Here is a 57,671-nt window from a genome sequence, read left to right as displayed (position 1 = left end):
CCTCCTGCTCTCGCAGGGACGCGACAGGCCGCCGCGGCCGGTCGCACAGGTGCGGCACGCGCTCCCCGCACCCGACCTTCCCAGGAGCCCTCATGACCTCGCCCAGCTGGTCCTTCGAGACCCGTCAGATCCACGCCGGCCAGACCCCCGACCCGACGACCGGGGCGCGCGCGCTGCCGATCTTCCAGACCACATCCTTCGTGTTCCCCGATGCTGGCGTCGCCGCTGACCGCTTCGCCCTCAAGGACCTCGGCCCGATCTACACGCGCATCGGCAACCCCACGCAGGAGGCCGTCGAGAACCGCATCGCCGACCTCGAGGGCGGTGTCGGTGCGCTGCTGCTCTCCTCCGGGCAGGCTGCGACCACCTTCGCGATCCTCAACGTCGCCGAGGCCGGTGACCACGTGGTCGCCAGCCCGTCGCTGTACGGCGGCACGTACAACCTGCTCCAGAACACGCTGTCGAAGCTCGGCATCACCACGACCTTCGTCACCGACCCGCACGACCCGCAGGCCTGGCGCGACGCCGTCCGCCCGACCACCAAGGCGTTCTTCGGCGAGACCATCCCGAACCCGCAGGCCGACATCCTCGACATCGAGGCCGTCGCCGCCGTCGCGCACGAGGTCGGCGTCCCGCTCATCGTCGACAACACCGTGGCGACCCCCTACCTGCTGCGCCCGATCGAGTTCGGCGCGGACATCGTCGTGCACTCGGCCACCAAGTACCTCGGCGGGCACGGCTCGGCCATCGGCGGCGTGATCGTCGACTCCGGCAACTTCGACTTCTCGAAGGACCCCGAGCGCTTCCCCGGCTTCAACACCCCGGACCCCAGCTACGACGGGCTGGTCTACGCCCGCGACCTCGGCGTCGACGGGATCCTCGGCGCGAACCTCGCCTACGTCCTCAAGGCGCGCGTGCAGCTGCTCCGCGACCTCGGCTCGGCCATCTCGCCCTTCAACGCCTTCCTCATCGCGCAGGGCATCGAGACGCTGTCGCTGCGGGTCGAGCGGCACGTCTCGAACGCGGCGACGGTCGCGGCCTGGCTCGAGGCCCGCGACGACGTGGCCCGCGTCCACTACGCCGGCCTCGAGTCGAGCCCGTGGCACGCCAACGCCCTCAAGTACACGCCGCGCGGTGCTGGCGCGATCGTCGCCTTCGAGATCGAAGGTGGCTCCCCCGCCGGGCAGGCCTTCGTGTCGGCGCTCGAGCTGCACTCGAACGTCGCGAACATCGGCGACGTCCGTTCCCTCGTCATCCACCCGGCGTCCACGACCCACAGCCAGCTGTCGCCCGAGGAGCAGGCGGCCTCCGGCGTCACGCCGGGTCTCGTCAGGCTGAGCGTGGGCATCGAGCACGTCGACGACATCCTCGCCGACCTCGAGGGTGGCTTCATCGCCGCCAAGGGTGCCGTCGAGGGTGCCGCCGGAGCGCCCGCCGCGCAGGACGCGTGAGCCGACCGTGAGCGAGGTCCCGGCGTCCCGCCCAGGCTGCGACGACCCGTCACGGGCCGCCGTGGACACCCGGGTGCCGGGCGCCGGGACCTCCGTACAGTGGACGACGATGACCGACGAGCAGCAGCGTCCGGGCGACCGGACCGACGACGTCGACCGGGGCGCTCCCCAGCCGCAGGGCTGGAGCCGCTCCGGGGGTCCCTCGCGCGCGCAGTCGCGACGCCTCGACCCGACCACCTTCCCGGCGAGCGGAGCCTGGCGACCCGGCGACCCCGTCGGCGACAGGCAGCACGTCAAGATCGGGACCCTCGAGCTCGAGGGTGGCGGGCAGCTCCCCGGCGTCCAGGTCGCCTACGAGTCGTGGGGCACGCTCAACGACCGCCGGGACAACGCCGTGCTCGTGCTGCACGCCCTCACCGGCGACAGCCACGTCACCGGCGAGGCGGGCCCGGGCCACCCGACCGCCGGCTGGTGGTCCGAGATGGTGGGGCCGGGCGCACCCATCGACACCGACAGGTACTACGTGGTGGCCCCGAACGTGGTCGGCGGCTGCCAGGGGTCGACGGGGCCGTCGAGCCTCGCGCCCGACGGCGCGCCGTGGGGCTCAGCCTTCCCGATCATCACCGTGCGCGACCAGGTCGCCGCCGAGATCGAGCTCTCCAGGTCGCTGGGCATCACCTCGTGGGCCCTCGTGGTCGGCGCCTCGATGGGCGGGCTGCGGGCTCTCGAGTGGACGCTGCTCGGCCCCGAGGCCGGCATCGAGGTCGAGTCCGCCGCGATCATCGCCTCGGCTGCGCAGACCCCCGGGGACCAGATCGCCTGGGCGCACCCGCAGCTCACAGCCATCCACGCCGACCCGAGGTTCCGCGGCGGCGACTACTACGACGCGGCCGACGGCGACGGTCCGCACGTCGGCCTCGGCATCGCCCGGTCGATCGCCCACACCACCTACCGCAGCGCCATCGAGTTCGACGAGCGCTTCGGGCGGATCCCGCAGGGCGGCGACGACCCCATGCACGGCGGCAGGTTCGCCGTGCAGTCCTACCTGGACCACCACGCGTCCAAGCTCGCCCGCCGCTTCGACGCCAACAGCTACGTGGTGCTCACCGAGTCGATGCTGACCCACGACCTCGGTCGGGACCGTGGCGGCGTGACGACGGCGCTCCAGTCCATCCGCTCACGGGTGCTCGTGGTGGGCGTGGACACCGACAGGCTGTTCCTCCCGGCCGAGTCGGAGCGGATCGCGCGGGAGGTCCCGCGCGCCGAGCCCGTGCGGCTGCTGCGCTCGGCCTACGGGCACGACGGGTTCCTCATCGAGTTCGACCAGCTCGGGCCGATCGTCGGCGAGTTCCTCGCCGGGGTGCACAAGCGCCGCTGACCGTCGCGGCACGGACGGTCCTGCCCGAGCAGGGCTAGACCCGGTGCGACCGGACGGTCTTCTCGACGAGGAGCACCACGATCCCCACGATCACGAGCGCCCCGGAGACGACGAGCCCCGTCCGCAGGGCGTGCTGCGCGGACTCGGTGAACACGTCGGTGATCGACCCCACGAGAGCCGGCGAGACAGACGGGCTGGTGACCGCGAGGGTCGCCCGCTCGGAGAGCAGCCCGAGTACTGCCATGAGCAGTCCTGTCCCCACGGCAGACAGGACGCCGACCCAGATGAGCACGAGTCCGCGCGAGTACGCGAGGGCGAGAGCCAGCACGAGGACCGCGAGCGCGACCCACGGCGCCCAGGTCGCGACGAGCGTGAGGGCCTCGTAACCGGTCCGGGCGTCGTCGAGGGCGCTGCTCTGGAACAACGGGACGCTCGTGTCGAAGGTCGGGATCGCGTCGGCGCTGACGAGCCCGGACTCGACGATCCGTGCGGTGACGGCGTCGGCCACGGCTCCGAGCTCGAGGACCACCTGACCAGAGTCGTCGAGGGTGACGCGGGAGGTCTCACCCTGAAGCAGGGCGAGGACCGTGCTGTGAGCCGTGCGGTTCGCCTGCGACCAGACCGAGGCGAAGGTGTCGCTGGCCACGGCCTGCTGCACGGCTCCCTCGACGATGCCGCGCACCCCGGTGTCGACTGTCCCGACCCCTGTCGCGGGCACCTGCCCGACCACCTGGGTGGTCAGCTGGTCGGCGAGGGCTGCCTGGACCGCAGGGTCGGCGACGACCTCGTCGGCGACGGCGACGTACCCGTCGGTGTCCGCCACAGTGTCGTCCGCCCACCGCGCTGCGAGCGTGAGCGGCAGGAGGACGGCGACGACGAGGACGAGCACCCCTGCGGCGCCAGAACGGGCGGGGTTGCGTCTGCTGCGGGTCATGAGGCACAGCGTACGGGGAACCTGCTTGCAACCGGGGCGGGGGGCTGCGGGGCGCTCACTCTCCGCCCCGGAGCGTCACACGTCCTCCCCGCGTCGCCGGCGCGAGGCTCCGAGCAGCAGCAGGCCGAGGAGCACCGCAGCCGCCGCCACGAGCGCACCTGCGGGGTCGGCGCCTGTCCTGGACAGCAGCCCGTGCTGGGGGGTGGAAGGCGTCGGTGCCGCTGGCGCTGAGGGACCAGAGCTCCCCGGTGCCACGCTCGGGGCGGTCGGCAAGATCGGGGTAGTCGGGGTGGTCGGGGTGGTCGGCGGCGTCGGGTCGACGGGTGCCGCGACCACCTCGAAGTCGGCTGCCACGCTGCCGCTGCGCTCCCCCGTGAGGGTCACGGTGTGCGCACCGAGCTCGACGTCGGCCGGGAGCACGAAGGAGAAGGTCACCGTGCCGTCAGCGTCGGCGACCTGGGTCCCGAGGTCGACGGGCGTCGACTCGAGGAGACCGGCCACGGTCTCTCCGGGCAGGAACCCGCGACCGTACGCGACCTGCTCAGCACCGCTGAGGAGGCTCTCGGCCTCGAGGGTGAGGGACGCGCCGCCGACCCTGACGAAGGAGGCCTCGGAGGTGTTTCCCGCCTCGTCGGTCGCTGTCGCCGAGAGGAGCGTCCCTGCGGGGACCTGCTCCTCGGGGTCGCAGACGAAGCGACCGTCGGGTCCGGCTGTCGCGGTGCAGAGCACTGTGCCACCGGAGTCGCTGACGGTCACCGTGGTCCCGGGCTCGGAGAGCCCGGTGACGAGGTCGCCCGTGGTGGGATCGAGATCCGGGGCGGGCGGCGCGGTCCCGTCCACGACGACGCTCACGGGTGTGGAGCCGACGCTCGTGCTCCCGGACCCGTCCACCTGGGTGGCGACGAAGGTCGTCGTGCCCTCGGGCAGCGGCTGGGCTGGGCTGCAGGCCCACGTCCCCGAGGTCGTCACGACGACTGTGCAGATCTCGCCCCCGCCGACGACAGAGACCGTGAGCGTCGCCCCGGACGCCCCAGACCCTGAGATCTGGACCGTCGGGCTGACCCGGCTGCCGTCGGTCGGCGCGAGGATCGCCGGCGCCTCGGCGGCTGTCGTGTCGACGACCTGGACGGTGCTCGTCGCGTCCGCGGTGGTCCCGCCGACCGTGAAGGTGACGGTCGCCGTCCCCGGCAGGAGCGAGGTGAGGGTCGCCGTGTACGTGCCGTCCCCGTGGTCGACTGTCGGCGAGACCTCGCCCAGGTCGGAGGAGAGGACCACAGCGGCTCCGCCCTGGGTGAGCGGGTTCCCTACGGAGTCCAGCAGCCGGACCGTGAGCGTCGACGCGTCGACGCCTCCGGACTCGATGGTCGTGGGTGCGACGGTGAGGGTCGACGTCGTCGGTGAGGGCGGTCCGGCGACCAGCTCGACCGTCGCCGTCCCGGTCCCCCGGACGCCGTCGACGGCGAAGGAGACCGTCGCCGTGCCCGCCGTCGTGGCCGAGGTGAGCGTCGCGGTCGACGAGCCGTCGCCGTTGTCGGTGACGTCCGAGAGCGTGCCGAGGTCGGTCGAGAGGGTCACGGATCCGCCCTCGGAAGTCAGCGGGTTGCCCTGTGCGTCGCGCAGCCGGACCGTCACGGCCGAGGTGCTCGTCCCGTCGGCCACGAGGACCGTCGGGGAGGCCGAGACCGTCGACGTCGCGGGGTCGGCTCCCCCGGCGACGAGGGACACGTCTGTCGTCGCCGAGGCCTGTACCCCGTCGATCGAGAAGCCGAGCGTCGCATCCCCCGTGCTGGTGCCGCTGAGGCGCGCCGTGTACGTGCCGTCGCCGAGGTCGGTCGTGGCCGTCACGTCACCCAGCGAGGTGGTGACGACCACCGTGCCGCCCGACGAGACGAGGGGGTTGCCGAAGCCGTCGAAGAGGCGGACGGTGACGGTCGCCCCGTCGACACCGTCGGCGACGATCGAGCTCGGGGCGGCCAAGATCTGAGAGGTCGACGGCGAGGCCTCTCCCTCCAAGAAGCTCACCACGAGGGTGCGCGTGCCCGGTATGCCGTCGAGCGTGTAGGACACCGTCGCCTGACCAGCGACGAGCGGCGCCGTGAGCACAGCCGAGTAGCTGCCGTCACCGTTGTCTGACGTCGCCGAGAGGGTCCCGGCGTCTGTCGCGATCACCACGGCGCCTCCTGGGGTGGTCAGGGTGTTCCCTGCGAGGTCGCGCAGCTGCACGGTGATGACAGACTCGACGTCGTCTCCCACGACGAGGGTGGACTCGGAGGCCGAGATCGTCGAGGTGGTCGGGTCCCCGGCACCGACGACGAGGTCGACAGTCGCCGTCTCGTCGGCGGCGACGCCGCCGACCGTGAAGCTCAGGACGGCCGTGCCGGGTGTGGTGGCCGCTGTGTAGGTCGCCGAGTAGGTGCCGTCTCCGTCGTCTGTGGCAGCAGTCACCGAGCCAGCGGTCGTGGAGACCACGACGGTCCCGCCGGAGGACGTCAGCGGGTTGCCGTTGACGTCGATGAGCCGGACCGTGACGTCCGAGGTCGACGCGCCGTCGGCGAGCAGCACGTCCGGAGACGCCTCGATCGTCGAGGTCGTGGGGCTGGCGGTCCCGGCGACGAAGGTCACGGTCGCCGTGTCGAGACCAGGGGTCTCGTCGAGGGTGAAGGTGAGGGTCGCGACCCCGGCGGTCGCGGCTGAGGTGAGCGTCGCCGTGTAGGTGCCGTCACCGACGTCGGTGGTCCCCGAGACCGTGCCCGCGTCTGTCGCGACGACGACGGTGCCGCGGGACGAGGCGATGGGGTTGCCGAGGGCGTCCCGGAGCCTCACCGTCACTGTGGAGGTCGAGACCCCGTCGGCGACGATCTGCCCCGGAGACGCTTCGATGGTCGTGAGGGTCGGGTCGGCAGCACCTGCGACGAGGGCGACGGCGGCTGTCGCCTCGGCGAGCACACCGTCGACCGTGAAGCTGACCGTCGCGGTCCCTGTCGTGGTGGGTGACAGGAGAGTCGCTGTGTAGGTGCCGTCACCCTGGTCTGTCGTCGCGCTGACCGAGCCGGCGTCGGTGATCAGCACGACGGTGCCACCCGAGGAGGTGAGCGGGTTGCCGTTCGCGTCGATCAGACGGACGGTGAGCGTCGAGGTGGAGACCCCGTCGGCGGTGATGGTCGTCGGGTCGGCTGCCACGACCGAGCGTGCCGGGTCTGCCGAGCCGGCGACGAACAGTGCCTCGGCGCTCTGGGATCCTGCCGCACCGTCGAGGGTGAAGCTGATCGTCGCCGTGCCCACGGTGGTCGCCGAGGTGAGTGTCGCCGTGTAGGTGCCGTCTCCAAGATCGGTGACGGGTCCGACAGCGCCGAGGTCCGTGCTGACGGCGACGGGCGCGCCGCCTGTCGTCACGGGGTTGCCCTGGGCGTCGACAGTCCGGACCGTGACCGTCGCCGTGGTCGTGCCGTCGGCGACGAGGGTCGTCGGGAACACCTCGACGGTGGTCCGCGTCGGGTCGGCGGGTCCGGCGAGGAGGTCGACGGTGGCTGTCGCCTCGGCGGCCGTGCCGTCGAGCGTGAAGCCGAGCGTCGCGGTCCCGACTGTCGTCGCGGCCGTGAAGACCGCTGTGTAGCTGCCGTCCCCGAGGTCGGTGACCGCGCCCACGGTGCCGAGGTCTGAGGTGACCACGACGGTTCCGCCGCTCGAGGTGAGCGGGTTGCCGTTGCCGTCGACCAGGCGGACGGTGACCGTCGAGGTCGACGAACCGTCGGCCGTGAGCGTTGTCGGGTCTGCCTCGATGGTCGAGGCGGTCAGGTCCGCCGTGCCCGACGTGAAGTCGACCGTGGCGGTGGCCTCGGCGGGGACGTCGTCGAGGGTGAAGGACAGCGTCGCCGTGCCGGTGGTCGTCGAGGACGTCAGGACGGCTGTGTACGTGCCGTCGCCGTTGTCGGTCGTCGTGCCGAGCGTCCCCGCGTCGGTCGCGATGACGACGGCACCGCCGGAGGTCGTCAGCGGGTTGCCGTTGCCGTCGACCAGGCGGACGGTGACCGTCGAGGTCGAGGCGCCGTCAGCGGTGATCGACGTCGGGCTCGCCTCGACGGTCGAGGTCTCGGTGTCAGCGGGCCCCGCCACGAAGCCGACGGCTGCCGTGGCCTCAGCAGCCGCGTCGTCGAGCGTGAAGGACAGCGTCGCCGTGCCGGCCGTCGTCGAGGACGTCAGCTCAGCCGTGTACGTGCCGTCACCGACGTCCGTCGTCGCACCGACGGTCCCGGCGTCTGTCGCGACGACGACAGTCCCGCCGGAGGTCGTCAGGGCGTTGCCGTTGGCGTCGAGCAGCCGGACCGTCACCGTCGAGGTGGACGTCCCGTCAGCGGTGATCGACGTCGGGGACGCCTCGACGGTCGAGGTCGTCAGGTCGGCTGCGGCAGGCAGGAGGTCGACCGTCGCGGAGGACTCTGCGGGCTGGTCGTCGACTGCGAAAGTCACGGTCGCCTGGCCCGCGAAGGTCCCCGAGGTGAGCGTCGCCGTGTAGGTGCCGTCGCCGACGTCGGTGGTCGAGGAGACCGAGCCGAGGTCCGTCGAGACGAGGACGGTCCCGCCCGAGCTCGTCAGGGGGTTGCCGTTCGCGTCGACCAGACGGACCGTCACCGTCGAGGTGGACGTCCCGTCAGCGGTGATCGACGTCGGGGACGCCTCGACGGTCGAGGTCGTCAGGTCGACGGCGCCAGCCGTGAGGTCGACCGTGGCGGTCGCCTCCGCCCGTGCGTCGTCGAGCGTGAACGACAGCGTCGCTGTCCCGGCCGTCGTCGAGGACGTCAGCTCAGCCGTGTAGGTGCCGTCACCCACGTCGGTCGTGGCACCCAGGGTGCCCGCGTCCGTCGCGATCGCGACAGTCCCAGCCGACGTCGTCAACGGGTTGCCGTTCGCGTCGACCAACCGGACCGTGATCGTCGAGGTCGACGCACCGTCAGCCGTGATCGACGCAGGGCTCGCAGAGATCTCCGACAGGCCAGCCGAAGCCTCACCCGCCACGAAGGTCACGGGAACAGTCGGCCCAGCCACCTCACCACCCAGGGTGAACCCCACCGCTGCGACACCCGCAGCCGTCGACGACCTCAGCACGGCCGTGTACGACCCATCCCCCTCGTCGACAGTGCCCAGCACCTCACCACGCGAGGAGAACACCACCACCTCGCCACCCGAGGACACCAGCGCGTTCCCGTTCGCGTCGACCAACCGCACGGTGACCGTCGAGGTCGAGACACCGTCGGCGGTGATCGACATCGGGTCTGCCTCGATCGTCGAGGACCCCAGATCGACCGCGCCCGCGGTGAGCGCGACGGGCGCCGTCGCCGGGGCCCCGGCACCGTCGAGGGTGAAAGAGACCGTCGCCGTCCCTGCGGTCCGAGCCGAGGTGAGCACTGCCGAGTACGTGCCGTCGCCGGCATCCGTCGTCGCGCCCACGGTGCCCAGGTCTGTCGCGACGACCACGAGGCCGCCCGAGGTACCCGTCGGGTTCCCGTTGGCGTCGAGGAGCGTCACCGTCACCGTGGAGGTCGACGTCCCGTCGGCCAGGATCGTCGTCGGCGAGGCCGAGATGGTCGACGCCGAGAGGTCGACGTCGCCAGGCGTGAACGCGACGCTCGCGGTCTGCGTCCCGGGCGCATCGTCCAGGCTGAAGGAGACCGTCGCCGTACCAGCCGTCGTCGCGGAGGTCAGCTCGGCTGTGTACGTGCCGTCGCCGACGTCGGTCGTCGGACCGACAGTGCCACCCTCTGTCGCGATGACTACCGTCCCGCCCGACGTGGTCAGGGCGTTGCCGTTGGTATCGAGCAGCTGGACCGTGATCGTCGAGGTCGAGATGCCGTCGGCCGTGATGGACGTCGGGGCGGCCTCGATGGTCGAGGTCGCAGCGTCAGCCGCGCCCGCCAGGAGCTCGACGGCTGTGGTCGCCTCGGCGGGGACGTCGTCCAGGGTGAAGGACAGCGTCGCCGTCCCGGCCGTCGTCGAGGACGTCAGCTCGGCCGTATAGGTCCCGTCACCGACGTCCGTCGTGGTACCCACGGTGCCCGCGTCTGTCGTGACAACCACCGTCCCACCCGATGAGGTCAGGGGGTTGCCGTTCGCATCGAGCAGCCGGACGGTGACGGTCGAGGTGGACGTGCCGTCAGCGGTGATCGACGTCGGGGACGCCTCGATCGTCGACGCCGTCAGGTCGGCCGCGCCGGCCGTGAAGTCGACCGTCGCGGTCGCCTCCGCCGACACGTCGTCCAGGGTGAAGGAGAGTGTCGCCGTGCCGGCCGTCGTCCCAGACGTCAGGACAGCCGTGTACGTACCGTCGCCGACGTCCGTCGTCGCACCGACGGTCCCTGCGTCCGTCGCGATCACGACGGTCCCGCCCGAGGTCGTCAGCGGGTTGCCGTTGCCGTCGAGCAGCCGGACGGTGACCGTCGAGCTCGACGCACCGTCAGCCGTGATCGACGTCGAGGACGCCTCGATCGTCGAGGTCGTCAGGGCTGCTGGACCGGCCGTGAAGTCGACCGTGGCGGTCGCCTCGCCGGGGACGTCGTCGAGGCTGAAGGACAGCGTCGCCGCCCCGACCGTCGTCGCAGACGTCAGCTCAGCCGTGTACGTGCCGTCACCGACGTCCGTGGTGGCTCCGACGGTGCCTGCGTCTGTCGAGATCACGATGGTCCCACCGGAGGTCTTCAGCGGGTTCCCGTTCGTGTCACGAAGCTGGACCACGAGCTGGGAGGTGCTCGTCCCGTCGGCGACGATGCTGTCCGGGGTCGCGACGATCGTCGACGCCGCGAGGTCGACAGCCCCGACCAGCAGCTCGACCTGCGCGGTGCCCGGTGCGTCGATGCCGCCGACTGCGTACCCGAGGGTGGCTGTGCCTGCCGTGGTGCTGGAGGTGAGGGTCGCCGTGTGCAGGCCGTCTCCCACGGCCGTCGTCGCGGTGACGGTCCCGAGGTCTGTCGTGATGGAGACGACGTCGGTCGACCCGACGATGGTGTTGCCCTGAGCGTCCTTGAGCTGCACCGAGACGAGGGATGTGGACGAGCCGTCGGCGAGGATCTCGGTCGGGTTCGCCGAGATCTCCGACAGCCCGAGGTCGACGGGCCCGGGGACGAAGGCGACGCTCGCCGTGCTGGTCGCCTCGTCGTCGCCGATCGCGAAGCCGAGGGTGGCCGCGCCTGTCGTGGACGACGAGGTCAGGACTGCCGAGTACGTGCCGTCGCCGTTGTCTGTGGTCGCCGAGACAGAGCCGAGGTCTGTCGAGACGACCACGACACCGCCCGAGGTCTCGAGCGCCGTCCCCTGAGAGTCCCGGAGCCGCACGGTGATGGCAGACGTCGACGTGCCGTCTGCCACGATCGAGGTCGGGGAGGCGTCGATGGTCGAGGTCGTCGGGTCGGCGGAACCGACCACGAGGTCGACCGTCGCCCGGGCAGAGCCCTCGACACCGTCGACGGTGAACGTCAAGGTCGCGGTCCCCGGGGTCGTGGTCGACGTGAGCGTGGACGTGTACGTGCCGTTGCCCTGGTCGACGGTCCCGGTGAGCGTCCCGAGGTCGCTCGAGACGACGACGTCACCTCCACCTGTCGTGACCGCGTTGCCCGCTGCGTCGCGGAGCTGGACCGTCGCGACGGCCGTCGACGTCCCGTCGGCCGTGATCGCGACAGGGTCTGCGGTGATCGTCGAGAGCGTGAGGTCGACAGGTCCGGCGACGAGCCCGACCTCTGTCGTCGCCGTCGCCTGGGTGCCGTCGACCGTGAAGGACAGCACGGCCGTCCCCGTCGTCGTGGGGGCTGTCAGCGTGGAGATGTACGTCCCGTCCCCGTTGTCGGTCGTGCCGGAGACCGTCCCGGCCGACGTCGCGACGACCACGTCTCCGCCGGAGGCCGTGAGCGGGTTGTCGAAGCCGTCGAGGAGCGTCACCGTCACCTCGGTCGTCGCGGCGCCGTCGGCGACGAGGGTCGGGTCGGCAGCGACGATCGTCGAGCGTGCTGGGGAGGCGTCTCCCGGCACGAAGGTCACCGTCGTCGTCCGTGCCCCGACCACGGCGTCGAGCGTGAAGCTCACCGTCGCGACCGAGACCTCCGAGGGTGCTGTGAGGATCGCGCTGTACGTCCCGTCGCCGTTGTCTGTCGTCGGACCGACGGTGCCCTCGCTCGTGGCGATGGCCACGGTGCCCCCCGATGTGGTGAGCGGGTGCCCGAGCGAGTCGCGGAGCTGGACGGTGATCTCGCTCTGCGACGCGTTGTCAGCCACGAGCTCGGCGACCGAGGCGGAGATCGTCGAGGTCGTCGCGTCGGCGGGGCCGGCGACGAAGGTCACCGACGCCGGGCTCCCCTGGACCGCGGCGCCGCCGAGGGTCGCGGACACCTGGTAGGTGCCCGGCGTCGTCGACGTGACCGGGACCGAGCAGGTCCCTGCGGCCGAGGTCGTGCAGGTGGTCGACGCCGGCGACGCCCCCGGTGCCACCGAGACGACGAGCGCCACGCCTGCGACGAGACCGCCCGCAGCGTTGCGCGCCGTGACCGTCGCCGAGAGCGAGTCGACGCCGTCGGCGACAGCCGTGCCCGGCTCCACGGTGAGCGTCGACAGTGCCGCGTCGACGACGTCGTCGTCGAGCACGGTGAGGTCGACCGGTGCCAGGACGAGCCCGTCGAAGTTCTGGTCGGTCGACGTCACCGTGTGCGTGATGGTCGTCTGCCGCGTGCCGTCGGTCTCGGCGTCGTCCACTGCGGTGACGACCAGCGAGACCGAGCCGCCCGTGGTCGGCAGGCTCGCCGTCGAAGGGTCCACCGTCGCCCAGGCGGGGGTGCCGACTGTCGCCGCGACGAGGATCGGCGCTGTCGCCGCGAGCGTGCTGGACACCGTGTAAGAGGAGCCGAGGTCGCCCTCCGTCACGGTGACCGACGTCGGTGCGATCGTGAGCGGAGAGACGTAGGTGACCGACCCGTCGGTCGAGGTCGACTCGGCGGAGAGGTTGCCCGACGCGTCGGACACGGCCCCGGCGGGCAGCGAGAGTGTCACGGTGCCCGAGGCGTCCGCGCGGGCCGTGACCGTGTAGAGGGTGTCGTTCACCTTCGCCACCGCCGTGACACGGGTCCCCGGGGCTGTCGAGCCTGCCGTGGAGAAGTCCGAGGCTGTGAGGGCACCCGCACCCGAGGTCGCGAGGGGCTCCGAGACGGCGACGGTGAACCTGAGGTCGCGCATAGAGGTCGGGTCGGCCTGGCTCGCTGCCTGGTCGACCGTGACGCGGGGCCCGCAGAGGTCGGCCTGGGTCTGCTGGACCGTCCTGGAGTACTGCGAGGCCCTGCCCGTCGCGTCGATCGTCTGCACCCTGATCTGGCCAGGGCCGAGCGTGTAGGGAACAGTCATCTGGCCGGCTGCGCTGAGCGTCTGGCGGCCCAGGTGAACGGTGGCACCGCTCGTCGCGCCTGTCGGGAGGTAGTACGCGTCGATGCTGACGGGGACGGTCGGGACGGTTCCGGAGGAGGGCGGTGTGACGGAGATCGACAGGGTGCACTGCGCAGAGTCATAGCTCGTCGCCGTGGGGTACCAGGTCGAGACCTGGGAGTTGGAGGCTGCGGTCGCGTTGGTCAGCATCGAGACGGCGCTCGTCTCGTTGCCCGCACCGAGGCCTCCGTAGGACGCCGTGCCGAAGGTGTTGCGCTGGGCTGTGAGGATCCCGGTCCCGGCGAGGTAGACCGAGCTGCTCGTGAAGCCGTCGAAGTAGTTGTCCTCGATGCGCCAGCCGCTCTGCTGGGCCGCGGTCCGGCTCAGGAGGGCGTAGACGGCGTAGGACGTGGTGCCGGCATTCGCCCCGGCATTGTCGAAGGTGTTGCCCGAGATGACGTTCGGGGCCCCGAGCCCCGGGGTGTTGATGAAGACCAGGGTGTACCCGGCGGTCAGGCTGTTGCGGGTGAAGGTGTTCCCGACGATCTGCGCGTTGGTGAGCGTGAAGCCGCGCAGGTCGAGGGCGTGGTTCGCCCCGCCGAAGCCCTCGAACCTCGACCCGATGACCGTGAGGTTGCTCAGTGTCGCTGCCCCCTGACCCTGGAGTCCTGTGTAGCGCTCGGTGTCAGGGTCGTACATGTGGATGCGGTCGAGGGTCAGACCGTCGACTGTCGCCCCTGCGGCGATCCTGATCGCGGACCCGCCTGCGGCGTAGGTCGAGCCGATCTCGACGGCTCGGACCGTCACCCGGTCCGCACCGTCGGCGAGCCACAAGAAACGCTCGAGGTCGATGCTGCCCGGGTCGAGAGAGGAGCCGTTCTCGATGACGGCGCCGTCGCCCGCCGGGCCGACCACGACGGCAGTCTCGTTGGACCTCACGGTGGTGAAGTTCCGGAGCGTGACGCCGGGGCCGTTGAGGTAGATCGCGGTCGAGCCGTAGACGTCGTTGAGCGATCTGATGCCGAGGCGGCCCTGGAAGTCGAGGGTCACCGGAGCCGTCGCCACGAAGTACGCGCCCAGGTCGCCGAGCGGCGTGAGCGCACCCGAGTACATCCAGCCCGCGGACGTCGTCGCGTGCCCGACGATCGTCCCCGAGGTCTGCACCCCGGGGGTGCTCGCGTCGACGTCCTCGGCGGGAGCGATGGTCACGGTGTCTGTCGTGCCGATCGCGTTGGACTCCTGGAGCGCCGCGCGGAGGGTGCACGCCCCTGCGGCCGTGGCGCAGACCCCGTCACCGACGGTCGCGTCGTCGCCGACCGCGCTCAGGCTGTCGACGAGGAAGGTGCGGTCCGCAGCCGAGGCCGTGGTCGCGGGAAGGACGGCGAGGAGCGACGCCAGCATCGCCGTGACCGCGACGGCGCCGGCAGACCGGACCCAGGCCCGACGGGTGCGGGCAGGTCTGGGACCAAGGTCCGAGTCGCGCGTGTTCATGTGTCCCCTCCGGACGAGGTCTGCTGACCTCTTGGCGACCGCCCCCGTTGGTAAGGCGAGTCTCGTCTTGGGGGGGAAGCGGCAGCAATGCTAGGGTCAGATTTCACCCGCTCGACGTTCTCAAGCCCCGCGGGCCTTGAAATCTGCCCATTCTGAGTGCCATATGAGGGCTCGAGGCCGGCGTTTGGGTGGAGCTCGAAGTGGACGGAACGAAACGTCTAGGTGTATGTGCGCACCTCCAGGCTCGGGCACTGCTGCGCGAGCGCACCTCGAGACGGCACCATCAGGCCCCGCGTCTGCGGTCTGAGACACGCCGACGACAGGTCGGGGTCCGGTGCGGCACCATGTCCTCATGACAGCCGACCTCGCGCAGATCTCCGCAGCCCTGACGAACCAGTGGTCCCTCCTGCGTGCGTGGGTCGCACCTCTCGGTGACGACCTCTTGGGCACACGGGACCGACCGTCGAGCCTAGACGGCTGGACGAACGGTGAGCTCGTGGCACACCTCGGCCGGGCGATGGAGGCCTTGGCTGTGTGCACGCCGGCCCCCGCGGGCACGGTGCCTCTGACCCTCGCCGAGTACCTCGGGACCTACCCCGAGCGGGCCGCAGACATCGACCAGGTCACCCGTGCGCTCGCCGCGGAGATCGCGCACGCACCGCTCGTCGAGGTCGAGGCGCGAGCCCAGAAGGCCTTCGCCGCCCTGGACGCTCTCGGCCCCGACGGGCACAGGGTCGTCCAGGCCCGCCGCGGCCCCATCCGGCTGCGAGACATGGCGATGTCGCGCCTCGTCGAGCTCGTGGTCCACGCCGAAGACCTCGTCGCGTCGCTCGCGGGGGTCGTCGGCTCGGCGGGCTCGGCGAACCCGATCGACCGGACGGCACAGCGGATCGTCGCCGAAGAGCTGCTCGACATCGTCGTACGGCGCGGGGCCGGTTCGCTGGAGGTGACCGACGCGGGCCTGTGGATCAGGCTGGCCACAGGCCGGACCCCCTACGACGTCGACGACCTCGCCCGCGCGCTCGCCTCGCAGGACACCGCCGGCGGCGTGCCCGACCTCGGACGGATGCTGCCGATCCTCTGACCAGGGCGTCGACCTTGGTCCCCGTCGCGCCGAGCCCGTGCGCTGTACGTTGGGTCCATGCTTGCCGCATCCGTGACGCGCTTCTCGCCCGACTCGCCCGCAGACGGCCTCGAGGTCGGTGACAGGCCTGAGCCGGCGAGCCGCGACGCGTGGACGACCGTCGACGTGAGGGCCGCGAGCCTCAACCACCACGACCTCTGGTCGCTGCGCGGCGTCGGTCTGCGGGCCGAGCAGCTCCCGATGATCCTCGGCACCGACGCCGCGGGCTACGCACCCGACGGGTCCGCTGTCGTCGTGCACGCGGTGATCGGCGCGGACGGCCACGGCGTCGGTCCGGACGAGCCGCGCACCCTCCTCTCGGAGAGGTACGACGGCACCCTGGCCGAGCAGGTGAGCGTGCCGACCCACAACCTGGTGCCCATGCCCTCGGACCTCTCCTTCGAGGAGGCCGCATGCATCCCGACGGCGTGGCTCACCGCGTACAGGATGCTGTTCAGGTCGGCCCGGCTCACCCCGGGTCAGAGCGTCCTGGTGCAGGGGGCCGGCGGTGGTCTCGCGACGGCGGCGGTCGCGCTCGGTGCTGCGGCCGGTCTCGAGGTGATCGTCACCAGCCGGTCCGGCACGAAGCGTGCAGCTGCCGCAGCCCTCGGAGCCGCGCACGTGCTCGAGAGCGGTGCTCGGCTCCCGCACCGGGTCGACGCGGTGATCGAGTCGGTCGGCGCAGCGACCTGGTCGCACTCGGTCCGCTCCGTCCGGCCCGGCGGGACCATCGTGGTCGCCGGGGCCACCTCCGGGGACCCCACAGCCGCTGAGCTCACGCGGATCTTCTTCAACGAGATCTCGGTGCTCGGCGCCACCATGGGCACCCGCGACGAGCTGTCTGACCTGCTGGCCTTCATGGTGCGCACCGACCTGCGCCCCCGCATCGACCGGACCTACCCGCTCAGCGGGGCGCGCGACGCCGTGACCCGGCTCGCCGGCGGGGAGCACGTCGGCAAGATCGTCCTGACGCCATGACGGACCGGGTCCCGCTGCCGAGGTTCTTGTCGCGTGCCGAGACCCCCGAGGGTGTCGTGCCGGCCCTCGACGCGCACATCTCCGACGTGGTCGCGCACGAGCTCGCCCGCCGGACGCGGGCCGCGTCGCCGCGCACGCGCGGCGCGGGCTGGGAGCAGGACGTCCTCGGCGAGCCCTACGAGGTGCGGACCCTCGAGCTCACCCCTGACGACGAGGGGCCTGTCGTCGCCTCCCTGGTGCGGTACCGTCCGCCGGACGCCGTGCGCTCGGCCCGCGCCGTCCTCTACGTGCACGGGTGGTCCGACTACTTCTTCCAGACCGAGACCGCAGAGTTCTGGCACCGGCAAGGTGTCGCCTTCTACGCGCTCGACCTGCGCAAGTACGGCCGGAGCCTGCGCCCCGGCCAGACTCCCGGCTACGTGACGACGCTGCGCACCTACGACGAAGACCTCGCCGCAGCCCTGGCCGAGATCCGGGTCGACCTCGGCCCGCACACGGCCGTCATGCTGCACGGCCACTCGACAGGTGGGCTCACGGCCGTGCTGTGGGCAGACCGGCACCCCGGCCAGACCTCGGGCCTGGTCCTCAACAGCCCGTGGCTCGAGCTGCAGGGCTCGTCCGTGGTCCGCACGGTCTCGACGCCCGCGATCACGCAGCTCGCCAGGTTCCAGGCGAAGGCCCCGCTGCCCAACATCGACACCGGGAACTACGCACGCACCATCCGCAGGTCCGACGGTGGAGAGTGGGAGTTCGACGAGCGCTGGCGGCCCACCCCGACCTTCCCCGTCCGGGCCGGGTGGCTGCGGGCGATCATCGCCGGCCACGCCGAGGTGGCCCGTGGGCTGCGCATCACGCAGCCTGTCCTGATGATGGCCTCGTCGAAGACCGTGATCTCGCCGCGGTGGTCGGAGGACATGCGCTCGGCCGACTCAGTGCTCGACGTGGAGGCCATCGTCCGGCGGGCCGTCCAGCTCGGGCCGACAGTCACGGTGGCCCGGATCGCCGGGGCGGTCCACGACCTCGCCCTGTCGGCCCTGCCTGTGCGCAGCGTGTACTACGCGCAGATACAGCGGTGGGCGAGCGCCTACGGCTGGTCGGACTCCTGAGCCTCTGAGACGAGCTCGTCGAGGCTCGGTCCTGCCTCGCCCGCGCGCCAGACCCGCCAGCCGTTCGAGGACGACGAGCCGGACAGCGCCTGCACGGCTGCGTCGGGGTCGCCGAAGCTCGCGCCGTCCGGGGCGTGCAGCAGACCGTCGAGGCCCAGGACCACCTCGAGACGCTCGCCGCGGCGGTGCCGGACCCACACGAGGTCGAGCGGTTCCTGGAGGGTGCGCGCGACGAGGGCGAGCCGGGCGTCGACGGGGGGCGCGGCGCTCGTCTCGACGGGCTCACCGTCCTGCGGGGGCGAGTCGTAGACCGGGTAGGAACGTTCACGCCGGGGCGCTGGACCCGGCCCTGCTGGCTGCGGGCCGCTGCGTCCGAAGGCATGGAGAGGCTGCGCCTCGGCGGGGCTCTGGCCAGGCGCGGACGTCGTCTCGGCTGGCGCCTGCGGGCGGACGTCAAGGTCGGCGCCGGGAGTGCTCAGGTCGAGCGAGACCGTCTGACGGGCCCCGAGCTCTCCGGGCCGCAAGGACGACACGTCGAGCAGACGTCGACCGTTCGCCCCCTCGACGACCCCGACCGTGAGGACCTGTACCCGCGCGGCGTCGACCGAGAGGAACGAGACCGCCTCGACAGCGTCGTCGTCGATCTCCGAGCAGACCAGGACCAGGCGGGCCGTGCGGCCTGATCCCGTCGCGCGCGGTGCGCCGTCCCGGTCGAAGAACGCGGCGAGGTCACGGTGGAACCTGTCGGGCCCCTGGGCATAGGACGCGGCGAAGGCTCGCCGGGTGATCCCCGAGGCCCGTCCGGCACCTCGGAGCGCGACGACGAGATGCTGGGCGGCGAGCAGCGGCACGGCCTGGACGACCACCGGGTCGCCTGCGGCGTCGATCGCGAGCACCGTCGCGGCACCATCACCGAGGGCGGCCGGAGCCGCCTCACGCTCGAGGGTCATGAAGAGCCGCTCGCCGAGCAGCGTCGGGAGGTGCTCGAGGACGACCGAGAGGACCTGCCCGAACGAGGCGTCGTCAGGGCGCATCGTCGTCACGGGCTCGGCGCGCGCGCCACCCTCGAGGTCGAACAGGGGCATCCCCACAGGGTAGCGATCCCGACCTCACGGCGACAGGGTCGTGGGACCCTCGTGGGTGGAGCAAGACCAGACCTGCACGGCGGAGGTCCATGTCACACGCGGTCGGACCGCGTCCCGCTGTCTGTGCTGCCTGTCGCGCTGCCCGTCGAGGCCGCGAGCCGTGCCTCGACACGCTCGACCTTGCCGTCGAGCTCGCCGGTGTGCCCGGGGCGGATGTCAACCTTCACCACGAGCGAGACCCTGTGCCCGCCGGCGCCGACCGCTTCGGTCGCGCGCTTGATGACGTCCATGCACTCGTCCCACTCCCCCTCGATGGTCGTGAACATCGAGTCGGTGCGGTTGGGCAGACCGGACTCACGGACGATGCGGACGGCCTCGGCGACGGAGTCCGTGACGGACTCCCCAGCACCGAGCGGGGCGACAGAGAAGGCGAAGAGCATCCGCCCATCGTGCCACCGCCCGGCGTGGGGCGACAGTGGGAGAGGGCGGTCGACAGCGGAAGCCGCGTTGCAGCCGGCGGCGTACATCTCCACCCTTAGATGCCGCTGACATATCTAGATCGCGCTCTGGCCGTGATCGATCAGTTAAGACAAGGGCAGCCCGCCCACCTCCATCTCGCGTCGTATCGCATCCGCGAGAGCAGACTCCTGACCTATCGCGTGCAAAGCAGCATTTTCGTATAGGGAATACTTTTGAAATCCGAGCGCCTTCGCTATGGCGGACCTAAAACCTGAATCTCGAAATGAGACCTCGCGAACGATGGCTGCGAAATCGTCGCTTGCAAGCTGTTCGCGGAGCCTTGTAAGAATACCGTCGTACGGCGAGGAGAATTTGACCTCTATCGAGGCCTCCCGAAGATCAGGCATTATAAAGTCTCGAATCTTTCGGAAAGCTACTTTCTTCGCCAGATCTAAGGCGAGCCGCTCAACGACGCCTGCAGAACGAAGGGCTCGCAAACCTTCAGATATTGCCTTTTCGTAGAGATCCGACCAAACGGTTCCGTCTGCGGCAGCGCGACGCCGAGCCACCACGCGTATAACTTCCGGAAGATAATAGAGACTCTCCACCTCGGAGCACGGGAGCACCCAAACGTTTTTCGAAGCAAGCGCCAATCGCTCCGTTTCCTCTCGCCCGTCTCCATCAATCACCCCTGCGGCATGCACCCAATGGTGAGCAGCCGCAGAGCGCAAGCCCTCTACGCTTCGAATCACCCATTCACACCCTCCGGCTGCGGCGATTGTCCACCCTGGGAAGAGGTGACGATACAAGGAATAGTCGAGACTCCCGTCAGCCCCCTCAACGAATAGTATCCTCTGCCGACCCCCGAGAATCGCCCTGCGTGCCGACTCCGTGAGTGATTCGTCTTCGCGTACTCGCTGGATATCCCAATAAGCAACTTCCTCTCCGACCCATTCGAGTCCGAGGACCGCAAAGGTCTCCCCGGAACGGGCATTCAGGCTCGAAGCTAAGTCAAGGTCGTGGGTCATCACAACGAAGCAGCAATCCGCTCTTGCGTCCAAAAGTGCTTCAATTAGTCCCGCCGAGACGGAACGATGCAAATGCCTTTCTGGCTCATCCAAAATTATTACGCACGAGTCAGGCGCAGAAAGCACCTCGGCTGATAGCAGAAGAGCCGCCCTCTCACCATCCGACATCCTGGATATCGAGTATTCACCGCCGTTCCCACGGTGGACCGCGCTAAATGACTGTCCGCCCCGGATTTCAATCCGAACATTTAGCCCCGCTGCTGACAGGACAGCCTCAAGTTTGTCGAAGACTCGAGCCCCCATCACTGAATCAATCTCGTCAGGTGACATCCGATCCTGCTGCGATAGTCGTGCGATTCGATGATCTTCGGAAGCGACCTTTCCAAGAAAGTCAAAAAGAGCCACATCCGTTCTCTGGTTGGCAGAACGATCGATATACCGCGACTCGGGCGCCTGATTAAAATACACCAATTGCTGCTCAAACTGCTCTCGACCCGAGGCGCTTATGTCCGGTCCGGAATTTTGAAACCACAGTTTTCGATGCGCGAGGACCCTCTGTAATTTTCCTGCAGGGGTCACTGAAGAGAAACTGGCGGCCAGTGCCGATTTTCCTGAACCATTCGCACCAACGAAAACCATCACCTCGCCAGCTTTGGCCTCCAAATTCAGGGATCCTGCTCTAGAAGGAATCTCCCACTGCGCTATCGGCTCCGCGCGCGCGCCCTCATCATCCATGGTGCCTATCCTATCTGAGGCCTCCAGCCGAGCAGGAAAGAAAGCTACGTAGGCCCAGACGCACGGTGGAAACGCTTCAAAGGGTCAGTCGAAGAGGTCGCTGATCGGGGTCGGACCGGAGTTGAACTGGATCGTGCGGCCGACCGAGGCCGGAGCCTCGATGACGGCTGCGGCGACAGCAGCGACGTCGTCACGCGGGACAGAGCCCGACTCCAGGTCGTCGCCGACCTCGATCGCGCCCGTCCCCGGGTCGTCGGTGAGGCTGCTCGGGCCGAGGATCGTCCAGCCGAGGGAGGACTGGCGCAGGTGCTCGTCTGCCGCCGCCTTGGACTCGGCGTAGGCGAAGAAGGAGTTGTCCTCGGGCACCCCGTGGTCGGTCTTCGCACCCATGTACGAGACCATCACGTAACGCGGGACGCCTGCAGCGACAGCGGCGTCGATCGACCGGATCGCCGCGTCGCGGTCGACGGCGTAGGTGCGCTCGGGCGAGCCCCCGCCGGCCCCCGCGGACCAGACGACCACGTCGTGCCCGGCGATCACGTCGCCGATCGACGAGGTGCTGAGCTTCTCGACGTCGGCGACGACGGGCGCAGCGCCCGTGGCGGCGACGTCGTCGCGGTGGTCCGGGTTGCGCACGAGCGACGTGACCTCGTGGCCTGCGGTGGTGAGCAGCGCGGCCAGCTTGAGCGCGATCTTGCCGTGGCCTCCGACGATGACGATGCGGGTCATGGTGCTCCAATCAACGATGTCGTGACGGTCGTGGTGACGACCTGCGACGCCTGTCGCGCGACGGCTCAGAGCCTGTCGGCGAGGAGCTCGGCGAGCGCCTTGCCCTGCACCCCGGCGAGGTCGTCGGCCTGGGTGCGGCAGGAGAATCCGTCGGCGAGGAAGACGTCGCCCTCCTCAGCCTCTCGCAGAGCGGGCAGGAGCGCATTCTCAGCCACGGCGACCGAGACGTCGTAGTGGCCCTTCTCCATGCCGAAGTTCCCGGCGAGGCCGCAGCAGCCAGCGAGGGTACGGATCTTCGCGCCGGCCCCGACGAGCAGGGCCTCGTCGGTCTTGTAGCCCATGACCGAGTACTGGTGGCAGTGCGGCTGCACGACGGCCGTGACGTCGGAGAGGTCGGGCACGGCCCAGCCGGAGTCCTCGGCCGGGCGCGTCTGCGGGTCGGTGAGCAGCTCGGCGAGGGTGTGCGTGGCTGTCGAGACGGCGTGGGCGCGCGGGTCGTCGGGGAAGAGGTCGAGCAGGTCCGAGCGCAGCACGGCTGTGCACGACGGCTCGAGGCCGACGATGGGCACGCCGTTGACGGCGAAGGGACCGAGGGTGTCGAGGAGCGTCGACAGCTTCTTCTTGGCGCCGTCGAGCTGTCCCGTGCTGATCCAGGTGAGACCGCAGCAGGCCTCGCCCTCGGGGACGACGACGTCGTAGCCAGCAGCGAGCAGCACCTTGACGGCGGCCTCGGGGACCGACGGGGCGAGGGAGTCGCTGAAGGAGTCGGTCCACAGGACGACCTTGGGCTTGCGGCGTTCGCTCGTGGTGCCCGCGGCACGCGAGCCGGCGGCTGCTGCCGCGCCCTGGCGCTTCCACCAGGTGCGGAAGGGCACGTCGGCGAAGGACGGGATCGAGCGTCGGGTGTCCATGCCGCCGATGGTGAGCGACAGCTTCGCGAGCGGCTTGACGCTCAGCGCAAGGTTGACCAGCCGCGGCATGCGGCTCGCGAGGTGCGCCCAGCGGGGCAGCCAGCCGAGCACGTAGTGGTTCATCGGACGCAGCCGGCCCTTGTAGGACTCGTGCAGCACCTGGGACTTGTACTGGGCCATGTCGACCCCGGCCGGGCAGTCGCTCGAGCAAGCCTTGCAGGACAGGCAGAGGTCGAGGGCCTCGTGCACCTCGGGCGAGCGCCAGCCACCGGTGACCAGGGTGCCGTTGGCCATCTCCTGGAGCACGCGGGCGCGGCCACGGGTCGAGTCCTTCTCGTCCTTGGTCGCGAGGTACGAGGGGCACATGAAGCCGCCCGCGGCTGTCGAGTCCGCGCGGCACTTGCCGACGCCGACGCAGCGGTGGACCGAGGTGGTGAAGTCGCCGCCGTCGTGCCCGAAACCGAAGCCGCCCGAGAGCGCGACGGGCTTGGCGGCCGGGCGGCGCAGGTGCGCGTCGACGGCGTCGGGACGCACGAGGACGCCCGGGTTGAGCAGGTCGTGGGGGTCGAAGAGCGCCTTGAACTGCTCGAAGACGCTGATGGCCTCGGCCGAGTACATCGAGGGCAGCAGCTCCGAGCGGGCGCGGCCGTCGCCGTGCTCGCCCGAGAGCGACCCCCCGTAGGTGCCGACGAGCGCAGCAGCCTCGGTCATGAAGGACCTCAGGACGTCGCCCGAGGCCTCGAGCGGGATGTCGATGCGCAGGTGCACGCAGCCGTCGCCGAAGTGGCCGTAGGGCAGACCGTCGACGCCGTACCGCGCCATGAGCGCGTCGAGGTCGCGCAGGTACGCGCCGAGGTGGACGGGCGGGACCGCCGAGTCTTCCCAGCCGGGCCAGGCCTGCGCGCCAGACGGCGTGCGGCCGGCGAGCCCGGCGCCGTCGGCGCGGATCTGCCACATGGCCGTCGCCTCGGGACCTGCGGGGAGGATGCGGGTCGCGGTCGTGCCGGAGTCACGGACGATCGCCTCGGCGTTGGCGAGAGCCTCCTGGGCTGTCGTGCCGCCGACCTCGACCATGAGCCAGCCGCCGCCCGGCGGCAGCTCGGGGACCGAGCCTGCGCCCTTGGCGCGACGGACGACGTCGACGAGGCGGGCGTCGAGGCCCTCGACGGCGAGCGGCGAGTGCGTGAGCAGCGCAGGGACGGCGTCGGCCGCGCTCGGCATGTCCGGGTAGCCGAGGACCACGAGGGTCGGGGCGCCGGCGATCGGCACGAGGTTCACCGTCGCCCCGAGGATCGACATGACGGTGCCCTCGGTCCCGACGAGGGCCTTGGCGAGGTTCGTGCCGTTCTCCGGCAGGAGGTGCTCGAGGGAGTAGCCGGACACCTGGCGGCCGAAGCGGCCGAGCTCGGTCCGCAGCAGGGCCATGTTGGTGGTGACGAGCTCGCCGAGCCCGGGCACCCTGTCGACGCCCCGACCGTCGGCCCCCGCTGTGAAGCGGCGGCCCAGGCCGTCGACGACGTCGAGCTCGACGACGTTGTCGGCCGTGCGCCCGTAGGCGACGGCGTGCGGACCGCAGGCGTTGTTGCCGATCATGCCGCCGAGGGTCGCGCGGTTCTGGGTCGACGGGTCGGGGCCGAAGCGCAGGCCGTGCGGCGCGGCGACCTTCTGCAAGGACGACATGACCACGCCGGGGTCGATGCGCGCGGTGCGGTTCTCGACGTCGAGGTGGTGGATCGTGTTGACGTGGCGGGAGAAGTCGATCACCACGCCCGGGCCCACAGAGTTGCCGGCGCACGAGGTGCCTGCCCCGCGGGTGGTCAGCGGGACACCGGCCTCACGGGTGACGGTGATGGCCGCGAGCGCGTCGTCGACGTCCTTGGGCACCACGACGACCTGCGGCACGACGCGGTAGTTGGAGGCGTCCGAGGAGTACTCGGCACGGCGGAGCGTCGAGTCGGAGACCTCGCCGTCGACGGCTCTGCGGAGCGACGCGACGAGGTCTGCGTGCGCGTCTGCAGACCGGACGGTGCGCGGGGTGCCGTCGGGACCGTTGATCTCAACCTCTACCGGGGTAGCCACACGCGCATTCTTCCACCGCCCGCACAGGACCTCGCGCGCCAACCACTCTCCGGACGCCTGCGCGGGCCGGGGTCGCGTCCTGGCGCGCGAGCATCTGAGTGGCGCGGAGGTGTCGGGCCCGCGTGTGGGAATCTTGTCCGCATGTCTGCCGAAGAGATCATCGGGTTCGTCACCGGTGCCGTGTGCGTGTACCTGGCCGTACGACAGAACGTCTGGACCTTCCCCGTCGGCATCGTCAACAACGGTGTCTACATCATCTTGTTCGCCTCGACGGGGCTCTACGCCGGGGCGGGGCTCCAGGTCGTGTACCTCGTGCTGGCCAGCCTCGGCTGGTACTGGTGGCTCCGCGGAGGGACCGGTGGCGGCACGCTCGCCGTGCGCCGGACCCCGCGATGGGTGTGGCCTGCAGCCGCGGTGACCGTGGTCGTCCTCGTCGGGCTGCTCGCCTGGGTGCTGAGCACCTGGACCGACGCGTCGAGCCCGTGGCTCGACTCGGTGACCACCTCGTTGAGCCTCGTCGCGCAGCTCATGCTCGGTCGTAAGTGGATCGGCAACTGGGTGGTGTGGATCGTCGCGGACGTGATCTTCGTCTGGCTCTACCTGTCGTCGGGTCTGTACCTGACCGCCGTGCTCTACGCAGGATTCATCGGGCTCTGCCTGCTGGGGCTGCGGGACTGGAAGGTCGCGCTGCTCAGGTCGGAGGCTGCGGACGACGCGCTCCTCGCCGAGCCTCGGCCCGGTGCTCCGGCTCCGGGGTCGTCACGGTGACCGGCGGGCGGAGCACGAGCAGCGTGGGAGGGACGCGCGGTGCTGACTGTGCTGACAGGGCTGACGGGGCGTCCGTCGAGGAGCAGGGGCTGCGGCAGCGGTTCCGGCACGGCCTGGTCATCGGCAAGTTCTACCCCGTCCACGCCGGGCACCTGAACCTCGTGCGCACGGCGCTGGCGCAGTGCGAGCACGTCACCGTGCAGGTGCTGTGGTCGTCGCAGGAGTCGATCCCGGCAGACCTGCGAGCACAGTGGTTGCGCGACGAGCTGCCAGGCGCGCACGTCGTCACCGGGCTCGACGACGCACCCGTCGACTACGAGTCCCACGACGCGTGGCAGGCGCACGTCCAGGTGATGAAGGACCTGCTCGACGCCGGCTGCGTGCCCGGGTGCTCGGTCAGCGCCCCCGTCGACGCCGTCTTCACCTCGGACGTCTACGGAGCCGAGATGGCACGCCGCTTCGACGCGGAGTGGGTCCAGGTAGACCCGGGCCGTGCCGCGGTGACCGTGAGCGGCTCGGCGGTCCGGGCCGACCCCGGGGCGCACTGGTGGGCGCTGCCGCCAGCCGTGCGGGCCTGGTTCGCGCGGCGGGTGGTGGTGGTCGGGGCGGAGTCGACGGGCACGACGACCCTCGCCGAGGCCCTGCAGGCGCACTACGGGCTGCCCGCGGTCCCGGAGTTCGGGCGGGAGTGGTCCGAGGTCCGTCCGGGCGGGCTCGAGACCCCGTGGCACACGGCCGAGTTCGACCTGATCGCCCGGGAGCAGAGCCGGATGGAGGACCATGCCGCGGCGACCACCCCGCTCCCCCTCGTGGTCTGCGACACCGACGCCTTCGCGACGACCCTGTGGCACGAGCGGTACATGGGGACGCCCTCTCCGTCCGTGCAGGAGCTCGCGGCCTCACGCGTGCCCGACCTCTACCTGCTGACCGGCGACGAGATCCCCTTCGTGCAGGACGGTCTGCGCGACGGCGAGCACATCCGGCACGGCATGCAGCAGCGCTTCCGTGAGGAGCTCGCCGCGCAGGAGGACGGCGGCGCCCCGTGGGTCGAGCTCCGCGGGACCCGGGCGGAGCGGCTCGCCGAGGCGGTCCGCCTGGTCGACGCCCTCGTCGCGGTGCCGCGGTGGGTGGCCCCGCCGATGGACCAGCAGGGCCAAGAGGTCGGCGCCCCGCTGCCCGACCCGACAGCCCCGGCGCCGGCTGGCTCGGACCGCGGGGTCTGAGCCAGCAAGACAGCCGCGCCGCGGAGCCTGCATCTGGGCTCGGGCTCGGGCTCGGGCTCGGGCTCGGGCTCGGGCTCGGGCTCGGGCTCGGGCTCGGGCTCGGGCTGAGGTTCTCGGCCCTGGCGCTCGTCCACAGGGAGCGTCGATGGGGCCTTCTCCCCAGCAGCCCTGCGACGGCCTGACGGGCCGGTGCCCCCGTGGCAGACTCGCCCGTGTGACAGAGCACACCAGCAGCCCCGCGTCAGCGACCTCGTCCGGATCGTCTCCAGCATCGCCCCTCGGGCACGTCTCGGACGCGCCGACCCGGCCGGCTCCCAGCGGGACGTCCAGCACGCAGGGCGACTACGACCTCGACGTCGCGGACCTCTTCGGCACGGCGACCCCCACAGAGGGCTCGCAGGACGCAGACCTCGCGGAGAAGCTGCGGCAGGCGTACTTCTGGGTGGTCAACCACGCGATCATCTCCCCGCACTACGACGTCGAGTTCTCCGCGGGGCCGGGGACCCCGGAGACGAGCTTCAGGCTCGGCGACTCGAAGGCGCTGCTCACGCTGCCCTCCGACCAGTCCTACTCGAGCTTCGTGCTGCTGCCGCTGCTCACCTTCGCCGTGCGAGGACGCTGCCTGCTCATCGGCGGACCGGGTCGCGGGAAGACCGCGAGCGCCGTGCTCATGGGCGTGCTCGCCGGGTACCCGATCCAGGACGTGCGCCGCGCGATGCAGCACGGTCACCCACAGCTCACGGTCTCCGACATGTTCGGCACACCGTTGCCCAAGGACCTCGTGCAGGCAGACTCGCTCGCCGACGTCGACGTCGCCTGGCGATCGTGGCTGGGCATGCGCGTGAAGATCGTCGACGAGTACAACCGCATCCCGACGCGCACGCAGTCGGCGCTGCTGACGGTCCTCGCGGACGGGTACGTCGAGGTCTTCGACCAGTTCTACGAGACGGGCGAGTCCGCCTGGTACCTCACCGCCAACGACGACGCCGGCGGCGGCACGTACCAGGTGGTCGAGGCGCTGCGGGACCGCATCGACGTGGTGGTGCACGCGCTGCCCTTCAACAACAGGTTCCTCGGCGACCTCGTGGCGCGGGCCGAGCAGGGTATCCACCCCGAGCGGGCCGTGCCCGAGTCGATCGTCTTCGACGACGCGCAGCACGAGCGCCTGCACCGCGAGGTCACGGCCGTGCAGATCGAGCGGCCCGTCCGGCGACGGCTCGAGTTCTTCGCGAGCCAGCTCGAGCTGCTCGAGGGGTCGGCGTGGCAGTTCGAGTACCGCACGAAGGACACCGCGCGCCTCGCCGGGATCGACCCGCACCTCGTGGCGAGCTCGGACACCGGGCGCGACAAGCTCTCGGACATCGGCGCCCAGACCCTCAACGGGCTCTCCGTCCGGGCGCTGCAGTCCCTCGTGGCGTACGCGAAGGCGATGGCCTACTTCCGTGGTCGCTCGAGCGTCGGCCTCGACGACCTGCGCGCCGTCCTGCCCTTCGTGCTGCACGACAAGCTCGTGCCGGACCAGCAGTCGACGGTCTTCGACGACGCCGACCGCGAGCCGCTGCGCTCGGACCGCGTGTCGTGGATCCGGACGATGTTCGACGACGCGTGCGCCCAGTACGACGCGTACGGGCTGGACCAGGACGACCCCGTCGGCGAGGTCCTCGAGCAGGTACAGGCGGGGCTCGACTCCCTGGGTGAAGACGTCGTGCTCGACAGGATGCGCCGGATCGAGCAGATCCTCGCCGGGTGGGAGGGCGCCGGCAAGCTGCACGGCCACGTCTACGAGGACGCCCTCGTGCTCAAGTACGCGCACCAGCGGTACACCAACTACCTCACGTGGCTGCGCTGGTACCGGTGATGGACCAGTCCACGGCTGCCGCTCCCACGTGGCAGGGCGAGCTGGTCGCGCAGCGCGACGTCCTCAACTCCCGCGTCGCCGCCGCTCGGTCCGCCGGCGCGTCGGCCGACGCGCTGCGCACCGCCCTGCTCGAGATGGGTCCGGGGGCCGACCACCTCGCGCGGACCATGGGCGACCCGTCAGCCTTCGCAGCGGTCGTGCCCGTCCTCGTCGACGCTGCGAGCGCCCTCGTCGTGCGTCGCGCGTGGCACGAGTCCTCGGCCGACCGCTGGGCGCTCCTGGGGGTCGTCCCCTTCCTGCCCCGTGCCATGGGCCGCTCACCGAAGGTGACCGTCGACGTCGTCGTCCAGGGAGCCGGACGCATCGCCCGAGGGGCCGACCTCGGTGAGTGGGGCCGTCGGTTCTGCGCGGCCGACGCGCACCTCGACGACGACGACGCCCAGCGTGCGGCGGCTGCGGTCGCCGCCTGGAGGTCAGGGTTCGTGAGGCTACGCGGTGCGGCGCTCGCTGCTGCAGGATCGCTCCCCGATGCTGCTCTCGTCCAGCTCCTCGACCTGGCCGGTGCCGTCGACGAGAGCTCCTCTGCAGACGGTGCTGGAGATGGAGTCGGTGAGAGCTTGGGCGCGGGCGGCGCAGGCAGTGCAGGCGGTGCTAGCGGCGCCGACGGCGAGACCTCCGGCGCAGCCGGGACCCGTGGTGCAGGTGCCGCGGTGCCCGGCTCACGGGGCTCGGGACGCGGCACGGGCAGTCCGGGGGACGTCCTGGCGCGCAGCGCTGCAGACCCCTTCTGGTGGCCCGGTGCCCCGGCGGCTGGTCGGACCGGACAGGTCGGCGGCTTCCGTGGGAGCGGCGGGCCGTGGGTCGGTGTCCCGGTCGTCCTGGGGACCGTCGAGGCAGCCACACCGACATGGCGGGTCGCGGCTGACGACCAGGTCTGGGTGGTCGTCGCCGACGTCCACGGGACCGCTGTCCTGCGCGAGAGCGCGGGACGCTCGACCTCGGCTGCCGAGCTCGACAGCCTGCTGGCGGCCGTGCAGCCAGACCCCGCGCTCGTCGACGCCGTCGCACCCCACCTAGGTGCTCAGGACACCGTCACCGGGGCGGGCGCCACCACTGCAGGGATGGTCCTGGTGAGCCGCGCGACGTCGTACAGGCTCGACCTCGTGCGGACCGGCGCAGGCGAGGACCGTGCTCGCGCCGCCTCTCACGACGTCCCCCAGGACCAGCCGTGAGGGGCGGTCGTCGTCGCGGGACCGGGACCTCTGCCGACCAGGCTCCTGCGGTCCCGGCGGCACTCCCGCTCCCCGTCACCCGCGCGCCCCGCCCAGACGATGCACGGTATGCAGCGCTCAGGGCCGCCTGGACGGCCGCCTGGCCCGAGGCGCTCGGCGCGTGGGGCCGCTTCACCCGCCTGCGGCCACCGCGGCTCCACGGCGCTGGCGAGGTGAGCGGGGCGACGAGCTTCGCGTGGTTCAGCCTCGGAGACGTCGAGGTGTCGATCGATCTCGAGCAGGTGCTCGCAGAGGGGATCGAAGACCACGCCGTGGCTGTCCTCGCGCACGAGATCGGCCACCACGTCTACTCCCCGGCCGACATGCTCACGGCTGGCCGGATGACGGCGCAGGTCCGCCTGGGGCTGGTCGACCTGGACCACCGGGCCGGCCTGGTGACCAACCTGTGGTCGGACATGCTCATCAACGACAGGCTGCAGACCCGCGCCGGGATCGACATGGTCGGGCTGTGGCGCAGGCTCGGTCCGCCGCAGGGAGAGGTCATGACTCTCCTGCTGCGCACGGACGAGATCTTGTGGTCGCTCCCCGCGGCAACGCTCAGCGGACCCGGGCCGCACGCTGACGCCGAGGCACAGGTGCTCGCCAGGCTCGTCCGGACCTACGCCGACGACCCCGCAGCCGGCGCCGGCGGCTTCGCCATGGTCCTGCGTCCGTTCCTGGCACGGGACACCGGGAGCGGCGGCGGGCAGACCGTCGTCGACCTGCCCTGCGCCCAGCACGAGCACCCGGGGACGCCAGTCCCCGGGCTGGCGACAGCCTCGGACGCCCTCCGCCCACCCGTCCACCCAGCACTCGACCCACGCGTCGTCGGCACCCTCGCAGCACGCGAGGACTCGACCTCGCCGACCCCTGGACCGCAGACTGGGCTGCAGCGCGACCCCGTCGCGTCCCAGAGCGCCGGGAACACGCTCACCCCGGCCGACTACGCGGCCGTGCTGCAGTCGCTCGGGGTCGCGACCTCGCCCGAGTCCGCGGCGATCGCCTGGTACCGGGAGCACGCAGCCCGCCACCTCGTCCCCTTCCCGACGACAGCCACACCCGCGGCTCCCGAGACGCTGCTCGGCGGCCTCGACCCGTGGGAGACGGGCGACGACCTCGCCGACGTCGACTGGACCGCGACGATGCTCGCCTCACCCGTCGTCGTGCCCGGGATGACGACGGTCCAGCGCCACCTCGACTCGACCACCTCGACCGAGACCGACGACCAGCCCGTCGACCTCGACCTGTACCTGGACTCCTCAGGCTCGATGCCCGACCCCCGCCACCAGCCTGCCCCGATCGCGCTGGCCGGCGCGGTCCTCGCTCTCTCTGCCCTGCGCAGCGGCGCGCGCGTGCAGGCGACCACCTGGAGCGGTCCCGGGCAGATCGCCGGGACCGACGGCTTCACCCGGGACGCGACAGCCGTGATGTCAGCCGTCGTCGCGTACTTCGGCGGGAGCACGTCCTTCCCCATCCAGCTGCTCGAGCAGACGCACCTCGACGAGGCCGACCGCACCCCGAGCACCGGGAGCACCGCGAGCGCAGGGAACACCGCGAGCGCGGGCAGCCCTGCCCGGAGCCGGCGTCGGCGTCGGCACATCGCGGTGATCTCGGACAGCGGGGTCGTGAGCATGTTCGCCGACGGGGCCTGGAGCCTCCCCGAGGACTTCGAGCCGCTCACCACGAGCGCGGCCCGAGCGGTCCGGGCCGCCGGCGGCGGAGGATCGCTCGTGCTCAACGTCGCAGGACCACCCGACCGCTACGTCGACATGGCTCCCGGCTACGCCGTCTACACGGTGTCGGCCTGGGAGGATGTCGTCCCCTTCGCGAGAGACCTCGCCCGGACCCTCTGGGGGCAGAACGCATGACCGTACGAGACGGGCTCGTCGACCCCGCGCAGCCGCTGCGCCCCGGCCCGACGCTCGCGACCGTGATGCAGCGGATCGCCCAGAGCCCCGCCGACAGGCTGCCAGCCGTCGGTGCCCTCGGCGACGGCAGCCCACGACCCGGCCGCGCGCACGTCGACGCCGCCGCGGTCGTCTCCGACACCCTCGCCGACCTCGCCCCGGGGGGTGTGCGGACCCAGCAGCAGATCGCCTGGTTGCGGACCTTCTTCTCGGCCCCGGGCGGCTTCGGCGACCAGCGCGCACGCGCCGCGCTGATCACCTCCTGGGTGCTGGCCGACCCCGCTCTGCGGCGCACCCCGGTCCTCGCAGACGTGCTCACGGGACCAGAGGCCACGACCGACTGGGCCCTCACGGCGATCTCGCGCCTGTCGACGGTCCTCGCCCCGGTCCTCGAGCCCTCCACGTGGCCGAGCACGACGGCCACCCGCGAAGAGGCCGCGCGCGCCGTGCTGCGTGCCTGCGGCCTGCACCCCGGCGACGAGACCGCCGTCGACGCCGAGGCCCGGTGGCAGACCGTCAGCACAGCGATCCAGAGCCTCGTCCTCGCCCAGCTCGCCGAAGAGGCCCGCCGCACCGAAGAGCTCAACAGGGCGCTCGCCGAGAAGCGCGCCCGCGAGGCCGCGGCGCAGGTGAGCCATGTCTGAGGACCAGGACATCACCGGCGCGCACGCCAACGGACCGTCAGCGGCCCCTCCCCAGCGCACCTCCCCAGCCGGGCCCGACCTGAAGGCCCTCCCCCGCGGTGTCCCCGACCCCGCGCTCGCCGAGTACGAGGCCTTCTCGGCCGTCGCGCTCACCGACACGGAACGGTGGCCGTCGCTCTCGGCCGAGGGCTTCGCGGGGATGCAGGCCCTGCGGGACCACCCGCACGCCCCCGCGTGGGTGCACGTCTGCGGCGACAGGGTGATGCCCGACGACCTCCCGGTGCTGCGAGAGCGCGCCGCCGACGCAGCACAGAGGTCCTGGGAGCCCAGGGGTGAGGTGTGGGCGCGCCCCGGGTGGGTCGACGAGCTGGTGCAGCGGGTCTCGACGACAGTCCCGCACTACAGGTCGCTCGCCCGCCGTGAGGGCCGAGCACCCCGCAGCCTGGACGACGTAGCACCCGTCTCCCGCGACGACCTGGGGCGCGGGGTCGCGGACTTCGTCCCCGTCGACGTCCCCCTCGACAGGGTGCTCGAGGGGTCGAGCTCGGGCAGCACCGGGGCCGCGCTCGTCGTGCCGCTGCACCCGCTCTCGACCGCCGCCGAGGTCGTCTACCTCACCGACCTCGCCGCCCGGGCGGGAGTGACCTGGGAGGCCGAGCCTGGACGCACGTGCCTGCTCAACGTCGTCGACCAGCGCACGGCCTTCACCTACGCCTCTGCCCTGACGGCCAAGGGTGGCGCGCCGATGGCCCGCGTCAACGTGCACCCTGACGGCTGGCGCGCACCCGGTGACCGCGAGGCCTTCCTCGCCGACGCCGACGCCCAGGTGCTCAGCGGCAACCCCTTGTCGCTCCTCGCCCTCGCCGACCTCGACATCGAGCTGCACCCTCTCGTCGTCTTCTCCGGCGCCGCCCACCTGGCACCGGGGGCACGGCGACGGCTCGAGCAGCGGTGGGGAGTGCCCGTCGTCGACGTCTACGGCACCCGCGAGGCCGGGCTCGTCGCCGCAGACCTCACCGGGGACCGGACGACGGACGGCCAGACGCGCCACACTGTCCTGCCGCGCCGCGTCCACGTGGAGATCCTCGACGAGCACGGGACGCCGGTCCCCGATGGCGAGCGGGGCGACGTGGTCGTCACGGTCGACGACAACCCGTACCTCCCGCTGCTGCGGTACCGCACCGGGGACACCGCTGCCCTCGTCCGCGAGCGCGATGCCGAGGGGACCTGGGCGACGGTCCTCGTCGGGCTCGAGGGTCGGGCGGCCGTCCGCTTCCAGACGGCCGACGGCCGCTGGGTCCCGTCGGTCGACACCACCCAGCTGCTGCAGGCCTACGGGCTCGCCGCCTGGCACCTGCACCAGGCAGCGGACGGCACGATCCACCTCGCCGCGCTGCCGACCCGGGCCACGCCTCCCACCGTGGCGACGGTGCCCGCACAGCCCGGGCTCAGCACGCTCGACACAGCCCTGACCGCGCTGCTGGGACGTCCTGTCCTCACCACGACGGTCTCGGACCCGCGTGACCTCGGGCCCGGGGCCAAGCGCCGCTTCAGCAGCGACCTCGACGTATAGCCGCAGGTCAGCGGAGCGAGGAGAAGACCTCTGCGGCCCGGGGTCCGAGCCACAGGACTCTCAGGCAGGTCTCAGGGTCGGGTGGGGGACCTCCCCTATTCCCGCAGCGGTCGGCCACCGCCAGGATGGTCTCAGACGCGGGCGCACCCCGCGTGCCACCCGACCCAGCAGAGAAGAGCACGGTCATGTCGCCCTCCCCCGCCAGCACAACCCCCACGTCCCCGGGACCCGGCAGCCGCTCAGCGGCCATCGCGACGGCCCGTGGTCTCACCAAGACCTACGGCAAGGGCTCGACCGTCGTCAGGGCTCTCGCCGGGGTCGATGTCGACTTCGCCCGCGGGCAGTTCACCGCGATCATGGGCCCGTCCGGGTCGGGCAAGTCGACGCTCATGCACTGCATGGCGGGCCTGGACACCCCGACGTCGGGGACCGTGGTCGTCGACGACCTCACGGTGTCGTCGATGAACCAGCGTCAGCTCACACGTCTGCGCCGGACCCATCTCGGGTTCATCTTCCAGTCCTTCAACCTCGTGCCCACGCTCACCGCCGAGGAGAACATCACGCTCCCCCTCGACATCGCCCGGGTGCCTGTCGACCGCGCGTACCTCGCGGAGGTGGTCGAGGCCGTGGGTCTCGGCGACAGGCTCAAGCACCGCCCGGCCGAGCTCTCCGGCGGGCAGCAGCAGCGTGTCGCCTGCGCCCGGGCCCTCGTGTCCAAGCCGTCGGTCGTCTTCGCCGACGAGCCGACAGGCAACCTCGACTCGACGTCCTCGCGTGAGGTGCTGTCGTTCTTGCGGACCTCCGTCGACACCCTGGGCCAGTCTGTCGTCATGGTCACGCACGACCCCGTCGCGGCCAGCAACGCGCACAGGGTGCTGTTCCTCGCGGACGGGCAGATCGTCGCCGAGCTCTCCGAGCCGACCCCCGAGACCGTCCTCGACGTCCTCGCCTCCCTCACGCGCCAGAAGGTGACGGGCTGATGCTCCGCGTCGCACTGCGCAACGTCCAGGCGCACCTCGTCCGCCTCGGGCTGTCCATCCTCGCCGTCGTCCTCGGCGTCTCCTTCGTGGCAGGCACCTTCTCGCTGCGCGAGATGCTGTCCGACACCTTCGACGGGATCGTCGACGCCGGCACCTCCTCCGACGTCTACCTGCGCGGGGCCGACGACGTCTCGACCCTCGTCCAGGAGAACGCGAGCGCCGGGGCCGTCCGCAACACGATCCCTGCCGACCTCGTGACCACCGTGGCGGAGGTCGACGGCGTCGCCCACGCCTTCGCCGACCTGACCGGTCCGCTCGTGCTCGTCGGGGCCGACGGCACGGTGCCGCCGACGACGGGCGCACCCACCTTCGGGCTCGCCTGGTACGCCGACGACCCGGCGACGCCGATCTCCGAGGGAACCGCCCCCAGCGGGCCTGGGGAGTTCATGCTCGAGGCCGGTGCGCTCGAGACGACGGGCCTGGCAGTCGGTGACACCACGACCCTCGTCGTCGGCGGGCAGCTCACGGAGGCGACGCTCACGGGCATCGTCGACATGGGTACCTCGATGGCCGGTGCGACCATCGTGTTCTTCGACGAGGCCACGGCTGCCGCGGCCTTCTCGCCCGACGGCATGGTCTCGACCATCTCGGTCCTCGGCGACGGCAGCGTCGACGACACGGCACTCGCGGAGCGCGTCGACGCGGCAGTCCAGCCGGCGGCCGGTGCCACCGACGCGGCGCCCGTCGAGGTCGTCACCGGCGAGACGGCCCGCGAGGAGGCCCGCGACGAGATCTCGACCATGCTCGGCTTCGTGGAGACCTTCTTGCTGGTCTTCGCAGGGATCTCGCTGTTCGTCGGCGGGTTCATCATCTCCAACACCTTCGCGATGACGGTCCGTCAGCGTCAGCGGGAGTTCGCGCTGCTGCGGGCTGTCGGGGCGTCACCGCTCCAGGTCTTCGTGTCGATCCTCGTCCAGGCGGCTGTCGTCGGGGCGATCGGCGGCGCCCTCGGGGTCGCCGGTGGTCTCGGGCTGGTCCTCGCGCTCAAGGCGCTCTTCGCCTCGATGGGCATGGAGCTCGCGGGCAGCGTGCCGGTCTCGACCTCGATGGTCGTCATCTCGCTCGTGCTCGGGATCGTCGTGAGCATCCTCTCGGCGGCTGTGCCCGCCCGGCGTGCGGCGCTCGTCGCGCCTGTCGAGGCGATGCGGGACGACTCCCCGGCCCAGAGCGCCTCGCTGCGGGTCCGCACCATCGCCGGGCTGGTCGTCGCCGGCGCAGGGGCGAGCGCCGTCATCGCGGCTGTCGTCACCGCCGCCCGGGACGACACGGCGAGCACCGGGAGCATCCTCGGCATCGGCGCAGCCGCCGTCGTCGTGGGCGTGCTGCTGCTCGCGCCGGCCATCGCGAAGCCCGTCCTGCGCGTCATGGCGCTGCCCTTCGTCTGGCTCGTCAAGCCTCTCGGGAAGCTCGCGTCCGGCAACGTGACCCGCAACCCTCGCCGGACGGCGAGCACGGCCAGCGCACTGATGATCGGCATGTCGCTCGTCGGGGCCGCCTCGGTCCTCGCCGCGTCAGCGCAGTCGTCGGTCAGCAGCATCGTGGAGAACGAGTCGCGTGCCGACCTCATCGTCCAGTCGGCGACGGGCACCCTGCCCGCCGGGGTCGTCTCCGACATCGACGCGCTGCCCGAGGTCGGTGCCGCAGACGCGATGCTGCTCGACCAGTACTTCGTCACGGACGCCTCCGGGGGTGACCCCGTCAGCCTCTACGCCCTCGGCGCAGACCCTGGCGTCTTCGACCGCAGCTGGGCGACCGAGGCTGTCGAGGGTGATCTCGACACCCTTGCTGACGGTCAGGTCAGCGTGCTGAAGTCAGCCATGACGTCCAACGGCTGGGCGCTCGGAGACAGCCTCACCCTGTCGACGCAGGTCGGCGAGGTCGAGGTGACCATCGGTTCGGTCTTCGACTCCCCGGCCCTGGGCACCCCGCTCCTGGTCGCGGACTCGATCTTCGACCAGCTCGCCTCGAGTCCTGCAGACATGGCCACGATGGTCCTGCTGCAGGCAGCAGACGGCGTCTCCCAGGCCGACCTCGACGCAGCCGTGACCGCAGCCGCGAAGCCGTACATGATCGTCTCGGTCATGGACAACGACGAGTTCGTGTCGTCCCTCGCGGCGCAGGTGGACCAGGTGCTGACGATCCTCTACGCGCTGCTCGGGCTGTCGATCGTCATCGCGATCTTGGGCATCGTCAACACCCTGGCCCTGTCGGTCATCGAGAGGACCCGCGAGATCGGCCTCATGCGGGCCGTGGGCCTCGGCCGGGCGCAGCTCGCCGCGACGATCACCATCGAGTCGGTCCTCACGGCGGTCTTCGGCACAGTCCTCGGGCTGGCCGTGGGCGTCGGGCTCGCCGCGGGGATGCCGACGGTGTTCCAGAGCTCCGGGCTGACCGAGCTCGTCGTCCCGTGGGGTGGTCTCGCGGTGATGCTGGGCATCTCGGTCGTCGTCGGTGTGCTCGCGGCGGCGTGGCCGGCGATCCGCGCGGCACGGCTGCCGGTGCTCGAGGCCGTCACGGTCGACTGACCGGACGGACGCTCTCGACGACGCAGCGCGGGACGACAGGTGCGGTGCACTCACCACGAGCGCACCGCACCTGTCGTCAGGTGCACGACGGCAGCAGGCGCAGCTGCTAGAGCACCAGCTCGGGCTGGAGCGTCCGCACGGTCCACAGCCGTTGCTTGCGAGCAGCGAGCGTGGTCACCGCGAGCGACCCCACGAGGAACAGCGCGAGCACGGCCGCGTCGGTCCCGACGTTCGTCAGGGAGCCTCCGTAGAGCAGGTGCCGCAGACCGTCCACGCCGTAGCTCATCGGCAAGAACTGGTGCAGCGAGCGCAGCGGCTCCGGGATCGTCTGCCACGGGAAGGTCCCGCCCGCGGTCACCAGCTGGGTGAGCATGAGGACCAGACCGAGGAACTGCCCGGCCGCACCCAACCAGGCGTTGAGGGCCTGGAGGATCGCGACGAAGGTCGCCGAGACGAGCACGAGGAACAGCGCCGTGAACCACGGGTAGGCGGGCTGGATGTCGAGGGCGAACTTGGTCACCGTGAACATCAGCGCGGCCTGCGCGACACCGATGGCTGCCGGGGTCAGCCAGCCGCCGAGGGCTGTGGCGACCGAGGACCAGAGGGACCGCCCGGCTGCGAGCGCACGCCTGGACAGCGGCTTGACCAGCAGGAACAGCACGTAGGCGCCGATCCACGAGGCGAGCGAGAGGAAGAACGGTGCGAGACCGGCGCCGTAGGTGCCCGCGCTGGTCAGCGACTCGTTCTGCACGACCACGGGGTTGCCGATGGTCTGGGCGGTGTCGTCCTGCGTCTGGGCGTCGACGTCGGGCACCTCTCCCATGCCGGAGGTGAGGCCGTCGCGCAGCTGGACAGCTCCGGTGTCGGCCGCGACGATCCCGTCGTGGAGGGTCGAGACGCCCGTCGCGAGGGTGCTGGCGCCCTCGGAGAGCGTCGCGGTCCCGGTCTTGAGCGAGTCGGCCCCTGTCGACAGCTCCGAGGCGCCCGTCGAGAGGTCAGAGGCACCTGTTGAGAGGGTCGACGCACCTGTCGCGAGGCTGTCGGCCCCCGTCGCGGCGTCGGCGATCCCCTGGGCGAGGGTCGGTGCGGAGAGCGCGAGCGCTGCAGCCCCGTCGCTCACCTGCGTGGCACCTGAGGACAGCGTGTCGAGGGAGGTCGAGACCTCACCGAGCGCCGTGGACGCGTCGGTGATCGGCTGGCGCGCTGTGTCGAGGGCCGTGAGGACCGTGGTGATCTCCTCCTCGGTGAGGCCCTGCGCGCGCAGGTCGTCGGCGATCCCGGTCCGGATGGTGTCGAGGTCGTCGACGAGCGTCTGCGCCCCCGTGGCTGCAGCGTCGCCGTAGCCGGCGATCGTCGCGTTGCCGTCGGCGACCTTCTTCGCGCCGTCGGCGAGAGCCTGGGCCTGGGTGGGCAGGTCTGTCGTGGCGGTCTTGAGGGTCCCCAGGCCCGTGTCGAGGTCGTCGATCCCGGTCTTGAGCGTGCTCGCGCCTGTCGCGAGGGTGGCGGCGCCGGTCTTGAGGGTGCTCGCTCCCGTCGCGAGGTCGGAGGCACCCGTGGCTGCCGTCGACGCCCCCGTCGCGAGGTCTGCCGAGCCCGTGACGAGCTGGTCCGAGCCTGTGACGAGCTGCGCCGTCCCGTCGGTGAGCTCGGTCGCGCCGCTCACGGCGTCTTCCAGGCTCGTCCGGATGTCGGAGAAGCCCGCAAGGAACTGGGCGGCCGCCTCGGTGCCGACCTCGGAGGCGATCGAGTCGCGCACCTTCCCGACGATCTGGTCCGCGATCGTGCGCGCCAGGTAGTTGTTGGCGTCGTTGGTGACGAGCGTGATGCTCGCCTGCTGGGGCGCGAACTCTCCCGAGGACGCGAGGTCGTCGCTGAAGGTCGGGCCGATCACGAGCGCGGCGTCGTACTCGCCGGAGCGGACCCCGACCTGCGCCTCGGCCCGTGAGGTCTCGACCCAGCCGAAGCCGCCGTCGTCGAGGAGGTTGTCCGCGACCTTCTGGCCGAACTCTCCGGTGTCCTCGACGACGAGGGCCGCCGGTACCTGGTCCAGACGCGAGTAGGGGTCGGAGTTCACGAAGAGGTAGAGCCCTGCGTACAGGGTGGGGATGATCGCGAAGGCGGCGATCGCGAGCTTGGGGAGCGTGCCCGCGCTGATGCGGCGGAGCTCGGAGAGGCTGATCCGGACGGCCTTCATCGCAGGACCTCCATCGCGTCGTGGTTGTCGGTGCCCTCGACGGGCCGTTCGATGTGCCGTCCGGCCTCGAGGACGTGGGCCGAGGCGGGGGTGCACTGGACCATGACGCCGTAACCGGACTCGGCGTACCCGCCGGCCATCCGCCACCAGTCCTTGGGGTTGCCGCCGTGGCGGTCGGGGAGGGTGAGGACGAGATACCGCACGGCCGGGTCTGCGGCGCCCAGCGCCAGCAGCGTCTGGACGCGGGTGACGGGGTCGAGCTGGTCGACCCGCAGCGAGCGGCGCTCGGCGAGGTCGTGCTCGGTGAGCCAGTGGTTGACGGCCCGACGGCTGGACGGTCGACCAGCGAGGGCGAGCCCCTCGGCGACGGTCCCGGCCACGGTCAGGGCGTCGTCAGGCTCGGTGATGGTGGGGGCGTCGACCACGGCTGAGACCTTGCGCAGGGTCTCGGCGTCGGGTCGCCCGTCGAGGAGCACGTCTCCCTCGTCGGGCACCATGCGGCCCGTCGCGACGAGCGCGAGGGCCGTGTGCCCGTGGCCGGGCTCGGCGACGACGAGCAGGCGCGAGCCCCGCTCGAGCCGGAGGGTGACCGGGTCGAGCATGGTGTCGCGCCGTCCCTCGACGCGCACGGCGCGCAGCGAGATGGCTTCTGGGTGGTCGTGAGTCGTCATGTGCCCCTCGTACTGACTAGTGGTCAACAAAGAATCTACGACGCTGTTGACCTGAGGTCAACACTGTTGGTAGACAAGAGCCATGAGCCGCGACACACCCCGGACCCGACTCGAGCCTGCCGACCGCCGACGCGAGCTGCTCGTCGTCGCCGAGCGGCTCGCCGCCGCCGACGGGATCGGCAGCCTCAGCACCCAGGCCGTCGCGACGGCCGCCGGGGCGTCCAAGGCGCTGGTGTTCCACTACTTCGGCTCGGTGGTCGGGCTGCAGCGCGCGGTCGTCTCCGCGGCTGTCGACGACCTGCTCGCCGCACTCGCCGCGACCGAGGGGCCCGTCTCCCCCGAGCGGCCCGTGGTCGTGCTCGACGCCTTCATCACCACGGTCACCGCCCGCCGCGAGCTGTGGACGGACATCTGGCGTGGTGCGCTCCACGACGACCCCCAGACCCAGGAGATCCTGGCCGACGCCCGCTCGCTCCTCGTCGAGCGACTCGCACGCCGGTCGACGGCGGTGCACGCGTCGAGCACCTCGCCCACCCCGGACGCCTCCGGAGGGGACCAGCGGCTCGGCCCCGACGCGCTCGCCCTCCTGTCGCGAGGGTGGGTCGCCCTCGCCGAGAACACGACAGCCGCCTGGCTGGCCGGCAGCCCGCTGACCCAGCACGAGCTGCGCGACCTCCTCGTCCGGACGCTCTCGGCCGTCCTGGGAGACCTCACGGGGCCCCTCCCCCGGTGACGCAGCAGGACCGCCGGGCTCGTGCCCGGCGGTCCTGCGCGTCATGGTCTTCTCCTGCTGCCCTGCTACTTCTCGAGCGAGGCGTCCAGGGTGATCGTCGTGCCGGTGAGGGCCTTAGACACCGGGCAGGTGGCCTTCGCGTCCTCGGTCGCCTTGAGGAAGGTCGCCTCGTCGATCCCGGAGACCTCGCCGCGGACCGTGAGCACGATCTTCGTGATCTGGAAGCCGCCGGCGGGGTCGGGGGCGAGCGAGACGTCGGCGCTCACGTCGAGGGAGTCCGGCGTGCCGCCGGCCTCGCCGATGAGCGCGGAGAGCTGCATCGCGTAGCAGGAGGAGTGCGCCGCGGCGATGAGCTCTTCGGGGCTGGTCGTGCCACCCGCCTCGTCAGCTGCGCGCTTGGGGAACGACACGTCGAAGGTCCCTGCCTTCGAGCTGCTGAGCTCGACCTGGCCAGCGCCCTCCTCGAGCGTGCCGTTCCATGCTGTGCGTGCGGTGCGAGTAGGCATGAGGACCTCTTTCACGTCGGGTACGGTTTGTCCCCCTACCGTACCCCTGACCAGGTCGGAGCCCCAGGGCTCGAGCGCACGCACATCTCGCCGCCCCGGGACCACCTGCCTAGACTGGCGACGCGCTCCGACAGGCGCGCGAGACGCCTCACCCCCGGGAGCCGCAGTGGTCGTCCAGCGCACGTGGCACGCAGCGACAGCCCTCCTCGCCGGGACGGGTGTCGTCATAGAGGTGGTCGTCGCCCTCCTCGACGGTCCCGGCGAGGCAGGGTCGATGCTCGAGCGCCTCGTGAGGCTCTTCAGCTATTTCACGATCTTGTCGAACGTCCTCGTGTGCGTCGTCGCGGTCCTGCTCGCGGTCCGGCCCGACCGCGACGGGCGGGTGTTCCGCGTCGCCCGCCTCGACGCGATCCTGTGCATCGCCGTGACGGGCATCGTCTACAACGCCGTCCTGCGAGGGCTCGTCGAGCTCTCGGCCGCCGGCGCGGTGTCGAACCTGCTGCTGCACGTGCTCTCCCCTCTGGCAGTCGTCGTCGGGTGGGTGCTGTTCGGGCCGCGCCCGCGGATCGACCGGAGCACGATCGGGTGGTCGCTCGTCGCGCCGCTGGCCTGGATCGCGTACACCTTCGTGCGCGGCGAGATCGTCGGCTGGTACCCGTACCCCTTCCTCGACGCCGCGGAGAACGGCTACGCCTCGGCGCTGCTGAGCACGCTCGTGGTCGCCGTCGTCTTCCTGGTCCTCGCCGCCGGGGCGGGCTGGCTCGACCAGCGGATGAAAGGCGGCGCAGACTCGCCCGGAAATCGTCAAGAACAGGTGACCTCCGGCCGATAGGGAGGGCATGAAGCCAGTGCTGCGACCGCACGGACGCACGTCGTCCCCGCAGGCCGACCCGACGCCCGCGGCCCCAGGCCCCGAGGACGGCGCCGTCGTGCTGCGCGAGCCGAGCGTGGTCGAGCTCGTGTGGATGGAAGAGCTCCGCCAGCACCTGCGGGGCCCCGGTGCCGACCTGAGGTCTGTCGGGTACCTCTCGTCCCTCTTCGACGCCTACTGCCGGGCGTGGCACAGAGCACCCGAGTCGGACCGCTGGGACCCCGACTATCTGGTCGGCGCGCTCGGCGTGGCGCTCGGCGACGTACTCGTCAAGCAGTGCGGCAGCAGCCGCTGGCAGGTGGTGGCCGACGAGCCGCGCACCACCGTCGCCGTGCGCAACGACCTCTTCCGCCGGACCTTCTTCCCTGTCGACGCCGTCGCCCGCCGGTGGCTCACGGCCGAGCTCGGGTGGATGCCCGCCTTCGTCCAGTCGGCCGGCGCACAGCTCCAGCGCGGCGCGCTGCGCACCCTGGCGTCCCAGAACCGCTGAGCGACTGAGAGGGCCGGACAACCCGTCCGGCCCTCTCGTCGGTCGTCTGCGGTGCCACCCGCAGCCCCCTGCTGGTGGTGCCGGGGCGCCGAGGCCCCGCCCGCGTCTCAGCGCATCAGCGCTGGGCCGCGAAGTCCAGGTGCTCCTCGGTGACGGCCACGACCGTCCAGCCGCTGCCGTCGTCTCCCGTGAGCCTGTACGCCGGCACGAGGGCGACAGACCCGTCGGCCGCGTAGACCGTGGTGGTCGTGAGCTCAGCCCCGGTGATCGCCACCTCGGCGACAGGCCACGAGAAGCTGGTCCCCGGGGTCAGGGTCGGCGGGACCGTCGGGACGGCGGCCGGGTCGTCGGAGGGCACCTCGGCCGAGTCGACCCCGACGCCGGGGTCGACCATCTCGGGCGTCTGGACGTCGGCCCTGGCGAAGGGCTGGTCCTCGAGGATCGAGAAGTCCGGGGTCGCGCCGAAGCGGGGGTCGGTCAGCCGGGCCACGGCGGTCGTGGGGCCGACGACGCCGTAGGCGCCGAGGTCGACGAGGGGCGCGAGGGTCCCGCTCAGGCTGTAGATCCCCTCGCTCGAGACGCTGAGCTGCCACGTCTGGCCGGTCGCCCCAGGGCCTGCGACAGGGTAGGCGGTGACAGTCGTGACGTCCTGCGTCCCGGTGTCCTCGACGGTCAGCGTGTACGCGGCCGGGTCGACGCCGAGGGTCGTCATCATGTCGGCGAGCTGCGCGGTGGCGGTCGCGCCGTCGACCGCGACGGCCGTCGAGCCCTCGACCCACGGGTCCTTCGTCGGGTCGCTGTAGTAGAAGCTCGTCGCGGCGTCGGGCTGCACGTCGAGGGTCGGGCCCGTCCAGTCGGTCGACCCGAGGTGCCACGCCCCGGAGACGAGCTCGGGGGTGCCCTCGAGGCCGACGAGGGAGGCGATCGCCGAGGCCTTCTCCGAGGTGAAGGCTGCTGACGAGTCGTAGCCGTAGGCGGTGGCGGTGCCCGGCTCGTCGCCGAGGCCGACAGCCGTGAAGAGAGTCCGCATCCCGCCGAAGGGCGCGATCATCGACCTGTCGGCCTGCGAGGCAGAGCTCTTCTCGGTCGACGGTCCACCGAGGCCCTGCTGGTCGCCCGCGGCTGGCCCAGCCGGTACGGGGAGAGCCGGTGCGTCGGCAGCCTCGCTCCCGACGCCACCTGCCGCCGGCTCCGGGTCGGCGCCCTGGGCGCCGAAGGCGTATCCGGCGGTCCCCACGGCGACCACGCCGACAGCGGCGGCCGCGACCTGGAGCCAGCGCGCAGGCCGACGGCGCGCGCGGGCCGCGGCGAGGTCGGCGACCCCGTCCTGCCCGGGCACGGCACCGAGGGGCTCCTCGGGAGTGCCGTCGCCGTCACGCGCGCCTGCGGGCTCGTCGCCTGTCGAGGCAGCGACCTTGCGGCTCACGGCGGCCCGGATCGCGGAGAGGTCGGGCTCGGCGGACGCTGCGGGATCGGCCGCGCGGAGGCTGTCGTAGGCCTCGTCAGGCTCGTCGCCGTGCTGCTGGGGGGTGCGGTCGGTGGTGTCCATCATGTCCTCCTGGGGGCTGGGCCACCCTGTCGGCCCGTCACCCTGTCTGTGTCGTCAGCGTCGTCGTCCTTGCGCGTCGTACCCTGCGGATGCCGCGGAAGATGCGGAGGCTCCGGGGCCGGCGGGTCGGTCGCTCCGTCAGCTCGACCGTCAGCCGGTGGCCTGCCGACGGACGTGGGACCGGACCGCTCCGTCCCCGCCTCAGCCCCTTCCTCCTGCGCCTTCCAGGCGGCTCGCAGCCGGCTGCGGGCCCTGGACAGCGCGGCGTCGGCGCCACCCCGCGAGACGCCGAGGACCTCGGCGAGCGCGTCGCCGTCCACGCCGTCCCAGGCCGTGAGCAGCAAGATCTCGCGGTCGCGGTCCGAGAGCGTGGCGAGCGCTGCCCGCACCTCGAGGTCCGCGACGACGAGGAGCTCGGGCGACGTCTGGTCGGGGTCTTCGGGGAGCACCTCGACGAGCACGGGGCGCGAGCGGCGGTGGTGGTTGGCGACGGTGAAGGCCGCGGTCCTGTAGAGCCAGGCGAGCTCGTGCCCCTCGGGGACCTCGTCCCGGCGGCGCCACGCGACTGTCAGCACGTCGGCCGTGAGGTCGTCGGCGTCGTCGTACGCGGCACGGCGCGCGACGTACCTGTAGACGCTGCGCGCGTGCTCGCGGAACAGCGCGTCGAACCAGGCCTCGTCGCGGTCTGGGCGGGTCTCGGGCGTCACACGGTCCTCCGGACGTCTCTGCCTGGCGGCCTGCCAGGCATCGTCGGCATGCTCGATGCCGTGACTGGACTGTGTCATCAGCCCGCGCGATCTTGCACGAGGTCAGGTCTCGGTATGGTCACGGTCTGCAAGAGGGCGCATCCAGGTCCTCGCCCGGTAGGACCGTGGGCACGCGAGGATCGGCGCTGGCCGGGGAGCGTAACCTGTCATCGATCCTCACGACGACATCAGGAGCAAACATCTCGAAACGCGCACGCATCTACGGGACGAGCGGGCTGCTCCTCCTGGCGATGCTGGTCTACGCCCTCAACCTGCGAGCCCCCTTCATCTCCCTCGCGCCGATCGTCACGACGGTCGCCGACGGGCTCGGCGTCACGCCGGAGACCGTCGGGATCCTCACCGGCATCCCGGTCCTCTGCTTCGCCCTCGTCGCCCCCTTCGCCTCGATGCTCATCGGGCGGGTCGGGATCGAGCGCGCCATCACCCTCTCGCTCTTCGCGGTGTTCGTCGGGACCTGCGTGCGTTCGGCCGGCGGCTTCGAGCTGGCGGTCGTGGGCACAGTGATCATCGGTGCGGCGATCACGATCGGCAACGTCGCTGTCCCCGTCCTCATCGCGCGGGACTTCTCGCAGTCTGCCGGGGCCGTGACAGGTCTGTACACGGGGGCACTCAACCTCGGCTCGGTCGTCACGACGCTCGTCACAGCGCCGTTGGCCGCGTCCTTCGGGTGGCGCTGGGCGCTCGTCGCATGGGGCCTGGTGATGATCGTCGCGGCGGTCCTGTGGCAGCGTGCGACGGCCGGCCGCGAGAAGGTGCCCGTCGTCCTGGTGCCCGCGCACGGGACCTCCGACGCCGAGCTCGGGCCCGTCTGGCGGCGCGGCATCGCGTGGTGCCTGACGCTCACCTTCGTCGGTCAGGCGTTCTCCTACTACGCCGTCACCACCTGGTTGCCCAAGATCCTCACGGACACCCAGGGCATGAGCGACTCGGGCGCGGGTGGCGCCGCGTCGATCTTCCAGTTCTTCGGGATCGTCGGAGGTGTCGGGGTCCCGCTGCTCATGTCGCGCCGGATGCCGCTGCGCGCGGTCTTCGCCTGCATGAGCGTGCTCTGGCTCTCGCTCCCCGTCGGCCTGCTCGTGGCCCCTCAGCTGTGGCCGCTGTGGGCCGCGCTCGCCGGGATGTCCCAGGGTGGCAACTTCACGGTGATCTTCACGCTCGTGGTCCAGCGGTCGCGGTCGCAGAGCGAGGCCCGGCGCATGTCGGCGATGATCCAGGGCCTCGGGTACAGCGCCGCTGCTGCCGGGCCGTACGCCATCGGCGCGCTGCACACGGCCACCGACGGATGGACCGTCCCGCTGTTCGTCGTCCTAGGCGCGCTGACGATCATGACTGTCAGCGGGCTCCTCGCGACGGGCGCACGCCGCGAGACCGCGTAGTCGCCACGCCTCCGGCGCGGTCGCGCGGTCAGACGGCTCGTGAGGGTCTGGGCAGCGGACGCACCGTCGTCTGCTGGTGGCGCGCGGCGGCGCGCCGGCCGGCAGCCCTAGTCCACAGGTTCCAGGGTGGACAGGATCAGACCGGCGGCCGTCGGGGTGAACGGTGCCGGGAAGGCGTAGAGGTCGTCCTCGGTCGGCCACCCCGTGAAGTGCTCGGTGTCGTAGAAGGTCTGCGACGCGGAGAGGATCAGCGGGATGTACGGCAGGTCTTCGACGATCTTCTCCTGGATCACGCCGTAGGCCTCGAGCTTGGTCGCCGAGTCGTCGGTCACCGAGGCGGCCTCGACAGCCGCGTCGACCTCGGGGTCGGAGTACCGCGAGAAGTTCCAGGCACCGAGCGGGACCTCTTCGCCCACCGGAGCCGTCGTCCCCGTGGTGAACCAGTCGTGGTAGATCTGGAACGGGTCGGCGACCGACGTGCCGCTCACCCCGCCGATGATCAGCTGGAACTCACCGCTCTGGCGGGCGTCGGCGAACTCGCTCTGCGAGACCGTCGTCGCCGTGACCTGGATGCCTGCTGCCGAGACCTGCTCGGCGATGAGCTTGGCCGCAGAGTTGTAGTCGTTCCAGCCGTCGACCGAGACGAGGGTCATCTCGACCCGCTGACCGTCCTTGGCGTAGACGCCGTCGGCGTCGGGGGCGTAGCCGGCCTCTTCGAGGATGGCCTGGGCGGCCTCGACGTCGCTCTGCTGCGGGCTCTGGGACGGCATGCCCGGCGCCACCCACTGGTCGTCACGTCCTGGCAGGGCGAAGGTCGGGGACGCCGCCCCGCCGACGCCGGCGAACGCCTTCTCGTTGATGGACGACCTGTCCAGGGCCGCGTCGATCGCCTGGCGGACGGCGACGTCCGTCTGGGGTCCCTCGCACCCCATCTCGGCGTTCGCGCAGGTGTAGATGACCGTCGCGGTGCTGTAGAGCGGCAGGTACCCCATGCGGCCGTCGGCCGTGATCGACTCGGGCTCGGGCGAGAACATGCTGACCCAGTCGATCTTCCCCGTGCGGATGAGGTCTTCGGCCGACTGGTTGCTGTCGATGCCGAGGTAGCGGACCTTCTTGACGGCGGGCTTGCCCTCTTCGCGGTACTCGGGGTTCGCGACGATCGTGTAGGCCGAGGTCGAGACGTTGTCGACGATGTACGGTCCGGTGCCCACAGGCTCGGCGTCGGCGTAGGCCGTGGTGTCCTCGATCGTCGACCAGATGTGCTCGGGGACGATGTAGGTCGACCCGAGGACCGTGAACTCGTTGGTGTACTGCGGGCCGTCGAAGACGAACTTCACGGTGGTCTCGTCGACGGCCTCGACCGAGGTGATCCACTCCTGCGAGGCGAAGGGCTGCTCGAAGGTGAAGACCACGTCGTCGGCCGTGAAGGGCTCGCCGTCGCTCCAGGTGACACCCGACTTCAGCGTGACCGTGAGCTCGGAGCCCGTGTCGTCGAAGGCGAAGGACTCTCCGAGCAACGGTGTCGGGTCTCCGGCGGCACCCTTGTTGTAGTAGTACAGCGTCTCGTAGATCGCCCCTGACGACGCGTGCAGCGCCGTCGGGGAGTACGGGTTGAAGTTGGCGGTGATCGGCGTCTGGCTCCCGGCGAAGACGTTGAGCACGCGGTCTTCGCCCTCGCCGCCACCTGCTCCGGCGCCGCTGCTGGAGCACCCGGCGACCACCAGCGTCATGCTCGAGGCCAGCGCCACCGCGGCCAGAGCTCGGTTGCGCCCCGTGGATAGAAACATCATCGGTCCTCTCGTCCAGGGCGACGCGGACGCGTCGCCGCCTCCCTGCGGAGGCTCTGGATGCAATCTAGCAAAGAACCTTCAGAGATTCTCCCAAGTTAGTAACTTCGCTACATGATCGAAACATGCGGTGACCTCCCGGACACACGAGCCTCACTCTGAGGCGTCTGCGGCCTCCTGCGCCCGGCGGTCTCGCACGAACTCCCGGAGGTACTCGAGCATGTCGGGCGAGGGTGACGAGCCGAGGCCGAACTCGGCGGCGAGCTCTTCGGGCGTGGGCTCGTCGCCTGGGTCCGGGTCGGGGCCCACGAGCGCGCGGAGCGACTCCGCGAGCCACCGCACCTCCTCGGGACCGACGGGCTCGCCGCCTGAGATCTTCGCCTCGATCGAACGGAGCGTGGGGGCCATCTGTCCTCCTGGGTCGGTGCACCGCGGCAGGCACCTGGAGTCGGCGCCGCGCCGGGTCGTCGAGCGCCGACGACCTCGTCGAGGCTACCCGCGGCCGCGGGAGGTCAGCCCGCGCTGCGCGAGACGCGGGCCTCGATCTTCGCGCGGTCCCGGGGGTGCATCTTCTCGACCCTGCGGACCAAGACCTCGACGGGCACGTCGAGCTGGTCGGCCACGGCGGCCGTGTCCCCCGGGTAGGCGGCGACGGCGTCGGCGATGACGTCGACGTTGCCGAGCAGCCGGCGCGCCGCGAGCATGTCGGCCTCACGCTCGACCCGCCGCGCGAAGTACCCCTCGACGAGCGAGACGTGCCCGAGATCGACGTGCGCGAGCTCGTGCGCCAGCGTCGCCCGACGCCACGGGCGGTCGAGGTTCTCGTCGATGAGGATCATGTTCTCGCTGCGCACCCAGACGCCGCGCGCCGGTGCGATGTCGCACCGCTCGATGTCCAGGTGCGGATGACGCACCTCGGCGTCCCTCCACGGGCTGTAGCTCATGCAGACCCCCTCTGCCTCGCGTCCGGCTGACGCCGGGACAGACCATCCTGCGCCCGACCGCTGACACGGACCCCGCCGGCCAGCCCTGAGCGGCACCTCAGAGGGCACCTCGGGAGCGGCGGATCTCCCGGGCCCGCTCGAGGTACGTGAGCTTTGCGGCCGCTACGGCCTCGGCACGCTCGCTCGGGTCGAGGTCGGAGAAGACCTCCGGGTCGATGTCGAGCAGGACACCCGAGGCGGGCGAGTCCGCAGGCTCGCCCGGAGCGTCGATGTCGCCGCTCAGGTCCTCGCCCGCGCCGAGCCTGTCCAGGCGACCGGGTGGCCAGCCGAGGAAGGCCTCGATCTTGCCGAGGCTGCCGCTGCGCGGCCAGCGGACGCCGTTGAGGAAGTCGTTGACGGTGTCGACGGAGAGACCGCCCTGGATCGCCAGCTGGCGGGGTGTCACCCCGCGCCGCCGCAGCTCGGTGGCCACGGCCTCACGGGCCCTGTCGTCGTGGTCGAGAGGCATGAGGGCTCCCTTTCGCGTCGGTCCGTCGTCTTTCAGGGCACCTTACACCAAAGGCACAGGATCATGACCGGAGATGAAGGCCGTCATGGAACTTATTCTCGCGATACGACGAAGTAGCGCGTTGAACTTGTCGGAACATGGTGTAACCATCGATGGCACCCGACACCGACGAACGACGCCGGAGGACGACCTGACCGATCGAAGGACGCTCATGGACACACTCACCCTCACCCGACCCGAGACCATCCCGACAGCACACGCCACCCCTCCCGAGACAGCCCCCCGAGCCACGCTCCGGCGTCTCGAGCTGGACTGGGTCAGCGACGCCGCCTGCGACGGCGCAGACCCGGCGCTGTTCGACCCCGTCAACCGCCACGTCGCGGCCCGCGCGACGGCGATCTGCGCAGCCTGCCCGGTCCGCCGCGCCTGCCTGCTCGACGCCCTCGAGGACGAAGAAGACACCGCCTACGGTCCGTGGCTGGTCCGCGGGGGCATGACCCCCAAGGAACGCCGGGACCTCCGCGGCCCCTCGCGCGCAGCACTCGTCGACGAGCTGCGGGCTTCGCCGGCACCGGCACCGGTCCGATGAGCTGGGTGCCGACGGCCGTGAGCCTCGTCGTCGGCACCGTCGGGGCCGGCGGCCTGGCCGCGCTGCTCCGGGTCGCCCACGACCACGCGATCGCCCGACGCACGGCTCTGCGCGACGACGACGCCGCCGGCGACGCGCACTGGTCCTCTCTCGTCGAGGCCCAGACCCGCTCGTTGCTCGAGCCGCTCCAGCAGCAGGTCGACAGGCACGCCGCGCGGATCGGCGAGCTCGAGGCCGAGGTCCGCGAGGTGCGCGACCGCCACTGGCGCGCGCTGCGCCTCATCAACGCGCTCTATGCGCACATCGCGCGGCACAGCGCCCCAGACGCACCACCACCACCCCCGCTCCCCGCCGACCTCGGCGACTGACACGGTCTGGAGGACCGCATGAGCACAGAGCACCCGACCACCGCAGAGAGACGACCCGACCTGCCACCGACCGACCCACCGTCCACCGCCCCCGAGCGCAGCGACCTCGTGACGTCGTGGCTGCGCACGACAGTCCCGACGATCTGGGGAGCGACGGTCACCGCGATCCTGGCTGCCGCAGGGCCGCACCTGCCCGCCTGGGCCGCAAAACCGCTCGCATCGGCGCTCGGTGACGAGTCGACAGCCCTCCTGGTGACCGTCACGGCGGTCGCCGTGTGGCACGCAGCCTGGCGTCGAGTCGAGGCGCACGTGCCCCGGTGGGTGGCCCGCGCCGCGCTGGGGTCGTCTCGTCGTCCGACCTATACCCGGAACCTCAAGTCCTCACCCTAGATTCATAGTGATCAAGCGTGAGGGCTTGCGGACTCCGGGCTGCTCCCATCTCGACCTCGAAATCGAACTCAACCTCAGGAGACCCCTCATGGCCCTGTCACGACAGCTCACCCCCACCCCCGTCCTGCTCGACTTCCTCGCATGGGCCGCACGCTCTGGCTATTCCGTCCGAGAGCACCCGGCCTACGGAGGCGTGACGCCCGGCGTGCACAGACCCGGCTCCTGGCACGCCGACGGCCTCGCCGCAGACCTCAACCACGGCTCGAACGGGTCCGCCGAACGGGCACGTCTGCTCATCGCACTCGGCGAGGCCGAGCAGCGCGGGCTCGCGATCACCTTCGCCCGCGACGGGACGGCCGGGTCGGCCAGCAGCCACCAGAACCACCTGCACGTCGACGTGGGCGAGTGGTCGAACCTCGGGCGAGGCCTGGTGCGGCACACCCCGCCGACACGCTCGTCTGCGGCAGCCGCGGCGCGGCCGGCAGCCCCGGGGGGCATGGTGCTGCGCTCGGTCCAGGCCCGGCTCAACCGCGACTACCCGGCGTACGCGCGTCTCGTCGTTGACGGCGTCGACGGACCGGCGACCCGAACGGCCGTCGCGGAGTTCCAGCGCAGGTCAGGCCTCGTCCCGGACGGCGTCGCGGGGCCACTCACACGCGCGCGGCTCGGCCTCGGATGAAGCACCGAGGGTGACGAGCAGGGTCTAGGGAGGAGGGCCTTGTGCCCATAGATTCGTACACGTGTTCGAAATACCTCGGCACACAGCAGCACGAAGGAGGTATCACATGGCGACATCCCAGAACGGGTGGCAAGCCGTCACGTCGGGTTCTGACCCCCGGCTGGCGTCCTTCCCCTGGGTGACAGGCAAGGTGCTCGCAGGCCCTGTCTTCACAGTCCTCGAGCACGTCGCGCGTCGTTTCGACGCAGAGGTGGAGGGCATCACCGTCTCGACGTCGTGGGGGTGGGCCTACCGCGTGATCTCGGGGAACGACGACCTCTCCAACCACGCGTCAGGCACCGCGATCGACCTCAACGCTCCTCGGCACCCGCTCGGGGCGAGCGGCACCTTCACAGCCGGCCAGGTCGCCTCGATCCGGAGCATCCTGGCAGCCACCTCGCCTGCGGTGCGCTGGGGCGGCGACTACTCCGGCCGCAAGGACGAGATGCACTTCGAGATCAACACCGACGCCGCCACCGTGGCGGCCGTCGCAGCACGACTGACCGGAGGACTCCCCCCGGTCACACCACCAGTACAGGAGGCACTCATGGCAGGTCCGATCCGTATCCAGAACCGCGGCGCCGTCAGCTTTGTCAACATCGACAACGGCGCCTGGGTCCACGTCCCCAACCCCGAGTACGACGAGACCCTGGGCCGCGCCGTCCAGGTCCCGAAGCTCGTGCTCGGTGACCGAGACACCGATGTCATCAAGGAGTTCTGCACCCGCGTCCGCGCCCAGCTCAAGGGCGCCTGAGCAACTCCGCGTCCAGGACACCACCACCACCACCGAAAGGAGCGCTCATGTGGAGCAACCCATGCATCGGGACGATCAGCTCCAGGTACGGCATGCGCACACACCCGATCACGGGCGTGCGCACCATGCACCACGGCACTGACATCAGTGCACCCGCAGGCACCCCGGTCTGGTCTGTCGCCGCCGGGACGGTGACGTTCTCACAGCTCACCGGCTCAGGCGGCAACGAGATCTGGATCCAGCACGCCGGCGGGATCCTCACGAAGTACCTGCACCTGACCGTACGGCAGGCGTCGGTCGGTCAGACCGTCGTGCAGGGCCAGCAGATCGGCACCGTCGGCATGACCGGCAGCGCCACCGGGAACCACCTGCACTTCGAGGCGCACGTCAACGGTGCCTCGCAGGATCCCCAGCCGTTCATGGCAGCCCGAGGGGTCACCCTCGGTTCAGGCACACCAACCCCGGGGCTCCCCCCGGACGTAGAGGAGACACTCATGGCAGGACCCATCCGTATCCAGAACCGCGGCGCCGTCCACTTCGTCAACATCGACAACGGCGCGTTCGTCCACATCCCCAACACCGAGTACAACAGCACGATCGCGCGTGTCACCCAGATCCCGGCGATCGTCCTCGGGGACCGCGACGCAGACGTCATCAAGGAGTTCTGCACCCGCATCCGCGCCAACCTGGCGTGACGGTCCTGCGGTCCTGATGACCGGGTGAGGCGCCGCAGCGCAGCTGCCGAGAGGTCTCGCGTCACATCGGTACCATCGGGCCCCGGACGAGCGAACGGCCCGGTCCCCCCGCAATGGGGACCGGGCCGTTCGTGGTGCTGGAGCCGCCTATCAGAATCGAACTGATGACCTTCTCATTACGAGTGAGACGCTCTACCGACTGAGCTAAGGCGGCCGACCTCTCCTGTGCCCGGAGACGAGTCACTGACACAGGTGAAGAACCGCGCTCAGCCTACAAGCGATCTGCCGCGACACCAAAACGACGGACTGTGTGATGCTCCGCACGTCCCGTGACCAGCCGAGACGTGCGGTATGCCCCGCGCGGCGCAGGTCATCTCGATGCCCTGTGACCGGGCCCCCGAGACAGCCTTCAGACCGGTCAGCAGACCAGACCTTCGTCAGGGACGGTCCCGTCGACGAAGTACTCGTCGACGGTGTCCAGGACGCAGGAGTTCGACTGGCCGTAGGCCGTGTGGCCCTCGCCCTCGTAGGTGACGAGGACACCGGACTCGAGCTGCTCGGCCAGGCCCTGCGCCCACACGTAGGGGGTCGCGGGGTCGTTCGTCGTGCCGACGACGAGGATCGGCGCAGCGCCGCTCGCGGCGAGGTCGCCGGTCTTCTCGGCCTGCGGGAAGGGCCAGTCCGCGCAGCCCAGACCGCCGTAGGTGAAGAACTGCCCGACCGTCGGGGCCTCAGCCTCGATCTCGGCAGCCTCGGCGTCGAGCGTGGCCATGTCGACCTCGGTGCGGGAGTCGAGGCAGTTGATCGCCCTGAAGGCCTCGCCCTGGTTGTCGGCGTAGGTGCCGTCAGAGTTGCGGGAGTTGTAGCTGTCGGCCGAGGCGAGCAGTCCGCTGCCGTCCCCCTCGGAGATCGCCGAGTCGAGGGCGTCCGTGAGCTGACCCCAGAGCTGCTGGGAGTAGAGCGGCTGGGCGATCCCGTAGAAGGCGAGGGTCTGCGTCAGCGGACGCGCCGGGTCGCCTGTCGGCATGGGGTTGGCGAGGATCTGGTCGAGCAGGCCGGACACCTGGGCGAGCGCCTCGTCGGTCGTCCCGGTGAGCGGGCAGCTGCCGCTCGCGAGGCAGTCCTCGACGAAGGCCGTGAGGGCGTTCTCGAAGCCGACGGCCTGCTGCAGGCTCATCTCGTGGTCGGTGAGGCGCAGGTCGATCGCACCGTCGAGGACCATCCGGCCCACGTTCTCCGGGTACAGACCGGCGTAGGTCGCCCCGAGCTGGGTGCCGTAGGAGTAGCCGAGGTAGTTGAGCTTCTCGTCGCCGACCACGTGACGGATGACGTCCATGTCGCGCGCCGAGGACTGCGTGTCGACCTCGCCGAGCACCGGACCGGTGTTCTCCAGGCACTTCTCGCCGAAGACCTTCGCGTCGGCGCGCATCTCGGCGAGCCCGGCCTCGTCGGAGGTGTAGGTCTTCGCGTCGGAGACGTCACGCTCGGCGTCGGACAGGCAGCTCACAGGGCTCGACTCCCCGACGCCACGGGGGTCGAAGCCGAGCACGTCGAAGTTCTCGAGCAGCGGCTGGCCGAAGAGGAAGGGCACGTACTGCACGAACTCCACACCCGAGCCGCCGGGACCGCCGGGGTTGATGAGCACTGTGCCCTGCTTCTCGCCCGAGGCGGGGTAGCGCTTGGCGCCGAGCGTGATGGTGTCGGCGGCGGGGTCGTCCCAGTCGAAGGGGACCTCGATGTCGGCACACTCGAAACCGCTGCCGCAGTCGGACCAGTCGACAGTCTGCTCGTAGAAGGGCAGGAGGTCCGCCTCGATCCCGTCGGTGCTGAGCGCGTCACCCGAGGGCGCCGTGGAGCCCGTGCCGGCCTGCTGGTCCACGTCGGTCTGGACCTTCGAGCCGGGGTCGCTGCACGCCGCGAGGACGAGGGAGACTCCGGCGAGGGCAGCCGCAGCGCGCAGCAGCCTGCTGCGGCGCGGGGCCGGGCTGGCGGGCAGCGCGGCGGAGCCGGGCGCAGAGGGTGCTGGAGAGGACGCAGGTGTCGCGTGGAGGGCTGAGGTCACGGAGCCAACCTATCGACTGCACGTCGTCGTGCCCAACGAGACGACCGTCCTGTGGACGATGGATCGAGCGGTCGCCCTGTGGACCGGCTGCTGCTCGGCCCACGCCTCAGGCCCGGGTCGAGCCTCCTGCTCAGCCCTGCGGCCGCAGCGCGATCGCCATCGCCTCGAGCGCGAGGACCGGCGACACGTTGCCTCCCAGCCGCGTGCGTGCGACGCCGATCGCGTCCATCCGCCGCACGGTCTGCTCCGGGGTCGACTCCTCGGCGAGCGCCTGGACGGTCTCCGCGAGCTCGGTGTTGACGAGGTCGACCTGCGCGCCGAGCTGGACCACCAGCACGTCGCGGTAGAGGGAGAGCAGGTCGACCATCGACCTGTCGAGCACGTCACGCTGGCGCCGGGTCGCGCGCCTCTTCTGGTCGTCCTCGAGCTGCTTGACCTGCGAGCGCAGCGACGGCGGCAGCGTCTGGCTGCCCTCGGCGCCGAGCGAGCGCAGCAGCTCAGCCTTCTCGGTCGCGTCACGCTCCTCGGTCGCCGACCTCGCCTCGGCCTGCGCGACCTCGACGAGCTCCCCGGCGGCGATGACCGCGTCGGGCACCCCGCGGATCTTGCGGGCGATCGACAAGACCGACGAGCGGCGCTGGCGGGCACCGGCGTCGCGCGCCAGACGCCGCGCGAGGCCGATGTGGGACTGCGCGGCGCGGGCGCTCGCGAGGGCGACGGCCGGCTCGATCCCGTCACGGGACTCGAGCAGCGCGGCGACGTCCTCGACAGGCGGGATGCGCAGGCTCACGCCGCGGCAGCGCGAGCGGATGGTGACCATGACGTCTTGCGGGCTGGGTGCGCAGAGCAGCCAGACCGTGCGTGGCGGCGGCTCTTCGATCGCCTTGAGCAGCACGTTGGTGGTGCGCTCGGCCATGCGGTCGGCGTCCTCGACGAGGATCACCCGCCACCGTCCCTGCGAGGGGGTGCGGGAGGCGAGGGTGATGAGCGAGCGCACCTCGTCGATCGCGATGGTGACCTTCTCGGTCGCGACGACCGTGAGGTCGGCGTGGGTCCCGGCGAGGGTCGTGGTGCAGGCGTGGCAGTGGCCGCAGCCGCCCTGCTCGCACTGGAGCGCTGCGGCGAAGGCACGGGCAGCGTTGGACCGGCCTGACCCGGGCGGTCCGGTGAGGAGCCAGGCGTGGGTCATCGCCGACGGGTCGGCGATCGCGCCCCGCAGGGTCGCGACGGCGGTGTCCTGCCCGACGACGTCGTCCCAGACCGACACCTCAGACCTCCTCGGGCAGCGCGAGGCCGAGGCGCTGGGCGACAGCCTCACGGATCGTCTCGTGGATGTCGTCGACGGTCCCCGAGGCGTCGACGACCACCCAGCGGTCGGGGTCCTGGGCGGCACGGTCGAGGTACGCCTGCCGGGTGCGCTGGTGGAACTCGTCACCGGCCCGCTCGAGGCGGTCCGGCGCGGTGTCGAGGCGTCGCGTCCCGACGAGGGGGTCGATGTCGAGCAGCACGGTCGCGTGCGGCAGCAGACCCTCGACGGCCCACAGGGACAGCTGCTCGATCTCCTCGACGGGCAGCGTGCGTCCGCCGGCCTGGTAGGCGACCGAGGAGTCGAGGTAGCGGTCGGTGATGACGACGTCGCCCCGCTCGAGAGCGGGGCGGACGAGGGAGGCCACGTGGTGCGCGCGGTCGGTCGCGTAGAGCAGCGCCTCGGTCCGCGGGTCGACGTGGTCGCCGTGCAGGACGGCCTGGCGCAGCACGAGCCCGAGCTCGGTGCCGCCGGGCTCGCGCGTCCAGACGACGCTGCGGCCGGTGACCTGCTCGAGCCACAGCCCGAGGAGCCTGGACTGGGTGGACTTCCCGGCGCCGTCGCCGCCCTCGAAGGAGATGAAGTACCCCTGCTGGCCGCCTGCCTGCTCGTCTGCGCTCACGCCCCACAGCCTATCTGTGCCCACCGACGCGTCGACGCGTCCCCCAGCCGGTCCGGGTGCTGCCCCAGCAAGGGCCCCACAGCCC

Annotated in this window: 43 protein-coding genes and 1 tRNA gene; 24 read left to right on the top strand and 20 right to left on the bottom strand. The window is 71.2% G+C overall.

Going from position 1 to position 57,671, the window contains the following annotated elements; genetic code table 11:
* The first annotated feature begins 92 nt into the window (after window positions 1–92).
* Both HZZ10_RS11510 and metX read left to right on the top strand, forming a co-directional pair.
* Entirely contained in the window at window positions 93–1,451 is a 1,359-nt protein-coding gene (locus HZZ10_RS11510; protein WP_179913607.1) for a bifunctional o-acetylhomoserine/o-acetylserine sulfhydrylase, read from the top strand.
* Window positions 1,452–1,560: 109 nt separating this feature from the next.
* Window positions 1,561–2,829 (top strand): homoserine O-acetyltransferase MetX, encoded by a 1,269-nt coding sequence (metX, locus tag HZZ10_RS11505; protein ID WP_179913606.1) that lies wholly within the window; start codon window positions 1,561–1,563, stop codon window positions 2,827–2,829.
* Between the two features lie 34 nt (window positions 2,830–2,863).
* Here the strand turns inward: metX and HZZ10_RS11500 are convergent, their stop codons facing one another.
* Entirely contained in the window at window positions 2,864–3,763 is a 900-nt protein-coding gene (locus HZZ10_RS11500) for a hypothetical protein (protein ID WP_179913605.1), read from the bottom strand.
* A 75-nt stretch (window positions 3,764–3,838) separates the two neighbouring features.
* On the bottom strand, window positions 3,839–14,644 hold the full coding sequence (locus HZZ10_RS11495) for an invasin domain 3-containing protein (RefSeq protein ID WP_179913604.1): 10,806 nt from the start codon (window positions 14,642–14,644) through the stop codon (window positions 3,839–3,841).
* Between the two features lie 352 nt (window positions 14,645–14,996).
* Here HZZ10_RS11495 and HZZ10_RS11490 point away from each other — a divergent pair, with 352 nt between their 5' ends.
* The 3 genes from HZZ10_RS11490 to HZZ10_RS11480 are packed head-to-tail and all read left to right on the top strand — an operon-like array spanning window position 14,997 to window position 17,851.
* Window positions 14,997–15,728 carry a maleylpyruvate isomerase N-terminal domain-containing protein gene (locus tag HZZ10_RS11490; protein ID WP_056127989.1) on the top strand — a complete coding sequence of 244 codons (732 nt, stop codon included), beginning with the start codon at window positions 14,997–14,999 and terminating at the stop codon, window positions 15,726–15,728.
* A gap of 57 nt (window positions 15,729–15,785) precedes the next feature.
* Entirely contained in the window at window positions 15,786–16,745 is a 960-nt protein-coding gene (locus HZZ10_RS11485) for a zinc-binding dehydrogenase (RefSeq protein ID WP_179913603.1), read from the top strand.
* Window positions 16,742–17,851 carry an alpha/beta hydrolase gene (locus HZZ10_RS11480; protein ID WP_179913602.1) on the top strand — a complete coding sequence of 370 codons (1,110 nt, stop codon included), beginning with the start codon at window positions 16,742–16,744 and terminating at the stop codon, window positions 17,849–17,851. Before HZZ10_RS11485 ends, HZZ10_RS11480 begins: the two co-directional genes overlap by 4 nt.
* Here the strand turns inward: HZZ10_RS11480 and HZZ10_RS11475 are convergent.
* The 5 genes from HZZ10_RS11475 to HZZ10_RS11455 all read right to left on the bottom strand — a co-directional run bounded on the left by HZZ10_RS11475 (window position 17,830) and on the right by HZZ10_RS11455 (window position 24,877).
* A complete protein-coding gene (locus HZZ10_RS11475; RefSeq protein WP_179913601.1) occupies window positions 17,830–18,936 on the bottom strand; it encodes a restriction system modified-DNA reader domain-containing protein in 1,107 nt (368 codons plus the stop codon). The two genes, HZZ10_RS11480 and HZZ10_RS11475, sit on opposite strands and share 22 nt — an antisense overlap.
* Window positions 18,937–19,028: 92 nt before the next feature.
* Window positions 19,029–19,376: an MTH1187 family thiamine-binding protein gene (locus HZZ10_RS11470; RefSeq protein WP_179913600.1), complete on the bottom strand. Its 348-nt coding sequence runs from the start codon at window positions 19,374–19,376 to the stop codon at window positions 19,029–19,031.
* 144 nt (window positions 19,377–19,520) lie between these two features.
* Complete coding sequence (locus HZZ10_RS11465) at window positions 19,521–21,158, bottom strand: AAA family ATPase (RefSeq protein WP_179913599.1); 1,638 nt, start codon at window positions 21,156–21,158, stop codon at window positions 19,521–19,523.
* A gap of 84 nt (window positions 21,159–21,242) precedes the next feature.
* Window positions 21,243–21,887, bottom strand: a complete 645-nt coding sequence (locus HZZ10_RS11460; protein WP_179913598.1) for an SDR family oxidoreductase — start codon at window positions 21,885–21,887, stop codon at window positions 21,243–21,245.
* 65 nt (window positions 21,888–21,952) lie between these two features.
* Window positions 21,953–24,877 (bottom strand): FAD-binding and (Fe-S)-binding domain-containing protein, encoded by a 2,925-nt coding sequence (locus HZZ10_RS11455; protein ID WP_308507559.1) that lies wholly within the window; start codon window positions 24,875–24,877, stop codon window positions 21,953–21,955.
* A gap of 141 nt (window positions 24,878–25,018) precedes the next feature.
* On the opposite strand from HZZ10_RS11455, the gene pnuC reads away from it, so the two are divergent.
* The 9 genes from pnuC to HZZ10_RS11410 all read left to right on the top strand — a co-directional run bounded on the left by pnuC (window position 25,019) and on the right by HZZ10_RS11410 (window position 37,686).
* Entirely contained in the window at window positions 25,019–25,645 is a 627-nt protein-coding gene (pnuC, locus tag HZZ10_RS11450; RefSeq protein ID WP_179913597.1) for a nicotinamide riboside transporter PnuC, read from the top strand.
* Between the two features lie 23 nt (window positions 25,646–25,668).
* Window positions 25,669–26,868: an AAA family ATPase gene (locus HZZ10_RS11445; protein ID WP_308507558.1), complete on the top strand. Its 1,200-nt coding sequence runs from the start codon at window positions 25,669–25,671 to the stop codon at window positions 26,866–26,868.
* A 214-nt stretch (window positions 26,869–27,082) separates the two neighbouring features.
* A complete protein-coding gene (locus tag HZZ10_RS11440) occupies window positions 27,083–28,726 on the top strand; it encodes an AAA family ATPase (RefSeq protein WP_179913596.1) in 1,644 nt (547 codons plus the stop codon).
* Window positions 28,723–29,958 carry a hypothetical protein gene (locus HZZ10_RS11435; protein WP_179913595.1) on the top strand — a complete coding sequence of 412 codons (1,236 nt, stop codon included), beginning with the start codon at window positions 28,723–28,725 and terminating at the stop codon, window positions 29,956–29,958. The genes HZZ10_RS11440 and HZZ10_RS11435 overlap by 4 nt, the downstream gene beginning before the upstream one ends.
* On the top strand, window positions 29,955–31,865 hold the full coding sequence (locus tag HZZ10_RS11430; protein WP_179913594.1) for a hypothetical protein: 1,911 nt from the start codon (window positions 29,955–29,957) through the stop codon (window positions 31,863–31,865). Before HZZ10_RS11435 ends, HZZ10_RS11430 begins: the two co-directional genes overlap by 4 nt.
* Window positions 31,862–32,548 (top strand): hypothetical protein, encoded by a 687-nt coding sequence (locus HZZ10_RS11425; protein ID WP_179913593.1) that lies wholly within the window; start codon window positions 31,862–31,864, stop codon window positions 32,546–32,548. Before HZZ10_RS11430 ends, HZZ10_RS11425 begins: the two co-directional genes overlap by 4 nt.
* Window positions 32,541–34,121, top strand: a complete 1,581-nt coding sequence (locus HZZ10_RS11420; protein ID WP_179913592.1) for an AMP-binding protein — start codon at window positions 32,541–32,543, stop codon at window positions 34,119–34,121. Before HZZ10_RS11425 ends, HZZ10_RS11420 begins: the two co-directional genes overlap by 8 nt.
* A gap of 185 nt (window positions 34,122–34,306) precedes the next feature.
* Complete coding sequence (locus tag HZZ10_RS11415; protein WP_218928697.1) at window positions 34,307–35,101, top strand: ABC transporter ATP-binding protein; 795 nt, start codon at window positions 34,307–34,309, stop codon at window positions 35,099–35,101.
* The gene (locus HZZ10_RS11410) at window positions 35,101–37,686 is read left to right on the top strand and encodes an ABC transporter permease (RefSeq protein WP_179913591.1); all 2,586 of its coding nucleotides are present in this window, start codon (window positions 35,101–35,103) and stop codon (window positions 37,684–37,686) included. The genes HZZ10_RS11415 and HZZ10_RS11410 overlap by 1 nt, the downstream gene beginning before the upstream one ends.
* 106 nt (window positions 37,687–37,792) lie before the next feature.
* Here HZZ10_RS11410 and HZZ10_RS11405 read toward each other — a convergent pair whose 3' ends face one another.
* Both HZZ10_RS11405 and HZZ10_RS11400 read right to left on the bottom strand, forming a co-directional pair.
* Window positions 37,793–39,880 carry a YhgE/Pip domain-containing protein gene (locus HZZ10_RS11405; RefSeq protein WP_179913590.1) on the bottom strand — a complete coding sequence of 696 codons (2,088 nt, stop codon included), beginning with the start codon at window positions 39,878–39,880 and terminating at the stop codon, window positions 37,793–37,795.
* Entirely contained in the window at window positions 39,877–40,551 is a 675-nt protein-coding gene (locus tag HZZ10_RS11400; RefSeq protein WP_056127950.1) for an ABC transporter ATP-binding protein, read from the bottom strand. Before HZZ10_RS11400 ends, HZZ10_RS11405 begins: the two co-directional genes overlap by 4 nt.
* Window positions 40,552–40,633: 82 nt before the next feature.
* On the opposite strand from HZZ10_RS11400, the gene HZZ10_RS11395 reads away from it, so the two are divergent.
* The gene (locus HZZ10_RS11395; protein ID WP_056127947.1) at window positions 40,634–41,284 is read left to right on the top strand and encodes a TetR/AcrR family transcriptional regulator; all 651 of its coding nucleotides are present in this window, start codon (window positions 40,634–40,636) and stop codon (window positions 41,282–41,284) included.
* A 65-nt stretch (window positions 41,285–41,349) separates the two neighbouring features.
* On the opposite strand, the gene HZZ10_RS11390 is transcribed toward HZZ10_RS11395, so the two are convergent.
* Window positions 41,350–41,790, bottom strand: coding sequence for an OsmC family peroxiredoxin (locus tag HZZ10_RS11390; protein ID WP_056127944.1), 441 nt, complete (start codon window positions 41,788–41,790; stop codon window positions 41,350–41,352).
* A gap of 166 nt (window positions 41,791–41,956) precedes the next feature.
* Here HZZ10_RS11390 and HZZ10_RS11385 point away from each other — a divergent pair, with 166 nt between their 5' ends.
* Entirely contained in the window at window positions 41,957–42,622 is a 666-nt protein-coding gene (locus HZZ10_RS11385) for a Pr6Pr family membrane protein (protein ID WP_179913589.1), read from the top strand.
* Window positions 42,623–42,629: 7 nt separating this feature from the next.
* Window positions 42,630–43,151, top strand: coding sequence for a DUF3806 domain-containing protein (locus tag HZZ10_RS11380; RefSeq protein ID WP_179913588.1), 522 nt, complete (start codon window positions 42,630–42,632; stop codon window positions 43,149–43,151).
* Between the two features lie 115 nt (window positions 43,152–43,266).
* Here the strand turns inward: HZZ10_RS11380 and HZZ10_RS11375 are convergent, their stop codons facing one another.
* Together HZZ10_RS11375 and HZZ10_RS19835 are read right to left on the bottom strand one after the other, a co-directional pair.
* The gene (locus HZZ10_RS11375; RefSeq protein ID WP_179913587.1) at window positions 43,267–44,700 is read right to left on the bottom strand and encodes a hypothetical protein; all 1,434 of its coding nucleotides are present in this window, start codon (window positions 44,698–44,700) and stop codon (window positions 43,267–43,269) included.
* Window positions 44,700–45,407, bottom strand: coding sequence for an RNA polymerase sigma factor (locus HZZ10_RS19835; RefSeq protein WP_308507557.1), 708 nt, complete (start codon window positions 45,405–45,407; stop codon window positions 44,700–44,702). Before HZZ10_RS19835 ends, HZZ10_RS11375 begins: the two co-directional genes overlap by 1 nt.
* A 290-nt stretch (window positions 45,408–45,697) precedes the next feature.
* Between HZZ10_RS19835 and HZZ10_RS11365 the strand changes: the two genes are divergently transcribed.
* A complete protein-coding gene (locus HZZ10_RS11365; protein WP_228087462.1) occupies window positions 45,698–46,843 on the top strand; it encodes an MFS transporter in 1,146 nt (381 codons plus the stop codon).
* A gap of 107 nt (window positions 46,844–46,950) precedes the next feature.
* Here HZZ10_RS11365 and HZZ10_RS11360 read toward each other — a convergent pair whose 3' ends face one another.
* From HZZ10_RS11360 to HZZ10_RS11345, 4 genes are all read right to left on the bottom strand, one after another.
* Complete coding sequence (locus HZZ10_RS11360; RefSeq protein WP_179913609.1) at window positions 46,951–48,630, bottom strand: ABC transporter substrate-binding protein; 1,680 nt, start codon at window positions 48,628–48,630, stop codon at window positions 46,951–46,953.
* A 153-nt stretch (window positions 48,631–48,783) separates the two neighbouring features.
* The gene (locus HZZ10_RS11355) at window positions 48,784–49,038 is read right to left on the bottom strand and encodes a hypothetical protein (RefSeq protein ID WP_179913584.1); all 255 of its coding nucleotides are present in this window, start codon (window positions 49,036–49,038) and stop codon (window positions 48,784–48,786) included.
* 104 nt (window positions 49,039–49,142) lie between these two features.
* On the bottom strand, window positions 49,143–49,574 hold the full coding sequence (locus tag HZZ10_RS11350) for an ImmA/IrrE family metallo-endopeptidase (RefSeq protein ID WP_179913583.1): 432 nt from the start codon (window positions 49,572–49,574) through the stop codon (window positions 49,143–49,145).
* 97 nt (window positions 49,575–49,671) lie between these two features.
* Entirely contained in the window at window positions 49,672–50,082 is a 411-nt protein-coding gene (locus tag HZZ10_RS11345; RefSeq protein WP_179913582.1) for a helix-turn-helix domain-containing protein, read from the bottom strand.
* A gap of 211 nt (window positions 50,083–50,293) precedes the next feature.
* On the opposite strand from HZZ10_RS11345, the gene HZZ10_RS11340 reads away from it, so the two are divergent.
* From HZZ10_RS11340 to HZZ10_RS11315, 6 genes are all read left to right on the top strand, one after another.
* Window positions 50,294–50,671 (top strand): WhiB family transcriptional regulator, encoded by a 378-nt coding sequence (locus HZZ10_RS11340; RefSeq protein WP_179913581.1) that lies wholly within the window; start codon window positions 50,294–50,296, stop codon window positions 50,669–50,671.
* A complete protein-coding gene (locus tag HZZ10_RS11335; protein WP_056127915.1) occupies window positions 50,668–51,039 on the top strand; it encodes a hypothetical protein in 372 nt (123 codons plus the stop codon). Before HZZ10_RS11340 ends, HZZ10_RS11335 begins: the two co-directional genes overlap by 4 nt.
* A gap of 18 nt (window positions 51,040–51,057) precedes the next feature.
* Complete coding sequence (locus tag HZZ10_RS11330) at window positions 51,058–51,429, top strand: hypothetical protein (RefSeq protein ID WP_179913580.1); 372 nt, start codon at window positions 51,058–51,060, stop codon at window positions 51,427–51,429.
* 88 nt (window positions 51,430–51,517) lie between these two features.
* Window positions 51,518–52,108 (top strand): peptidoglycan-binding domain-containing protein, encoded by a 591-nt coding sequence (locus HZZ10_RS11325; protein WP_179913579.1) that lies wholly within the window; start codon window positions 51,518–51,520, stop codon window positions 52,106–52,108.
* A gap of 106 nt (window positions 52,109–52,214) precedes the next feature.
* Window positions 52,215–52,901, top strand: a complete 687-nt coding sequence (locus HZZ10_RS11320; RefSeq protein WP_179913578.1) for a M15 family metallopeptidase — start codon at window positions 52,215–52,217, stop codon at window positions 52,899–52,901.
* Window positions 52,902–52,948: 47 nt separating this feature from the next.
* On the top strand, window positions 52,949–53,596 hold the full coding sequence (locus HZZ10_RS11315) for a M23 family metallopeptidase (protein ID WP_179913577.1): 648 nt from the start codon (window positions 52,949–52,951) through the stop codon (window positions 53,594–53,596).
* 138 nt (window positions 53,597–53,734) lie between these two features.
* On the opposite strand, the gene HZZ10_RS11310 is transcribed toward HZZ10_RS11315, so the two are convergent.
* The 4 genes from HZZ10_RS11310 to tmk form a co-directional block, all read right to left on the bottom strand.
* Window positions 53,735–53,810, bottom strand: a tRNA-Thr gene (locus HZZ10_RS11310).
* A 204-nt stretch (window positions 53,811–54,014) separates the two neighbouring features.
* Window positions 54,015–55,658, bottom strand: coding sequence for an alpha/beta hydrolase (locus tag HZZ10_RS11305; RefSeq protein WP_308507556.1), 1,644 nt, complete (start codon window positions 55,656–55,658; stop codon window positions 54,015–54,017).
* A gap of 130 nt (window positions 55,659–55,788) precedes the next feature.
* Window positions 55,789–56,925 (bottom strand): DNA polymerase III subunit delta', encoded by a 1,137-nt coding sequence (locus HZZ10_RS11300; RefSeq protein ID WP_056127899.1) that lies wholly within the window; start codon window positions 56,923–56,925, stop codon window positions 55,789–55,791.
* Between the two features lies 1 nt (window position 56,926).
* The gene (gene tmk / locus HZZ10_RS11295; RefSeq protein WP_056127897.1) at window positions 56,927–57,586 is read right to left on the bottom strand and encodes a dTMP kinase; all 660 of its coding nucleotides are present in this window, start codon (window positions 57,584–57,586) and stop codon (window positions 56,927–56,929) included.
* Between the last annotated feature and the right edge of the window lie 85 nt (window positions 57,587–57,671).

The sequence above is a fragment of the Sanguibacter inulinus genome (assembly GCF_013415325.1).
GTDB lineage: Bacteria > Actinomycetota > Actinomycetes > Actinomycetales > Cellulomonadaceae > Sanguibacter > Sanguibacter inulinus.
This window is presented reverse-complemented; position numbering and strand designations above follow the sequence as displayed.

Excerpts from the sequence above, each read along its gene's own strand:
- metX (WP_179913606.1), top strand. The coding sequence starts at position 1,561 with ATGACCGACGAGCAGCAGCGTCCGGGCGACCGGACCGACGACGTCGAC.
- HZZ10_RS11500 (WP_179913605.1), bottom strand. The coding sequence starts at position 3,763 with ATGACCCGCAGCAGACGCAACCCCGCCCGTTCTGGCGCCGCAGGGGTG.
- HZZ10_RS11460 (WP_179913598.1), bottom strand. The coding sequence starts at position 21,887 with ATGACCCGCATCGTCATCGTCGGAGGCCACGGCAAGATCGCGCTCAAG.
- HZZ10_RS11390 (WP_056127944.1), bottom strand. The coding sequence starts at position 41,790 with ATGCCTACTCGCACCGCACGCACAGCATGGAACGGCACGCTCGAGGAG.
- HZZ10_RS11495 (WP_179913604.1), bottom strand. The coding sequence starts at position 14,644 with ATGAACACGCGCGACTCGGACCTTGGTCCCAGACCTGCCCGCACCCGT.
- HZZ10_RS11425 (WP_179913593.1), top strand. The coding sequence starts at position 31,862 with ATGACCGTACGAGACGGGCTCGTCGACCCCGCGCAGCCGCTGCGCCCC.
- HZZ10_RS11510 (WP_179913607.1), top strand. The coding sequence starts at position 93 with ATGACCTCGCCCAGCTGGTCCTTCGAGACCCGTCAGATCCACGCCGGC.
- HZZ10_RS11360 (WP_179913609.1), bottom strand. The coding sequence starts at position 48,630 with ATGTTTCTATCCACGGGGCGCAACCGAGCTCTGGCCGCGGTGGCGCTG.
- HZZ10_RS11405 (WP_179913590.1), bottom strand. The coding sequence starts at position 39,880 with ATGAAGGCCGTCCGGATCAGCCTCTCCGAGCTCCGCCGCATCAGCGCG.
- pnuC (WP_179913597.1), top strand. The coding sequence starts at position 25,019 with ATGTCTGCCGAAGAGATCATCGGGTTCGTCACCGGTGCCGTGTGCGTG.
- HZZ10_RS11485 (WP_179913603.1), top strand. The coding sequence starts at position 15,786 with ATGCTTGCCGCATCCGTGACGCGCTTCTCGCCCGACTCGCCCGCAGAC.
- HZZ10_RS11380 (WP_179913588.1), top strand. The coding sequence starts at position 42,630 with ATGAAGCCAGTGCTGCGACCGCACGGACGCACGTCGTCCCCGCAGGCC.
- HZZ10_RS11325 (WP_179913579.1), top strand. The coding sequence starts at position 51,518 with ATGGCCCTGTCACGACAGCTCACCCCCACCCCCGTCCTGCTCGACTTC.
- HZZ10_RS11345 (WP_179913582.1), bottom strand. The coding sequence starts at position 50,082 with ATGCCTCTCGACCACGACGACAGGGCCCGTGAGGCCGTGGCCACCGAG.
- HZZ10_RS11365 (WP_228087462.1), top strand. The coding sequence starts at position 45,698 with ATGCTGGTCTACGCCCTCAACCTGCGAGCCCCCTTCATCTCCCTCGCG.
- HZZ10_RS11490 (WP_056127989.1), top strand. The coding sequence starts at position 14,997 with ATGACAGCCGACCTCGCGCAGATCTCCGCAGCCCTGACGAACCAGTGG.
- HZZ10_RS11320 (WP_179913578.1), top strand. The coding sequence starts at position 52,215 with ATGGCGACATCCCAGAACGGGTGGCAAGCCGTCACGTCGGGTTCTGAC.
- HZZ10_RS11415 (WP_218928697.1), top strand. The coding sequence starts at position 34,307 with ATGTCGCCCTCCCCCGCCAGCACAACCCCCACGTCCCCGGGACCCGGC.
- HZZ10_RS11335 (WP_056127915.1), top strand. The coding sequence starts at position 50,668 with ATGAGCTGGGTGCCGACGGCCGTGAGCCTCGTCGTCGGCACCGTCGGG.
- HZZ10_RS11410 (WP_179913591.1), top strand. The coding sequence starts at position 35,101 with ATGCTCCGCGTCGCACTGCGCAACGTCCAGGCGCACCTCGTCCGCCTC.
- HZZ10_RS11395 (WP_056127947.1), top strand. The coding sequence starts at position 40,634 with ATGAGCCGCGACACACCCCGGACCCGACTCGAGCCTGCCGACCGCCGA.
- HZZ10_RS11375 (WP_179913587.1), bottom strand. The coding sequence starts at position 44,700 with ATGGACACCACCGACCGCACCCCCCAGCAGCACGGCGACGAGCCTGAC.
- HZZ10_RS11355 (WP_179913584.1), bottom strand. The coding sequence starts at position 49,038 with ATGGCCCCCACGCTCCGTTCGATCGAGGCGAAGATCTCAGGCGGCGAG.
- HZZ10_RS11420 (WP_179913592.1), top strand. The coding sequence starts at position 32,541 with ATGTCTGAGGACCAGGACATCACCGGCGCGCACGCCAACGGACCGTCA.
- HZZ10_RS11480 (WP_179913602.1), top strand. The coding sequence starts at position 16,742 with ATGACGGACCGGGTCCCGCTGCCGAGGTTCTTGTCGCGTGCCGAGACC.
- HZZ10_RS11475 (WP_179913601.1), bottom strand. The coding sequence starts at position 18,936 with ATGCCCCTGTTCGACCTCGAGGGTGGCGCGCGCGCCGAGCCCGTGACG.
- HZZ10_RS11470 (WP_179913600.1), bottom strand. The coding sequence starts at position 19,376 with ATGCTCTTCGCCTTCTCTGTCGCCCCGCTCGGTGCTGGGGAGTCCGTC.
- HZZ10_RS11340 (WP_179913581.1), top strand. The coding sequence starts at position 50,294 with ATGGACACACTCACCCTCACCCGACCCGAGACCATCCCGACAGCACAC.
- HZZ10_RS11315 (WP_179913577.1), top strand. The coding sequence starts at position 52,949 with ATGTGGAGCAACCCATGCATCGGGACGATCAGCTCCAGGTACGGCATG.
- HZZ10_RS11400 (WP_056127950.1), bottom strand. The coding sequence starts at position 40,551 with ATGACGACTCACGACCACCCAGAAGCCATCTCGCTGCGCGCCGTGCGC.
- HZZ10_RS11330 (WP_179913580.1), top strand. The coding sequence starts at position 51,058 with ATGAGCACAGAGCACCCGACCACCGCAGAGAGACGACCCGACCTGCCA.
- HZZ10_RS11350 (WP_179913583.1), bottom strand. The coding sequence starts at position 49,574 with ATGAGCTACAGCCCGTGGAGGGACGCCGAGGTGCGTCATCCGCACCTG.
- HZZ10_RS11465 (WP_179913599.1), bottom strand. The coding sequence starts at position 21,158 with ATGGATGATGAGGGCGCGCGCGCGGAGCCGATAGCGCAGTGGGAGATT.